This window comes from Acetobacter suratthaniensis (genome assembly GCF_017377745.1).
Taxonomy (GTDB): domain Bacteria; phylum Pseudomonadota; class Alphaproteobacteria; order Acetobacterales; family Acetobacteraceae; genus Acetobacter; species Acetobacter suratthaniensis.
Map to the genome: position 1 here is coordinate 1 of NZ_JAFVMG010000014.1, position 57,671 is coordinate 57,671.

The following is a 57,671-nucleotide window of genomic DNA, read 5'->3' on the forward strand; positions in this document are numbered from 1 at the left end:
CGCTGTGGATCGCTATGTCAGTCTCGTCTTCAATGTCGGCTGGCGCCTCCATGGCGTCTCAGCCATCCGGGAACAGAACGGCTTCGGTAATAAAGGAGGCTTCGGTACACTCTCACTTACCGTCGGGTATTAAACAATTATTAACGGTGCCTATTTTACTGCCCGGAAAAAAACGATAAGGGAGACAGCCTGCTTTGCCTGTCTCCCTTATCAAATCTACCGTGTGTCTCAAACTCTCGAAGCGCGGAACGCCACGCTAGCGGCAGTTCTCACCGGAAAACTCTTGATTTTTCAGGTCATTTTAGCAGCAGCACGCGCAGCGTTCTTTTCTTCCTCGGTCCAGACCTTACGTTCACGCTTTTTCTGCGGCTTGATTTGCTTGACAGGCCCCCCACCGAGCACAGGCGGGCGCATGGTCGAATGCCGGGCCTCTTCCGAGTGCCACGGATGATCATCATGCACACTTAAAGTGCGACCAATTTCGCGCTCTACATCATGCAGCCAGGCACGCTGTTCGGCATCACACAACGTAACGGCAAAGCCACTACGTCCTGCACGGCCGGTGCGGCCAATACGATGCACGTAGCTTTCCGGCAAGCTCGGCAGATCATGATTGAAGACATGCGTGACCGTATCGACATCGATCCCACGCGCGGCAATATCGGTTGCAACCAGAACCTGTGCAGCACCGGACCGGAAGGCATCCAATGCACGCTCGCGCTGCCCTTGGGACTTGTTGCCGTGCAAGGCTTCAGCCGTGATGCCTGCTTCAGTAATGAAGGTGCAAACTTCATTGGCAATATTTTTTTGCAAGGTAAAAACTACAGCTTGCCCAATGCCAGGCGTCCGCAGGAGCGACAGGAGAGCATCTTTCTTATCCGCTGCATTCACGAACATGACCGACTGTTCGATCCTGTCCACAGTGGTCGATGGCGGTGCGATCTCAACCTTCGCCGGGTCCTGCAGGAGGCTTTCAGCCAGTGCCGCAATGGATTTAGGCATAGTCGCAGAAAACAGCAAGGTGTGCCGTTCCTTAGGCAATGTCGCGACAATACGCTCGATCGGTTTGGCGAACCCCATATCCAGCATCTGGTCAGCCTCATCCAACACCAGCGCTTCAAGCTGCGATAGATCACACAGGCCTTGCTCAACCAGATCCAATAACCGCCCCGGAGCCGCGACAATAATGTCTACGCCATCCTTGAGGGCATTGACCTGATTCACCTGGCTGACGCCGCCAAAAATTGTTGTCACACGGGGTTGTTGATAGCGCCCGAAACGTTCAAAGCCATCCGCAATCTGCGAGACCAGTTCGCGCGTGGGAGCCAGGACCAGAACACGTGCCCCACCAGCGGGAGCCTGACGGGGCGTTTCAGCAAGGCGATGCAACAGCGGCAGCGCAAAAGAAGCGGTCTTTCCCGTTCCCGTCTGGGCCATACCCAGCAGGTCACGCCCCTGCAGCAGAATGGGAATAGACCCGGCCTGAATGGGGGTGGGAGTGGTATAGCCTTCATCAGCCAGTGCGCGCAGCAAAGAAGGCGCGAGTGAAAGGTCAGTAAAGGTTATGGACATGCTCAGACAACGCCTCCGGCGCCGGGTAAAGCTGCGCCTGGTGGGGCTTCGCTGATTTCGGAATGCGGACTTTTACGGGGGCAACCGCACCACGTCAACGCAATCCAGCGATTCATTTGCTCCACAAAATCGTAGAAAAAGATGACTCTCAAAAACCAGCGTTTTTTGGCACTTTCCCTCCAGAAGCCTCAAAATACCCATCTTTCGACAATACATAGGAACCTTCCTTATTGAGGAAGAATATCTTAGTGTATTGTCACGCAAACAGGAGAAAAAACATGCGTTTACTTTTGGCTATTTTTCTACCGTGGCTACAATTTTTTACCATCGGGCGACCGATTGCTGGAATCGTGTGCCTGGTTTTGCAGATCACCTTGCTCGGCTGGATTCCTGCCGCAATCTGGTCTGTTTATGCGCTTAGCCAGTATAAAACTGACCAGAAAATCGAAAAGCTAAAGCTGGGTCTCTGAGCCTATTATGTGAGGTGACTACGATGCGTTTCTTAGTCTTTGCCATTCCCGTAGCTATTCTGGCGCTCTCATCTCCCCTTGCTATGGCCGAAGATACTCCCCGCACGCTGAGCGTTCATATGCGGGATACAACGTTCGCTAAACGAGTAGGGACGTTCTTAGGGAAAGATGAACGACCCGACTGGCTCAAGAGAGCAACCGAAAGCGAACCGGTGGGCGTAACAATGGACGGTAAACCTTACACCGTTCTTTTGGCCTGCAAACAGCATGATTGTCGCAATCATCAATTCGTTCTGATGTTCGACGACAAAAATATGTACGGGCTACGCTACGAAACGCACGATAATAGCCCTAAGGAAGAGTTAACATGGTTCAATATCGGCGGGGGGCCAGAGAGCATAGACGGAAAAACCATCCTTTATGCCGCAATTACAGGAAGTTTATATAACCACCCTAAAGCTTTCCAAGCACCTAACGGTCAATAAATGACTTACAGAGGTGATTGTGTTTACTATGAAGAAACCAATCACCTCCACAACAGAAAATTTAAACCATGTTTCTTTCTGATACATGACATGCCAAAAAAATCGACCAGATCACAGGATAAAATTCTTTTTTGCACCGATACCATGGGAATAAAAGCAACCGTTCTGGGAGATTTATTATTTGGACAGATATTTTCACCTAAATACCTCAGTATAATTGACCACGGATCTTCGATAAGAGTATAATTTTTAAATAAACCCCCCCAAAAAAACGCATAAATGTTGGTTGCGCCCATTTAAAACCTTTGCAGAAAATTAATCACGCATTCAATTATTTTTTATGTTTTTAGAAAAATATTTACGATAGAATTATTGTCCGTTTTACCACTTATCGTTTGCATCAATATTTCACTCCCCAACTCCTGCAAAGAAAGAATACCATCAGGTTTAATAATCTTAATTTTATTAATATTTTGATCGTCATTTACTAAAGCGATAATTTTAGTTTTTTCTCCGCATACCTCTTTAGCCGCCAATAGAATAAAGGCATTATCAGAGTCATTTTCCATCAATGATAAAATATATTTTGCCTCCTTTGCCCCTGCCAGATTTAATATATCAATTGAGCTTGGGTCTCCTTCAATAATATCAATATTTTCAGGAAAAAGATTTTTTTCACCAGTTTTGCAAACAACCGTTATAACGATACCAGCTTCCACAAACTTTCGGCAAACGCCCTGCGCAAAATATGAGGCACCAATTATTATACAATGGTTGTTTCTTGTCACTTTCGCGATCTTCCCATGCAGTATTTTTTTAACGTTGTTTCTAACCATAGTCCCCGCAATAGATGCAAGAGACGCAGCAAAAATTGTAATTCCAAAAATAATCACCGTTACAGTAAAAATTCTTGCGGTATCACTTACAGGAACAATATCCCCAAAACCAACAGTAGACATACATACAATGACAAAATATATCGCTTCATACACATTAAGAATATGGGGAGAAAACTGATCCCCAAGGTAAAGGACACCTAGAGATCCATACACCAATAAAGATACAATGCTGAGCAGTGCAAAAAGGCTGATAGTTCCGAGATTGTGCTTATAGAAATCACGCCACACCATGAGTAAGTATACGATAGTTAATATAAAATATACTACAGAAATAGAATCATTTTTTATTACAAAAAAATCTATAAACGAAACACAAAAAAGTATTGAAATGGCAGAAAACCACGCCACTCTTGTCCTGAACAACACTATAAACGCCATTAAAAATAATATCACACCCATAAAAAAACGGGGGATATCCAATAGACCCATAAAAATTATAGCATCATGCCATGAGTAATTTGCATTGCCTTCAGAAATAAAGTTTCTAAAATTTTTCAGTAAAAATGGTTTTACAATGAGATAAGAATCATACAACAGCAAAAGTGACGAAATTAATATTCTCAATAGAGGGCTTTTTATTGATGCAAACTTTAAGAAACCAAACGCTAGAAAAATTTTCTTTTTCAGATCATTCATCTTACGATTGAAAGCCACAGCCGTACACGAAAACCAGCCTAAAAAGACATTTTGAATGTCTAATTTAGCTAACACGCGTGAAAGTAGCCACCTTTCTGCACCTATCAAAAAATAGCCTTGAATCATGGATCAGTTACGTTGAAATGACAAGGGTTCTACAAATCAATTAAAATTTGTTATGATTTAATTCTTAAAAAGATTGAATGTATCGAATATCGTCTTCCAAGAAACAATTTCAGAGAAAAGCTTAAACTGGAAAGTTTCAATAAATAATTTTCTATTATTTATTGAGAATTTTATTTTTTATTAAAATAAAATAAAATTTAGCTCATTGTTAATGTAATTGAGCCTGCTTGCATCCGTATGGACGACAAATATATATAGAAAACTCGAATCTATGGATTTTTATTGATTTTATCTACACTCTTCTTTTCTTATATCGAAAAGATTTTCTCACGACGAACCTGTATGGCATGTTCGAAACTCTTGCCATTTATGGAGCTATCAATGGATAATAGCTACAGAAAGACGCCTGATCTGATCATTTTATATGACTCCTCCCCCATCATTTCCGAGGCCATTGGCAACGTTCGGCCAATTGCCCTAGAAGAATAAGACCTGAGGACCAGCGTCCAAGCCGTGCAGCATTGCCCATATGGCCCTTCTGCCCTGTCGGAACAAAGGTGGCTCCCCAGTCCTGCGCGAGCATTCGCCCACGCTCTGTACTCAACCAAGGATCGTTGCCGCTCGCGGCAACAATTGCAGGAAACGGTAGCTGTGACCGCGGCAGGGGCGTAAATTCCGTAACGCGTGCTTTATCTTCGCCTTCATGCCGTTCAGTATCGGCTGGTGCAACAAGCAGTGCGCCAGCAATATGACGGGCAATCCGCGGATTTGCGGCAGACCACCTGACAGACAGAATGGCACCAAGACTATGGGCCGCTAATAAAACCGGATAATGACTGTTCAGGACGGCATGCTCAAGCGCTTGTGCCCAGTGTACATAACTTGGAGCACGCCAGTTATTCTGCTCAACGCGTGCGCACAGTATTCCTCTGCGCGGGAGTTCTTCTTCCCACCGGCTTTGCCAGTGTTCCGGGTTTGACCCATCCAGACCCGGAACTGTCAGAACCTGAAAAGGCCGGAGCGCCTCCACCCAAGGAGCCGAATGGTATGTCGTTTCGGACGCTCTCCACTTTTTACCCCAATCGGAATACCAGTGCGTGCGTTTTTCACCCGGCATGCTGCCCAAAATCATGACATTACTCCATGACACGCATTTTCAGGATGTCTGGACCGGATCAGGCACATAGCGCAGATACGGTATAACGGCCTTCCAGCCTTCGGGAAACAGATTACGCGCCTGCTCATCATTAACAGATGGCACGATAATCACCTCCTCACCACGCTGCCAGTCTGATGGAGTTGCCACCTTAAAGCGATCCGTCAGCTGCAAACTGTCCAGCACGCGAAGGATCTCTGCAAAATTACGGCCTGTTGAAGGCGGATAGGTAAGGATCAGCCTGACCTTGCGAGCTGGATCAATAACAAAAACACTCCGCACAGTAAGAGACGGATCTGATGCAGAATGAATCATGCCGTACAGGTTTGATACTTTCCTATCTGAATCCGCTAGAACGGGATAGGAGAGCGAAACACCCTGTGTCTGCTCGATATCATGGAGCCAAAGGTCATGCTCACCCAGCCCATCAACAGACAGAGCCAGCACTTTTGTATTCCGTTTTTCCCACTCAGGCGCCAGCCGTGCGACTGTTCCCAGTTCCGTTGTGCAAACGGGTGTGAAATCTTTGGGATGACTGAACAGAATCCCCCATGAATTTCCCAGCCATTCATGAAAGCTGATGATTCCCTGAGTACTTTCCTGAATAAAATCAGGGGCTATCTGCCCAATCTGAATACTCATTAGTCTGGCATCCCCATATCATTATTTGTCTTAAAGATGATGAAACTCTGAAATTCAGGATCGGCAACAGAGCGTAATATCCGAGCTTTACTGCCCAGACACACCAATCTGGCCACTGCGACAGTTTACTCCCTCCGATCCTGAACAATTCAGTGTGGCATTCAATACCCGACTATTCCACCACAAATATGAGTGGTCAATAATTTAATATCAAATTATTTGTAAAATTTATCGTCCGTAATACCGCAACAAACGATAATCTATGAGGGATTAGCGTTTCTGGAGCGGGTTGCCATCAGCGTCCAGAATGGGCCATGTGTTTTCTGCCTCTGCATTCAGAAGAGCTTTACGAGAAAAATCGGTATCAATCATGGTCGAAATATCGATATCGTGTGAAATGAGATGTGAGGCGCGCGCAAACTGCGCCACATCGCGGTAGTGCTGCGTGATGAAATCATCAAAAACCGGCGACAATACCCCCCGGATATCTTTGCCTTTCCATGATTCCTCGCGCAACTCGAGGGGCAGGTTCTGTGTTGCTGCGGCAATTCTCAGATATTGATCACGATTTTCTGGCCGGGCGTAGAAAGTAGAGCCAGAAATCAGGGCTGTCACGATAGCCTGAATAAGATCAGGATCTTGCTGAATGATCGCATTACTGGCGAATAATCCGGTACCGAACTTCCATGACAACGGCGCTTGCGCTGTAGACCACAGAATACGGGCAGCACCACGTGCCTGAAGAGCCAGCCCATTCAGGGTCACCTGCCCATCGACGTGATGGCCAGCAACTGCGGCATCACCTTCGGGCATGACAAGGTTAACGATCTGGAAATCCGAGAGCTTCAGCCCGGATTGACGCAACAACCGGGAGAACGCAAGTGTCCATGGGCGCCCCAGATTGACCGCTAGCCGCTTACCTTTCAGATCCTGCACGGTTTTGGCCGGGGAATCTGTAGGCACAACCAAATAGGATTCCAGCGCCCCACGGGTCAGTGGCAGGATCAGTCGAATATCAATACCAGCGGCCCGCGCAATCACGGCCGGAAAGTCTCCGTAGAGCGCCAGATCAATCTGGCCCGATGCGAATGCTTCGTTAATATCCGGGCCAGCATTAACAAAATAACGCCATTCCACCCGGGCTTGATGGGCTGCCAGAGCGGCATTCAACGCCGAGAACGTTGCTGCCCCCAGCATACCTTCAGCCTCTACTGGCCGCCCGGCCTCATCAAATGCGCGAGGCACACCCACCCGCACAATGCGCTCCGCAGCCAGCGCGGGCCTTACAGCCAACGCTGAGCCGGCCACTGCAAGAAAGCCTCGGCGAGATAAAGCCGCATTCATCAAACGCTTCATGGCTGCTCCACCTCATGAAGTTTGCGCGCCAGTGCCAGTGGCACAGGGTCAATCCATTCTTCGACTGAAAAATCCCCGGCTAAAAATCCATGACCCAGCAGAAACTCTTTCTGTGCCGTCAATGCCGCAATCCGCTCAACATCCAGCGTAATGCCCAAGCTCCACGGCAAACGTGCGCCATAGGCACGCTCCACATCCTGTGGCGTGGTGCTGGTTTCCGCAGCAACAATCCGAAAAACGTCCTGCGCATGCGCTTCTGCCCATTCGGAAGCCCGCAGCAGCACTGACAGGTAGCGTGCAACCAGTTGCGGATGCTGCGAAGCAAAAGCCCGATCAACCGTTACCGGTCGGGGGGTACCATTATTGATTCGCAACGCCGGGTCTAGATAGGTGTTCAGATCAGCAACCACGATCAGGGAATAAGCTTCCCTCAGGGCAATCGCTGGCGCGCCCTTGATGTAGGCCACATCAATTTCACCAGCCAGAAGGGCATCAAACGTCGGGTCACGCCATGGCCGGTCAGGGTCCGCACGGCGGAACTCGACGGCTGGGGCATCAATGTCAACAATTTCCACATCATCCAGCGTCAAACCACCAACCTGCAGGGCTGACGCAAAGCCATGCAACGCCATTGCCCTTACAAAATCGATTGTTTCACCCGGACGCCGTGTCAGGCCGAGTTTTTTCCCCTTCAGGTCCTGCTCGTTCCGTATGCCGGACTGAGGGCGTGCTAGCAGAAACTGAGCCTCGTCCACCCATGTCAGCCCGACAACCACCGTGCTTTCGCCACGGGCGCGCGCCCAGATAGCCGGAATATTACCGCCCTCACGGAACAGGCCAAACCCCTGATGGTTAAAATGTGATGCGCGACGGGTCGGATCTTCATGGTCGCGGATCGAAACCAGATCAATATCCTGGGCCTGAAACGCATCGTTTAGCCAGCCATGATCAAGGGCGATCCCCGTTGCCGTTGGCACAGGGCAGCGCGTGTACCAGATCGTATCAACCGTTGCGGCCTTTGTTACTGCTGAACTGCTGGTGGACATGACATACCTCTTTCGCAGTTGCGATCTCACGATCAGGAGGAATTTCCATCATTAATTACGAGATATTTTTTTATATATTGTTAGATTGGAGTCAAGGATTTATATACATTCATATTGTGTTTTAATATAAAAACACTTTCTTCAATCGGTGAAATGGGAAGGATTCGTCAGGCCATGCTCTTCAGTCTTAAATTCGTGGCCAGAAAAACCGGCCCCATAGCCCTGACCCTGATCGCCTTTCTATCCCTATGGCAAATTCTTTGCTGGAGCGGTTCATTTCCCAGAACGCTGCTCATTCCTCCCGCTGATGTCGCGCGCACCCTCCTTGACCTGACGCGCGACGGCACACTGGAGGATAATCTACTAGCCTCCGCCCGCCGTGTTTTTCTTGCTTTAGCCATTGGCGGCAGTGCCGGAATTGTTTTTGGTCTGTTCTGTGGAACCTCAAAAACACTCTGGCGGCAGATTGGCCCTCTTTTTACGGCGCTACGGCAGATCCCGTTTATTGCACTTGGCCCTCTGCTTATTCTGGGGCTGGGTATTGGTGAGCATTTTATCGTAACACTCCTTGCTCTAGCGGCTTTTTTTCCTGTTGCTCTGGCAACACTCGAAGGCGCTCGCGGGGTGCCCACCCGCTATCTGGAAGTGGTTGCGATCTACCGACTGAACCCAACCGATCGTTTCCGTTACTTGTTTTTACCATCTGTCCTGCCCGCTATTGCGGCTGGCGCACGGATTGCCTTTGGCCGCTGCTGGGGGTTGGTCGTGGCGGCGGAACTGTTCGGCGCAACCTCGGGTCTGGGTCAGATGATGAGCTGGGCACGAGAGATGTTTCAGATCGACGTCGTCATGGCGGGCGCTGTTATTGCTGCCGCAATCGGGATTATTTGCGATGCCCTGCTTCGCGCAGGGGCACGCCGCCTGATGCCGTGGGGCGCTACGTGATGCTAGCGCGCCCTCCCCTAACCCGACGACTGCTTCACAGCCTGAGCAACAGTGGATTACTGCTCCCGATCGGGCTGATTGTAATCTGGCAGGCCGCTGACCGCGCGACCCCACGCTTCTTACCCAATCCGGCCGACCTGATCCATGTTACTATCGGTCTGTCCGCACACGGCCTTCTCGCCCAGGATCTGCTGGCGTCCGTGGTGCGTATGTTATGTGGTTTTGCTGCTGGTGCGACGGGCGGAGCCATCATCGGTATCGCACTTGCCGCCTCGCCCCGCCTGCACACTCTGCTGGGGCCGGCAGTCTCGGCGTGGCGGCAACTGCCGATCTTCAGCCTTGTGCCTTTACTGACCCTATGGTTCGGGCTGGATGAAAAAGCCAAGATCATCCTTATCGCCTTAGCCACATCAATACCGGTCATGCTCAATGCATATGAAGGTGTGCGCGCTGTGCCAAAAAAATATACCGAAGTCGCGGACATGCTGCACCTCAACCCGCTCTCTCGCCTGTTGCTTCTTCAAGCCCCCGCTGCCATGCCGTTCCTGCTCACCGGGTTGCGTCAGGGCATGGCCTTTGCCTGGATGGCGACAGTCGCTTCAGAACTGTTTCTGGCAGCAGCGCCCGGCCTGGGTGCCGTCATTATGGCGGGTCAGGAGCGGATGCGCCCGGATATGATCATTATCGGAATTTCCCTCATCGGGGGCGTAGGCATTCTCATGAACGCCGCGCTGACAGGCGCCATACGCTGGGTATTACCCGCCTGGCGTGCGACTGACCAACAGGATAACCTCTCATGATAGCTTCTTCGATAAAACTGGCACCTGCAAGCGCTCTCCATTTAGTGCAAGGGGCTCAGCAAGGCCGAGGACAAGCTGTCCGGCTGGTAGATGTCGGCAAGACATACACGATCTCAGGGCGGGCATTACCGGTACTGCGTGACATTTCGCTGAATATCAATGCGGGTCGCTTTGTTACTATTGTCGGCGCCAGCGGGTGCGGAAAATCAACAATTCTTCGTATTATAGCCGGACTTGAAAAGGATTTTACCGGTTCAGTTCGCATTGGAGAGCAGGCGGTTAACGGCCCTTCTTTCGATTGCGGACTGGTTTTTCAGGATCACCGCCTATTCCCCTGGCTGACCGTGCGCCAGAATGTCGCCATGGCCCTGCGCGCGCGCAAACTGCCGACCGAACAACGCAATGCGCTGGTTTCCGCACACCTTGATCTGGTGCGCCTGAATGGCTTTGAAGATGCCTACCCGCACCAGCTCTCCGGTGGCATGGCCCAGCGGGCAGCCATTGCACGCGGTTTGGTGAATGAGCCTTCCGTTCTGCTACTGGATGAACCACTAGGCGCAGTCGACGCGTTAACACGGCTCCATCTGCAACGCGAACTCCAGCGTATCTGGATGACTAAGGGCACAACCATGATCATGGTAACCCATGACATCGAAGAAGCTCTGCTTTTGGGTGATCAGGTCGTCATTCTCCAGCCCAGACCGGGGCCAGCACAGCAGATTATTGATGTAAACCTGCCGCATCCGCGCTCGGGCGATGAAAACACCCTACTCGCCCTACGCAAAAAAATTTTCGCAACACTCCATGTCGGAGATGAAGACGAAACAAAAACTGGCGGCGGCTCTACAGCTACCCGCCAGCCGCCGTAATCAGGCATGGCGCTGGCCAGAATAAAGCCCCCTGCCCCGCGCCACCTAACATTCCAGCTGTTCTGAGCCCACCTCCGGCGGGCTCAGAACCTCATTATTCAATGTCGCAATGTGGCTGGATTGCCTTTCCTGCCAGCACCGCCTGAACGAAGCGCAGTGAATCTGGCTGCGAGGCATTTAACGTATCGCTATGTCCGAGATCGTGATACGCGTGCGCCTCGATTACACTGCCAGCAGCACAGGCATCGGTTGCCAGTTGTTTTTGCGCGATAAACAACCCATCCTTGCCTCCAGCCCCAATGAACACTGGCCGTTCAAAATGCACGGTCGGCAGTTTTAAAGCTTCGTGCCACCAGCTTTTCAGTCGGGCCTGCCCTTCAGGTTTCAGAGCAGCCGCAGGGCTGAGTTGCGTCTCTACGGCATCCCCTTCCAGAGAATCAAGGCAATAGATCCGCGCCTGCTTGAAGAGCGGGAGCGCTTCAGGCGTAAAAATCTCTTCCGCCCGAATTGTCGGATCAGTCTGCTGCGCCGCCAACACAGAATAATATTGATACGCCACAGTCGGATCAGGCTTCGAGGACAAAGGCTTGCCATCCAACACGTGATCATGCCCTTCGGGGGCGTAAATGGTTCCGGTGGCAACAGTCGCCAGCCAGTTCACATCTGGTGCATACCCCGGTGCGTAACCGGATGCCGCCACTACAGCGGAACCACCTTGTGACTGACCGACAAAAACCACACGGTTAGCCAGCTTTGCCGCATGCAGGCTTAACGCTGCACGCACGCTATCTATCAGCGCATAGGCATTGGCCCGATTGTTCAGTGCAGGGTTAGGCCCGGGGCCGCCCAGCCCCTGATAATCCGTTGCCACCACTGCGAAACCATTCTTCAACCAGCTTTGCAAAAAGCGCACATCCCGATAGGAACGTCCATGCCATGATGGCGCACAAATGTCAGCCATGCCAAACGTACCATGCGCCCAGGCAATCACAGGCCAGCCGCCTTCCGGCGGGGTTCCGGCAGGGACAAACAAAGCGCCAGACACGGCAACAGGCTTTTTGCCTCCCACCCCATCGGTGGACGCATAGAGAATGCGGTACTGAGCACCTGTACCTTCCAACCCCAGAACATCAGGCAGAGGCTCGCTCCGTAACAACCGGCCCGGATGCTGCGGCACGCTACCGTTCCACGTATAAAAAGGCGAGGTTCTACCGTCACCCTGCAAGGGGTCCCCTAAAGGTGCTGCTGCCTGCACCGGCGACACAAGAGCAAAAAGCGCCAGAGCTGGCAGGGCTGTCCTGCCGATCCCATGGAACATCGTTTTCGTAAACATGACGTCCTCCAAAATTGTCAGAAGGTTTTTGATACGTTCAGGCCAATCATGCGCGGCGGCATTGTCACCACGGTTTCCAGAGAGCTGGAAATGGGTGAAGAGGCAGTGGTGATCGCCCGCTGATCGGTAAGGTTGTTAACAACAGTATAAACATCCCAATCATGGGCGCGCACACCCACCCGCGCGTTGAAGACAACGTAATCTCCAATCTGCCAGTAACTGGTGGCACCGGGATGAAATGCGGAAAAGGATTTGGAAACATAGTTTCCATCAACATGCACAATTCCGGTCAGAGTGCGGGACAATGGGTGATGGTAGTCCAAAGCCAGTGTCAGCGTGCCATCAGGAATATTGGGAATGCGGTCTCCCGTATGGCCTGTCGAAACCGATGGCACCGAACCATTTGCAATCTGGTCGGCTGTCAGTTTTGCGCTCTGGATCATGCCGTTAAAAGACAAATCAAGTTCGTTGGTCAGCCGGGCCGTGATTTCAGCTTCGATACCCTGAATCCGCGCGGCCCCCGCATTGCCCAGATAAGCATAGGTCGGGGTCTGGAGACTGACCTGCATATTGCTCCAGTCGGTGCGATAGGCCGCCAGATTGGTTGTGAGACGACGGTTCAGGAACGAGCCTTTAAAGCCAACTTCGTAGGTTCTGAGCATATCCGGCAGATAAGGGGCCGCCGTAGCCAGACCGATACCCTGATTGACCCCACCCGGCCTGAAACCTGTGGAAACCTGAAAATAGGCCAGTATCTGATCGGTAAACTGATAGGCCAGATTGACCTTATACAGAAAACCCGCGTTCTCACTTCCCCAGCTTTTGTTCGCACTGGGGTAAGTACCCAATTGTGGCAGACCTACCGAAGTAGCGCCGGAAACTGTCTTGCTGTAATGGTAATAACGCATGCCCGCCGTCAGGCTTAGCTTGCGGATCGGGTTGTAGGTTGCTTCGGCAAACAGGGCCTGCTGCTGAAGAATATCCCCAATGGTTCGTGACAGGCCAATTGTTGGCGATGCGGGGTCAATACCATTCGGTGTCAGGATATGTGCCTGAGACAAAATTCCCGACCGTCTGTTTTCCAGATAACCACCGACAGTCCATGTCAACGGGCTACGTTTGGTAGACTGGAAACGGAATTCGTTAGTGACATCCTCCAGAGATTGGGGCTGATAATATAGGGCCGGATTGGGATAATAGGCATGTACAACGTTAAACAGATAACTTGCATCGCGGGTCTGTAAAAGGTTGCGGTTCTGATAACTGGCCACATGGGTAAAACGCACCCACTGCCCCATATCGATATGGGTTGTCAGGCTATAGACAGACAGCCGATCATTAAACCCAAGGCGCGCCTTATCGCGGCTATTGTACAGCCCTGCCGATGGAAACCACCATGACGGGCCACCATCTTGTGATGACTGGCTGGTGGCGAAATCAATACTGATAAAGCGACGGGGCGTAAAACGCAGGAGAAACCGTCCCCCTTCAGAATGTACTTCGTTAACACCCTGCGTGCCAAGCGCTGGATTGTTTATCCAACCATCCATGGAAGAGCGGTAATAGACAAACCGAGCTGCCAGCACGTCCTTGATCAGCGGCACATTAAGCATCGCATTGACATTATAGGTCGCACCGCCGTGGAACACCCCGCCACCCTGCCCGTCTATTGCTGCGGCATAACGGGTTGAATCCGGCTTGTTGAAAATCAGCTTGATCGCCCCTCCCATGGCACCGGCCCCGTAAAGTGTGCCTTGTGGTCCACGCAGCACCTCAACACGTTGCAGATCGAACAGATGAAAATCTGAACTGCTCCCTGCAGGATTACTGGTCGACCCCGGCGGTGCCGCTAAAGCGGTTTCATCGTAATAAATTCCGACCTGTGAATCTCCAGCACTACGAATGCCACGTAGAGAAACCTGATTCTGCCCTGGGCCCGCATTGGTTACGACCAGTCCAGGCACCAGTTTTGCCAGATCCGCCAGATCATGAACATTGGCATTACGCAGCTTTGCCTGAGACAGAGCTGTTATGGCAACGGGTGTTTTCTGAATTGATGTTTCGCGTTTAAGAGCGGTTACGGTCACTTCCTCTGCCGCTTGGGAAACTTTAGGCTTGGTCTTGTCTATCGTATCGGCAAGCGCCATGCCATGCCCCATAAGGGAAACACCCGCATAGATGAGAGAGCCAGCATATAGTCGCTTGAATCCTGCCACCTCTGTGCGTCTGGCATTGGATTGCCAGAACCGCCTTGTGTCGGGTACGAATGCCACCGCCTGCGCCATATGCCCAGGTACCGACCGAACACAGGTGGTGATCACATCGAAAGCAAAATCAATCAGAATAAACCTTTTATAATGATATTGCGGATACATCTTTCGCACCGTCATTTTTTCCTCGTGAGAACGTTCTGACTGCTGGATGACACGCGGCCAATCCGATACGAAAAGGTGCTTCATCTACCGATGAAGTATTGGTAAATCGGTTATTGTGCCGTCTTGTTTATCCTTCCCTTTCTTTCGCGCCATATCGGCGCGAAAGAGGGCGCGGTGTACGAACGTTTTGTTCTTACAAATCTGTTGCTGTCAGCAGATTGCTGGATTTGGCTTTTTCATACAGACCACTCATGGTCCACTGTTGGCGCAGCACCCCAGGACCGAAAGGCCGGGAACCACCAATAGCCTGTGCACGGATCTGAATATCCGCCCCTTCTTCCAGCAACAGGATAAATTCAGCCAGATCGCGCAGACCTTTCCAGCCCCAGACAGTCGAACCGCCATTGGCCTCGATGATACCGGGCGTTTCAGGGGCGCGAGCCAGAGTCTGTAAAATGAAATCATCCTCCGGCTGCCTCCGGTCGATATACACCGGCAGTTCGCGCACAAGACGGAAACGCTGAACAGGGACATAATGGAACGGAAAACTACGGTGGGTCTGCGCCCATGCCCCCAGAGCGGGCGAATGCACGTGGCTGAGGCTGGTTATTGTCGGCTGTTCACGAAAAACTCTGGCATAACGGCTGGCACCACGGGCATTGCCTTTCACGGCATGACCTTGCAGGTCGAAAACATCCGCACGCAATGGACGATCCGGCTCAAACGGGCCAGGATAATTGACCGAAACAAGCAGATCCTCCCCCGGCACCCGCTCAATAAAACCAACAGTACCATTAGCGGTAATGGTGCCGGTAGACCGGAACGCGGCAAATGCACGCTCGGCCTCGGCTTTGACTGTTTCAATAAAGGCTTCAGTAGCCTGGTTCAGTACAGCAGTGGAAACGGTAGTCATGACAGATTATCCTTTTAAAAAATGATCTCGGCACCGCGTGACGTCAGCCGCCACGTACCCGGCGCCATGCTTCCTGCAACGGACGGGCATCAACCCAGTCAGACAGAGAAAAATCGTGATCGAGAAAACCATGTAGCCAGAGCTGCTTCTTTTGTCGGTTCAGCAAGGCCAGCCGCTCATCTGACAGGTTTGGATGCAGGGTTTCATGGAACGTCGCGCCATAAGCATTTACTGTGGCATCCACGCTGCCCTGCGTTTCATCGCTGAGAATACTCAGCACCTCCTCCGCATGATCTGCGGCCCAGTCAGCCGCGCGGAGCGTCTGTTCCAGAAAGCGCACCAGATGCTCGAAACGGGTTTCGATAAAATCCTCGTGGACAGTAATCGGGCGCGGCGTGCCGTTATTGACCCGATACCGCCTGTCTTCGATCTGATCTAGGTCAATACCGACGACAACACCCGCCGTTCGCGCAGCATCAACCGCCGAGGCCCCTTTGACATACACGGCGTCAACCTTACCCGCGACCAACGCATCCAGCGCCCATAACCGCGCACCCAGCGGCTGGTCGTGCGCACCAGAAGCCCCGACCTCTACCAACTCCACATCATCAAAACTCAAACCTGCAGCACGCAGCACGCCATAATAGCCCGAGACCGACATGCCTCTGGCGATACTGCTCCCCCGCACATGAGATTCAATCGGATTGGTCACGTATGAGGGCAGAGCCAGCCTGCGCCCCCTCAGGTCCTCCGGCGCGGCAATCCCCGATCCGGCACGAACTATGATCGCCTGCCGCTCCTCAATCCAAGTCAAGCCAACCAGCTTGGTACGCGCGCCCTGTGCACGCGCAGCCAGCGCCAGCATGTTGCCTCCCTCGCGCACAAGGCCGGGCAGTTCATGGTCGTAATGATGCCGCTTGAAGGCTGGTTCGTTCTGAATTGTCCTTACTGCGATACCATCCTGTGCAAATTCATGCTCCAGCCAGCCCAACCGGTAGGCGAGGCCCGTTGCTGTCGGCACCGGGCAGCGGGTAAACCAGATATCCGCGGATGTCGCCGCAGTCAGATTTTCGACTACAGACATAGCCTGTCTTCCCTAGCTTAAACCGGCGCGGCCACGTGGGCCGTATCCGATGCACGTACATGCTGGTTGGCAGGACGCGGCAGACGCAGGCGGTCGCGCAGGGTCTCACCTTCATATTCCGTACGGAAAATTTCCCGCCGCTGAAGCTCAGGCACGACCAGATCGACAAACTCTTCTAAAAAGCTCGGATTAAGCGGCGAAATCAGATTGAATCCGTCCACCACGCCCCGGAGAAACCAGTCTTCGATCTGGTCTGCAACCTGTTTGGGCGTACCAATAACCACCCGATGACCGCGCACCACGTTGTAGCGCAAGACCAGCTGGCGGATGCTCAGGTTTTCCCTCTGGGCCAGACGCACCACCTGCTCCCAGCGTCCTTTGCCGTTTTCTGGAACCGGTATATCCGTTGGCAGCGGGCCATCCAGCGGGTACGCGGTCAGATCAACGCCCATCAGTTCCACCGGGCCGGAAAAATTAACTGCACTCTGTAAGCGCTCAAACTTCTCCTGCGCTTCTTCCTCCGTACGTCCGATTGCAAAAGAGAGGCCGGGGGTGATCTTCAACTGATCTGGTGTGCGCCCCCAACGGGCCAGACGTCCTTTTACGTCGTCGTAATATTCCTTGGCGTCTTCTACGAATTGCGCGGCTGCATAAATCATTTCAGCATGCTTGGCGGCAAAATCTCGCCCCACATCGGAATTACCTGCCTGAACAAACACTGGATAACCCTGCTTTGGCCGCGGCAGATCCAAAATTCCATCAACATCGAAATAAGTGCCATGATGGTGTACCGGATGCCCCTGTGAGGGATCAAGAAAGAGACCAGTGGCCTTGTCTGGGTTATCGAAAGCACCGTCATCCCAGCTATCCCAGAGTTTCTTGGCCACTTCGATAAACTCTGCCGCCCGTGCATAACGGGCTTCATGATCCAAGGGATCATGAACACCAAAGGTCGCAATGGAACCGGGTGCGAGAGAGGATACGACATTCCACCCAATACGGCCTTTGCTCAGATGATCAATCGATGCAATAGCGCGGGCCAGTGTATAAGGGTGCGAGAAATTGGTATTGACGGTCGCCACCAGACCAATGTTCTGGGTTGCAACAGCCAACGCTGACACAAGGCTCAGCGGTTCAAAACCATGAAAACCGGCCCCTTTTGCATATCCCGACAGATCACCGCCCCCCATGCCGACAAAATCCGCCAAGAAGACAGTATCGAACTTGCCCCGTTCAGCCGTACGCGCCAGATGGAGCCATGCATCAAAATCAGGGCCTTTTCCCACCTTCGTCTCTGGCTGACGCCATGCACCAGGGTGATGCCCATAGCGGGTCAGGAATGCGCCCAGAACCAGTTTGCGCTTATCTTTAGCCATGATCAGAATTCCCCTGATATGCCACCACCGACCATTCTTGGGTCGATGTAATATTTGAGATAACCAAAGTTATTAGACGGGATAACGGTAGACGCAGCATGGCTATCCGTAATATTCCTTGTCCAAACAGTGAATTTCACGCGCGGGTTTGCCAGTCTGTACGACAAAGAGGCATTGCCGATCACAAACGGATTTTGCTCCAGCGGGGCAGTTTGCGTACCCGCATTGAAATAATAATGAGAGCGGTAAGACCAGTTGCTTTCGAAAATAAGGTGGTCCCCATTCCCGAATTCATGTGTGTATTCGACTGTCCAGCTTGCAGAAACATGCGGAGCACGCACGAACTGATTCCCACTGCAGCTCACACCAGATTTGCAATTAGGAAAATCTGTATACCGAGTATCAAGAAGGCCGACAGTTCCATAAAGCCGAAGAGGTTTAATCGGATGATATTGGAATGCCCCTTCAATCCCCTTCGACCATCCCTGCCCGGCATTGGTCAACTGACTGAGCGGCAACTGGATAACCGTAACCTGAATGTCCGTATAATCATTCAGAAAGGCAGCCAGATTGGCCGTCAGCTTGCCATGAAACCATTCACTTTTTAACCCGACCTCATAGGCCCGGATATATTCTGGATTGACAATGGCAAGCTGCGACTGGGTAGACGCGCCCGTATTAAAGCCACCAGACCGAAATCCTTTAGCGTAGCGGAAATACGCGCGGGCATTGTCTATGAAGGAATAAGTCAGAGTCACGTCATATGTGAGCGCGTCCCACCCACGCTTGGCATTCTGCATCGCAGTCGTATGAAGACCCGGACCAGAAACACCATTTCGCAACCAGAAATTATTTAGATCTGCAAAAGAAAGTGCGCCGGCACCAGCCGTAGAGCCATAGGCGTTCAGGTTGATCGCCTTATCTTCCCATGTCTGACGAATACCGCCTGTCAGTGTCAGTCGTTTTGTAATATTAAAAGCCGCATTGGCATACAGCGCGTAGCTGCTGTCTGTCTGGCGAAAGAACGTATCCGTATAACTAGTCGCCAAACCAACATTATTGGGCAAGCCAACTGTAGCTGCATCCGAAGTCATGCGTTCATGGTAGTAATTGGCGCCCACAATCCAGTGGAACCGGTCGCTGCCGGGCGAAACCAGACGCAGATCGTTGAAGATGGTATATTCGCTCAGCTTGCTATACGTGTGCGTCCCTTCATGCGCGACCTGTGTGCCCAAAATCGACTGTGAATCATAACCGTCAATCGCATTGATTGAGGTCAGTGTATAACGGCCCAAATTCCAGTCGAGATTCAATTGAGCGCTTTTATGTGTCAGATTCGTACCCGAATAACCGACCGAACTCTGATTATCATACCCTTTGGGGGCAGGAATGTGGGCAGTATCCGTTGGGAGCAGCCCTGAATAGAGCGTATCTCCCTCATTATGATAATCACGGTATTCCAGCTTTAGTAGCGCCGTAAAATTATCAGTGGGTTTCGCCAGAACCTGAAAGCGACCATTGATTTCGCGATTACGGTTTATTTTGCTGCCATTATAGTGGTTCGTCGCCAGACCATCATCATCCACATAATAGCCCGAGCCACGGATTGCTACTTTATCAGAAAGCGGTGTCCCCCCAGCAACTTCGAGCAGACGCCGGTTGAATGATCCGTATTCGGAGCGAGCATAACCACCAGCATGAGTCAGGGACGGCTTACGTGAGATGAAATTAATCGCTCCCGCCGTTGTGTTTTTTCCCCACAACGTTCCTTGTGGCCCGCTGAGAACCTCAACCCGCTCCAAATCATATAATGGAAAAGCCTGAGCCAAAATCGGGCCGATATAGACTTCATCCTGATAGACGCCGAGCGGACTTGTCTGACCGTTGCCCGGCACAGAATTACCAATCCCGCGCAGATACCACCGCGGAGTTGCATTTCCGCTTGCGTCATCACCGTTGAAATTCGGCACAAAACGCGAAACATCATTCGCGCGGGTAATCAAGGAGTTGCGCAGCCTCTCCCCGGTTATGGCCACCAGAGAACCTGGCACTCTTTGCGTGCTTTCAGCACGCTTTTGCGCCGTTACTATGATTGTTTCATCACCACCTTTCGCCTGCACCTCCTTAAGGCTGTCAGCGGCATGATTAACTTCTGACCGAACAACGGCCGGTTGTTTCTGCTTTTTTTCCTGAGCAGGTAGAACATTCTGCGCCCATACTGGCGACATCGCCACTGGGGTTGCAATACCGCACAGCAAAATCAGATATTTACGAGAATGTCCCATTTTTCCTCTCAGCCCAGATTAAGCGGGACCAGTGCTTCGCAAGCACACCGAAGATTTGCGAATCAACGATATTAATTGCGCCTTAAGATAAATTACATTTTTAAAGCTACATTCGGACACGCAAGAGTCAACATAATGTTTTATTTTTTTATATACAGTTTAAATGAGTGTAATTTAGCCACACTTTTCCATCCACAGAATGGCCTTACAGAACGCTCTGTAAGGCATGTAGGCGGGCATATACGCCATGCGGCTGGGCAATCAGGCTGCCATGATCACCACTCTCAACAATCTTGCCGCGGTTCATCACAAGAATGCGGTTGGCGTTACGGATTGTTCCCAACCGGTGGGCCACTATCAACGCCATACGGCCTGCCATCAGATGCGATAACCCATCCTGAACCTTGCGTTCCGATTCACTATCCAGAGCACTGGTCGCTTCATCCAGAATGACAAGCCCCGGGTCACGGAGCACAGCGCGTGCAATAGCAATACGCTGTCTTTCACCGCCCGATAGATGCACACCCCGCTCACCCGCGACCGTTGCATAACCCTCGGGTAACAGTCGGATAAAGTCGTCAGCATGGGCAATCCGCGCAGCGCTCTCTATGTCTGCTTCACTGGCCTTCGGGTTACACCAGCCAATATTCCGCGCGATGGTATCGTTAAACAGCGCCACATCCTGCAACACGACACCAAAAGCAGCCCGCACAGAAGCCTGAGTATAGGTACGAATATCCTGACCGTTAATCAGAATACGTCCCTGCTGCGGGTCATAAAAGCGTAGCAGAAGCCGGATAATGGTTGATTTACCCGAACCACTCGCCCCGACTAACGCAACATGCTCACCTGCCGTGATCTCGAAGGAAATATCTTCCAGAGTATTGTGCGCTTTATCAGGATACCGGAAATAGACGCCGCAAAATGCAATAGAGCGAATATACGTGAGTTCCGCAGCATCCGGTCTGTCTGTCACAGTCGGGCGCTCATCTAAAAGAGCCACCAGACGCTCTGCTGCGGTATCCACTTCGGCAGTCGTGTTAATCAATCGCCCTATTGGCTGCAAAGAAACAATCATGGCCTGCGTCAGTGTCAGAACCAGCAGAATATCACCCGGGCTATATCGCCCCTGTAGGGCGCCATACGTCACCCAACCGACAGTGCTGACACTCCCCACCGCGTTGATCAGGTTAATAACAACCCCCGACTTCTGCTCTACCCCCTGCTCAACCTCACGCACGGCCCACCAGTGGCGCTGTACGGCATTAAAACGGCTCATTATCCCCGTCTCGCCCGCCATGCTCCGCACAGTAGTAATCTGTGACACCATCTCCCCAAGAAGACCGGCCATAACACCAATCAAGCGATGCCATTCACGTTTGTACGAGCGGGTTTTCCCGGCCTCAGCCACAGAAAGATACAGGTTAAGCGGCACAATCAGCGCCATGATCAGCCCGACCAGTGGAGCCTTAAACAACAGTAGAACGGTACCAAACAGCAACTGCAGAATGGCGGATAGTGTACCCTCGCTCAACTGGAACAACCACATGGTAATTGTGGTGACTGTACCAAAACGATCCATGATATCGCCTGCGCGCGTACGACCGTAAAAGTCGATCGACAGACTGGTCATACTGTCAAAAACCCGCTGCCGTAGAGTGGAAATGGTATTGCGCCACAATGCATCAGATGCCTGTTCCAGCCAGGCTGATACCCCCACGAGTGCCAACCGGAGCGCGAGAAAGCCGAGAACAGCTATCGCAGCATCACGCGCTGCCTGCGTGGGCCCGATCCGCATAGCGGAAAAATCTGCAAGAATATTAACAATATGGCGGAAAATGAAGGGCGCAATGGCACCGCCCAGACCGATTACAGCACTGGTAAACAGAATAACAACGGCACGAAACCGATATTCCGGTATCAGGGTAATGATACGATAGATATTCCTCATTTGCGTGGCGCATCCCCTGCGCCACTCTGCGCCGCGCTGGCTGTCCAGTAGCCCTCCAGCCCCAGCGTTGTCATGGCTTTTGCCTCCGGCTCCGGGTCAAGCAACTGATGAATATCAATGTCGTTCGCGATAATATTCTTGGCACGTGCATACCGTGCAGCATCATCAAAATGGGCAATAACAGCATCAGAAAATAGCGGCGACCAGCGATCATGCCAGTTCAGAGCTGGATCTTCATACTGCCGCTCCAGTATGGTGGCAGCTGTTCCATTGCGCATACCCAGCTCAATAAAGGCTTGCCGATGTGCGTCTTCCGATGCCCATCGGGCGGCTGCGACATAAGCGGTCACAACCAATTGAGTAATATCCGGATGGGTCTCTATAAAACCACGATCCCCCCAGAAACCACCCAACGTATGCCAGCTCAGGGGCTTTCCCTTCGTAGACCAGATAACTTTCGCAATACCTTTATCGACCAGTTCGTAAGGGCTGATCGTAACCAGACCATCTACCGCACCCGCAGTAAGAGCCGCCGCCCCGGCATCCGGATTGATGTTAAAAAGCTGGAAATCAGCATAGCTCAATCCTTCCTGATCCAGCAGGTGCAACAGCGGAATTTCCCACGGTCGCCCTCTGTGAATGGCCAGTTTCCGACCTTTCAGGTCATTGATCGAACGTATTTCTGAGCTGGCGGGAACCAGCACATAAGCATCGCCCGGCCCCCACGGTAGGAGCAGACGGGTACGAACACCGGCCGCTGTACCGTTAAGGATCAATGCTGGCAATTCACCATAAGAAGCAAACTCAATGGCATGATTGGCAAAGGCCTCGTTAATTACAGGGCCAACAGCAGCATTGGGCGCTGGCACCCATTCCAGTTTGTATCCCCGTTTGGCCAGTTCAGACTTCAGCCAGCCCTGAGTTTCAACAACGTAATCAAGCCCTGCCCGCTGAGGTTTGCCCTGAACAAATGCTGTCACAGTCGCTATTCGTATTGTTTGGGCCTGATGTGTCACATGCCAGCCCCAGCCGGCCAGAACCACGGCAATAAGCAGCACACCACCCAGAGCCACGCGCACGTGGGTAGAAAGGGTTACCATATCCATATCTCCAGAAAAGCTTAGTCACCAACAAGGTCGGTCAGTATTGTTTCTTTGATACGTTGGACGGCGGGATCTGCCGGATCACGCGGATGGCTTAATGGCACCGGCACAATCCGGTGTATCCGCCCCGGCGCGGCGTCCATCACCACGATCCGGTCGGAAAGAAACACCGCCTCCTCCACATCATGGGTTACAAGAATCATCGTGCTACGCTGACGTAGCCAGATATGCTGTAACTCTCTTTGCAAGTAGGTGCGGGTTAGTGCATCCAGAGCGCCAAACGGTTCGTCCAGCAAAAGCAGTTCAGGCTCATTCACGAGCGCTCGGGCAATTGCGCCACGCTGCGCCATGCCACCCGATAGTTGGCGAGGCCACGCATCGCCGAATTCCGTCAGCCTCACCAAATCAATCGCGTCCGTCACGCGGCGGGTTTTTTCCACATCGCTCAGATCAGCACGCCCCTGCAATGCAAAGGCGATGTTGGAGCGCAGCGTCATCCATGGAAACAGGGATGAATCCTGAAAAACCATGCCACAATCAAGACTAGTGCCAATGATTGGCACATCATCAAGCCACATATCCCCCGCATGATCTCGATCCAGACCGGAAATCAGGCGCAGAAGCGTAGATTTTCCACACCCACTCCGCCCAACAATACTCACGAACTCGCCTGCTGCGATGTCTAGATCAATCCCGACCAGAACGGGCAATGTCCGACCGCCGATCTGATAGGATTTAGTCAACCCGCGCAGCCGAACCTTCCCCCGGACTGAGCGTGCGGGAGCATCTGAACTCTCAATCAGATTAGAAATATTCATGAAAAATCTGATCCTGTCATATTTAGCGCACGTTACGCCATTTCAGGGTCAATCTGGCGGTCAATACCACCAGAGCATCGATGAGGTAGCCGAGCACTCCAATCACCAACACGCAGAACAGCACTATGTTGGTATGAAATGCGGCCTGCGCATTCGCCATCATGGCCCCCAGCCCTGCTGCGGGACTGAAAAGCAGTTCAGCTCCAATCGTGCTGATCCACACGAAAACCACTGCCTGCATGAAACCGGTAAAAATGGCAGGCATTGCAGATGGCAAAACAACATCTCGTAAACGCGGCCAACCACTGACGCCATAAATCTCCGCTACAGCCAGATAACGAGGGTCAGTCTGTCTTACGCCGCCATGACTGGCGATAGCCATTGGATAAAAAGCCGCCAACGACACGACCAGAAGTTTGGCGCTTTCACCATTGCCGAACCATAGGCTGACCAATGGCACCAACCCGATAACAGGTACCTGCCGCACCGCACTGAAAACAGGGCCAATCAGTCGTTCTGCCGAGCGGGAAAGCCCCAGAAGGCACCCTAGTGCAACGCCGCTTACAGTTCCGATGAACAGCCCTGCTCCCGCACGCGCCAGAGAGGCTATGATGCTCTCTGGCAGTTCGCCGCTACGCATTGTTGCCGCCGCCCCCGCCAGAATGTCGCTGACAGGCACGAAGATATAGCGCCCTGTTACCCCATGATGTGAAAGCCAAACCCAGACCAGCAGTAACAAAGCAGGCAGCACCGTACCGCGCACATGCCAGATAGATGGCCACAAGGGGGCAAAACGCGCCTTCACGCCAGATGTCCATAACGCAGGATGGTTTGTTCAAGCAGACGGATCAGGCGATCCAGCACGAAGCCAATCACCCCGACCAGAACAACACCCCCCAAAACAATATCAACCCGAAAGACCTGCCGCCCCCATTCGAGCATTTGGCCGATCCCCTTATCGGAAATCATGAGCTCCACAGCCACCAGCACCATCCACGCTCTGGCTAGGGCAATCCGTAAGCCTGTCATGATTGACGGCACCGAAGCTGGAAAAATAACATTGCACAGCAACCGAAAGCCCCGCACCTCGTACAGTGCAGCCACATCGCGCCATGTGCCACGAATACCCGCAACACCTTCCAGAGTAGCCAGAGCAACCGTCAGCGTTACAACTTTGGCGACGAGAATGATCTCTACCAGTTGGCCAATACCAAAAAACAGAATGAACACAGGAATGAGCGCCAATGACGGCACCTGTCGCGCGAACTGGAACAACGGGTAAAAATAGGCTTTGAGCGTAAGGGACAAACCCATTGCAGCCCCCAAGGCCAGCCCGACGAGAACCCCAAGAGCATAACCGGCGAACAACCGCCCAAGGCTGCTCCCAACCTGCTGCGCCAATTCGCCGCTGGCTGCCTCAGCTATCAGCGTATTCAGAACAACCAGAGGAGGCACCAGAATGTCACGAGGGAACAAACCACTGGCACTCAAAAGCGCCCATATACCAAGCAGGATCATAACCGGTAGCAAAGTAGATAGGACAGCTTGCCCATTAATGCAGGTGCCAAGTTGGAGTAACGGCCTCGGCCATTTTCGCATGCCCACGACGATACCGCTCCCTTTCGCTTTCCCTGCCATTAGTATTTAACTGTGTTTTATAGTTGTTTTGTTATTTCACGATTCGTGACTCATATAGTAAGCGCAGAATTTACGCTATATAATTTTATATCTCTTTTTTGTGGTGGAATTGGCGCATACCAAAAGCATGCCCGGCCCCTGACGATGCTCTGGCACGCACAGACGCTCCGCCCCCTTCAGAAAAGGGCCGGAAGCGCGCAATATAAAGATGAGAAAAAGGTAAAGCCTGCCAACCGAAAGCGGTTTGACAGTGCGTTTATTCCATCAAGTCAATAGACCGTTCGAGCACACCATGACGGAACAGTATGTCCGCCTCATCCTGCAACTCGCGCAGGATTGTCGTATTGATATGATGAATGCTCCAATCGCGTGCCAGAATGGCCCGCTGCCAGCTCTTTCTTAACACGCTCCCAGCCGCATCAGCCGCCAGAATATACGAAGCCCGCGCAACATCTTGCGGAACTTCACGACCAAGCCGTTCCAGACCATCAAAAAAACTAGCCCGCGCATACGCGCTTAACTGTCTTTCTCCCAACGTCCAGAATATAGACCGATTGGGAATCAGCGCTTCGGAACCTTCCAGTAAGCGCATATTGCCTATTGTCATGGCATAGTCCTGATAGGGAGCGAGCGTCACTAACGCATCGATACTCCCCTGTTGCAGAACAGCCAGACCTGCACCGGGCATGACGTCACAGATGGTTATGTCATCCAAGCTCAGGCCGGCTTTTTCAAGCGCCTGCACCAGAAGGTAAATCTGGAATGACTTCTGGGCCAGACCAATTTTACGGCCGACCAGATCCTGTAATGACCAGACAGGAGAATCCGCACGTACGACGATAGAACCATCCAGCCTGCGCGGCGCTGATGCAGCAAGCAGGATAACATCCAGCCCCTTGGCCGCGGCAAACAGCGGTTGAGGGGAACTGGTTCCGCACACATCAATCTGACCAAGACTCAAGACGTCAGCACTCTGACTGCCCCCATCATAGCGTACAAACTCAACATCAAGACTGTCGAACTGCATGTCCCATGCCGCGGCAAGAGTCAGATGCAGATTGGCTGGATGAACGCCAATACGCAGCGGGGAGCGTTCATGCTTACAGGGCGGCTGAGGCGAGGCGGAAATGGTCATTTGATCGTTATATCATGTTATATATTTTTTCCATCGTGTTTTTACCCACTCGCGTACGCATGCAACGGTTGCGCCCGACAGCCCAATAAGGCTAGCCTTGGTAGTATCAGACAGTAGCGGATGCAAGGAAAAGCCAGACCATGACGAATGTCGAAGGCTGTAGACAGACAGATGATGTCGTTGAACTGCTTAAACAACTCGCCAATGCCAATAGACTTGCCATCATCAGCAGCCTGCTGGAAGGGCCGCGCTCTGTCACCGAGCTAGAGCTCGTTCTATCAATCCGCCAGCCCACCCTGTCGCAGCAGATCACCTCCCTGCGGGAAGCGGGAATTATCGAAGGGCATCGGGAAGGCCGTCATATAATCTATTCATTGGTAGATGAACGTACCACGACCGTTATGCGTTTTCTGGCCAATATTTACCCAGATATGATTCCAGAGCAGGTAAGAATACTCCCTCCGTTTGGCTATATTGACTGCGCAAAGCTACCGGACATGATTGTTAATATGCGCCTTTCCATGCAGGACGCATCCTAACATAGGGAATAGACCAAGCTCTCTGCCACGCAATAGAATCCGATTAAACAGATATGCCGTATCCACAAGCATATCAGGGGCGGAAGCCCTCTCTCAAACCGCGTGAATAACCGGCAGCGCCACTATCACAGGCCTGTGGCAAGACATGTCCCAATATAGTCCATGATACCTCATTTTCGGGCCATGATTGGCGTTGCTGTTGCGGCTGTTCGGCTTCCATCATGAGTGACTCCAAGACCACTCGGATGAAAGCCGTCCATGAAAAACCGTATCCAGAACCAGACATTCCTTGATCGTATCATGACAGCAGATGACGCTGCTGCAATGATCCGCAACGGGGATATCATCGCCACCAGCGGCTTTACCGGCGCAGGATACCCTAAAGCCGTGCCAGAGGCGCTTGCTCAACGCATTGAAACGGCCCATGCCGCTGGCGATCCGTTTACAGTTCGGCTTCTGACGGGCGCTTCAACAGGGCCGCAGCTTGATGGTGCGTTAGCCAAGGCCAACGGCGTGGCATTTCGCTGCCCCTATAATGGCGATGCCACAATGCGGACGCGGATCAACGAAGGCAGCACACTCTATCTCGACACGCATCTTGGGCAGGTGGCGCAAAAAGCAAGGCAGGGACAGTTTGGCAAACCAGACGTGGCTATTATCGAAGCCGTGGCAGTATCTGCTGACGGGACGCTGACACTGAGTTCTTCGGTCGGTAATACCCCAACATGGGCGCAGATTGCCGATAAAATCATTATCGAGATCAATACATGGCAAAACCCTGAACTCGCAGGCATTCACGACATCTGGGGTGGCATACGCACACCGCCCAACGGGCAGGCCATTCCGCTCATCCGCCCCGGCGACCGCATCGGGTCTGGCACACTCTCCATCGACCTCGATCGTCTTGCGGCTGTCGTGATGACGGATGAGGCGGACCGGAATGCTCCCTTTGCCGAGCCAGACGGAATTGCACGGCAGATTGCTGGTCATGTCATGGAATTTTTCGCCCATGAGGTCAAACAGGGACGACTTCCGCCATCACTGCTGCCGCTCCAGAGCGGGGTAGGCAATATCGCCAATGCCGTGTTGGAAGGTTTGAATAGCAGCCAGTTTGAAAATCTGACCGGGTTCAGTGAAGTCATTCAGGACGGCATGCTATCCATGCTGGAAAGCGGCCGGATGACAGTGGCCTCGGCCTCCTCTTTTTCCCTGAGCCCTGAAGCGGCGCAGCGTATTAATGATAATGCCACATTTTTCCGACAGAAAATTGTGCTCCGGCAGCAAGAAATCAGTAACAGCCCCGAGTTGATACGGCGCCTTGGGATTATTGCCATGAATGGCATGATTGAGGCCGATATCTATGGCAACGTAAACTCCACCTGCATCATGGGGTCGCGCATCCAGAACGGCATAGGAGGCTCGGGCGACTTTGCACGCAATGCATTCCTGTCGCTTTTTGTGACCCCGTCTACCGCCAAGGGCGGTAAGATATCGGCATTTGTACCCATGCTACCCCATACGGATCATATTTTGCAGGATGTGCAGATTATTGTTTCTGAACAAGGACTTGCAGACCTACGTGGGCTTGCTCCCGTTGAGCGCGCACGAGCTATTATTAGCAAATGTGCACATCCTGATTTCAGGCCGCAGTTACAGGATTATTTCGATCAGGCACGGCAGCATAGTTTCGGCCAGCATATTCCCCAGCATCTCCCCGCAGCCCTTGCATGGCATCAACGTTATATAGAAACCGGAAGCATGACAGGCTGAACAGGAACCGGAAACAGGATGACCGAACTTCTGATTGTCTTTGTGGTAAGCGATGGTGTCCAGTTAATGGATATAGCCGGACCAGCCGACGTTTTCGCTGAGGCCAATACCGTTCATGGTCGTCCGTTCTACCGCTCGGTCATTGCGGCTACAAAAAAGGACATCCGCAGTTCATGTGGTTTCAGCCTGCGAGCCGACCTGCTGCTCGGGAATATCCGCAATCAGTGCATTGATACGCTACTGGTGGCCGGATCCCCCGATGCCTCAGCCAGAACCAACGATCCGGTTTTAACGGCCTGGTTACAGCAGGAAGCCCCAAAAACCCGGCGCTTTGGCTCCGTCTGCGGTGGTATTTTCCCGCTTGCACAAACTGGCCTGCTCGATGGGCGCACCATCGCCGCGCACTGGGCTGATGTGGACTGCGTACGTGAGCGCTTTCCGGCCATAACAGTCGATGCAGATGCAATCGTCAGGCAAGATAGCGCGCTGCGAACAGCCGCGGGTGTGTCATCTGGTCTGGATCTAGCGCTTTCTCTGGTGCGGGAAGATCTGGGAGACCGCATTGCCCGTGATGTCGCGCGGCAACTTGTATTGTTTTACAAGCGCCCCGGCGGCCAGTTACAATACAGCCGGCAAAAAGAACTGTCTCCTGCGGGCCGGTCTGCCTTACAATCTCTGCAACGGCAGATCATGCAGCAACCGAGCGCTGAATACAGCGTAGAAACAATGGCAGGAATGCTCGCGCTTGAACGCCGACAACTGACACGCCTCTTTGCTCAGGAGACCGGCCTGTCACCCGCCCGTTGGGTTGAGCAAACCCGCCTGGCTCTCGCCAGAAACCTGCTTGAAGACGGTGGAAAACCTCCAAAAGTTGTCGCAGCCGAAGCTGGTTTTGGCTCAGTCAGGGTTTTGCGGCGGGTCTTTCAACGCCATCTTGGCGTAACGCCCGCCGAGTACAGGAAGCGCTTTGGCCAGCTACATGCCCCGCTCCCTGCCCTGCTCAATCAAGATCAGGCCGAATAGCATCCCCTTCAACCGGGATCATCTGCGCCACGGCACGATCCAAGAGATCAGCGCTTGCCGCCAACCCCCGCACCACACCGGCCCGATCATCGGCTCCCCGGTTCTGGCTCATCTTACGCTTGGCCAGTAATCGGGTAATCGGCATACGAAGGCCAACAACCCCCTTAAGCTGCCCTTGAATGAAAGCATCCGGCGCATCCGTAACATGCCAAGGTGTTTTCTGCGTTGCTTCGTGCTGGTTCGTCAGCCGTGTGACGATAGCAAGAAGGCGGTTCGGATCTCTGAAGAACTCTACCGGGCCAAAAGCCTGAACGGCCTCATAATTCCAGGTGGGGACAACCTTGTGGTGGAGTTGCTTGGAAGGATACCAGCTTGCACTAATATAGGCGTCTGCCCCCATAAAAATGGCCAGCGCCTCCCCCAACACAGGTTCTTTCCATTGTGGATTAGGCTGAGCAAGATGCCCGTACAGAACTCCGAACTCACCCTCCTCCGTATCCAGAAACAGAGGAAGTGGTGTTGCAATTGGCCCTTTGGCAGTCGCTGTCACAAACTGCGCCAGCCGTGCATTGCGGATGATGCCGTGTAGGATCTCAGGATTATCTTCGTGGAAAACGGGTGGAACGTGCATATGGATTACCCCCTTGGCTTTCCAGAAAAGTAACGCAATACTGGACCATTATTAACGTCCAGTTATGATAAATTATGCCAGTCCAGTTTTCTGCAAAACTACCTCGCACAAGGCCACTTGGCGGGCGGCAGTTATATGAAGCGCTGAAAGCGCAGATTGCAGAGGGAGTATATCTGCCGGGAACAGCCATGCCCTCCACCCGAGCACTGGCACTTGAACTGGGCATCGCACGTTCAACCGTAACGTCAGCCTATGAGCAGTTGCTCGCCGAGGGCTTTCTTGAAAGCCGTCAGGGTGCGCCTACACGCGTAGCCTCACTTCTGCCTCGCCAGATTTCTGTCTTGGACAACAAATCCGACCGCTCCTTGCATCAGCTCTCAGCCTATGGGGAGCGAATGAAAAGACTGGCAACAGGTCAAAGTCATCATCTGGCTACCCCGGAGCCTGTTATCGACTTTCGGTACGGTCATCTAGCAGCGCGGGATTTCCCGACCCTTGCATGGAAGCGCGCACTCACAGCGGCCCTGACGCGACAATCAGGCCGCTTGAGCTATGGGCCACCGGAAGGTAGCCTGCGGTTGCGCACTGCGTTACAGGCTTACCTATGGCGAGCACGTGGTCTGCACTGTGATGCTGGACAGATCATTCTTGTCAGTGGCTCTCAGCAAGGGCTTGATCTCTGCGCACGCATTTTTCTCGACCCGACCGATAGATTTATTGTAGAAAACCCTTGCTATCAGATGGCAAGGCAGGCGTTCAGCGCTAACGGGGCGGTAGCGGTATCCATTTCTGCCCGCGCAAACCTTCAGGATGCGCCCCTGTGGACCAGAGCGGATGCCCGCCTTGCCTATGTAACACCTTCACACCAGTTCCCCCTTGGTGGCGTCATGCCGATTGCACAGCGGCAGCAGTTACTTGCCTGGGCCCAAGAGACTGGAGCCTATGTGATTGAGGATGATTACGACAGCGAGTATCGCTACGATATCAAGCCTGTCCCTCCCCTTTACGGCCTTGGGGGTGAGACAAGCCGCGTCATCTACCTCGGGACAGTCTCCAAAATCCTCTCACCCGGTCTGAGGGTTGGCTATGTCATCGTTCCCTCCGGTCTTCAGGCAATATTTGCCGCCGCCAAGCAGCTTGCTGACAGACATAGCCCTGTAGCCGAACAGGAGGCCTTGGCATCATTACTGGAAAGCGGCCTGTATGAACGGCATATCCGCCGTGTGCGCCGCCGCAATGCCGAACGCCGCCGCTGTCTGCTCGATGCTCTGGAGCGATCCTTAGGCAACAGAATAACGATCGAAGGGGCAGAAGCCGGGCTACATGTCGTCGTCTGGCTCCATGATGTGGCCGCTGCTTCTGAATCGGCTCTGCTGGCACGAAGCAAACAGTGTGGCCTCGGCCTCTATCCCATCTCCCCTCTTTATGACAGCGCACTTCCTGAACAGGCACCGGACTGTGTCGGTTTGGTCATGGGTTATGCAGCACTGGATGACTTTCAGATCCGCAGAGGGGTTGAAATACTGACGGACGTCATTCAGTCGCTCACAGGCTGAGCAGCCGTAAGGATGGCATGGACATACAGCTTTTTCCAGACGGCCTACGCCTGACCACCAATTTTCATTAATGTGAGGCCTGACACAATCAGAATAGCCGCCAGAAAGCGTATTGCCGAGGCACTTTCACCAAAGAACATTATCCCGGCGGCAAATGCGCCTATGGCCCCTATTCCGGTCCAGACCGTATAAGCCGTTCCAAGCGGCAAAGATTTCATGGCCGTTGAAAGCAGGCCAATGCTGATCAAAAATCCGCTAACGGCCACCACGGATGGCCCTAATCTGGAAAAACCAGCTGACTGCTTGATGGCCGTTGCCCAGACCACTTCAAAAATACCGGCGAGAAAGAGAGCGATCCAGTTCATGGCGATCATTATTCCTGCGTCAGACAATGATGAAAGAAGCTGCTCCACAACAAAGACATCGAGAGCATGAGCATGATGCCACCCATGACAACATCGAGACTCTGCCAGGCACGGGGCCGCGCAAAGATGGGTTGCAGGAGACGTGCGCCGTAACCCAAAGCCGCAAACCATAAAAAACTCGCCGATACCGCACCTGCTGCAAATACCGGCCTTGCTGATGGGGGTTGCGCCATTGCCGCAGCCCCCATCAGCAGAACCGTATCGAGATAAACATGCGGGTTAAGCCAGGTAAAAGCCGCTACAGCAGCCAGCGCCTGCCTTAGGGAAACGCCCTGCCCCGCTACTATAGACATACTGTCATGGCGCACCGCCCGGCGCAGTGACTGCACTCCATACCACCCTAGAAATGCCGCTCCGGCCAGCGTGAAGCCCATAGAGAGAACAGGAAGAGCAGAAACGAGAGCCCCCATCCCATTCACACCGGCGATAATCAGCACGGCATCCGAAACGGCACAAAACAGGACAATCGCGCCGACATGTTGGCACTTCAGCCCCTGACGCAGCACGAAGAGATTTTGCGCCCCGATTGCGATAATCAAAGAGGCTGAAAGCGCAAAACCGGCCGAAAAGGAAAGTAGGAACGACATCATGCGTTCTGGGTAGGCGATTTTTTTTGATAAGAAAAACTTGTTTTTCTAAATCATATGAAGCAATTCTTATTTCATGCTGGATTATGCCACCTTAAATGCTGTCAGTGCCGTTGTGCGCGAAGGCTCTTTCGAAGGGGCTGCTCAAGCTCTTGGAATCACACCTTCGGCCATTTCACAGCGTGTGAAAGGATACGAGGAGAAACTAGGCGCGCTCCTGATTATCAGAGGGCAGCCCTGCAAGCCTACAGCTCTGGGCAAAGCTCTTTGCGCGCACATTGACAAGGTTCGTTTGCTTGAAGCTGAAATCCCCCAGCTCTCGGCAGATGCCGCTCTGGCAATATCGCGCTCTCCCAGTCTCAAAATTGCCGTTAATGCTGATAGTCTTGCAACGTGGTTTCCCGAAGCTATCGCCGGTTTTGCAAAAGAAACCCACGTTTTTCTGGACCTTCTGGTCGAGGATGAAGCCCATACGGCAGACCGGCTTCGCTCGGGCGATGTGATGGCGGCGGTTACGGCAGATTCTGCCCCGGTATCAGGGTGCCGCACTCTCCATCTGGGTGTGTTGCGTTATGCCGCCTGCGCCAGCCCCACCTTTGTACAACGCTATTTTTCCAAGGGCTTTACACGAGACGAATTTACCACAGCACCCTGTATGTGTTTTGAAAAACGGGACAGACTTCAAACACGGTGGCTACAGGAAGTGCACCAGCTTTCTTTGCCATTACATGTGCATTATATCCCTTCCACTCAGGGATTTCTTGACTTTGCTCTCGCGGGGTTAGGCTGGGGTTTACAACCGCTTTCTCTCGCCCAAAAACATCTTGCGGCAGGCGAGCTAATTGAACTTGCCCCACACCATGCGGTGGATGTTGATCTTTACTGGATTATTCCACGGTTAAAGAGCGACATTCTAGAAAAATTAACACAACATCTAAAAATACAGTGCTCACGGAATAAATATCTTGAGCAGAAATCAGTTTAACATGCACAATACTAACTGCTTTCTCTTTTTATAAATGTAAAGCCAAGATCCAGACTAGGGTTGGCGGGCTCTTTCCCAAGCATTAAATCCACCAGCATTTTTGCAGCCTCTCTCCCGATTTCGTAACGGGGTGTGGCCACCGTACTTAAGGACGGCATAATCCATGCTGAAGCAGGCAAATCGTTAAAACCGGCAATGGCAAGCTGCTGTGGAACGTTTATCCCATGCCGTTGACAATAAAATAATGCCCCCTGCGCCAAATCATCATTACAGAAAAAAAGGGCATTCAGGTCGGGGCATTCCTGCAAAGCACGCGCCGTCAGTCTGGCGCCGAGTTCGATAGACGAGCGATCCGGCACAGTGAGAACATAAGGAGCCACGCGCATTGTCTCTTCCACAATGCGCTGAAAACCTGCCCCCCGTGCCATTGTCCGGGGGTCAAGCTGCGAGGCCACGAAGCCAACCCGCTCATAGCCTCGCTCAAGGAAATGGCGCGCCACTGCCGCCCCACCGCTTTCTTGAGAAAATCCGACTGAGTAGCTACCCGGTCTATGATGTAGTTCCATCATATGAACCACCGGCACGGCGGGCTCTGTCAGCAATTGGAATGTTTGCGGCAAATGGTCTGTTCCACATAACAACACACCATCAGGACGAAAAGAAAGCAGCCCTCTTAACAGCCGATGCTCCTCAACAGGAGAATAATCCGTTGCGGCAGTGATCAACTGATACCCTTGTGGGGAAAGAATATCGTTTATCCCGGCAATAACCTCCATGAACACCATGTTGGTAATCGAAGGAATAAGCACGGCAACATTCATGGATCTGGAGGAGGCAAGCGCACTTGCCGCACGATCAGGAACATACCCCAAGGTTGCTGCGGCCTGTTCAATCCGTATTCTCAGATCAGAGCTGACCTTTGATGTTTCGCGAAAAGCTCTGGAAACACTGATCATGCTTGTATTGGCTGCCGCCGCAACGTCTTTAATCGTAGCACGCCCCTTGACAGGAGAACGCGCCTTCCGGCCCGCCATACTCAACCCTCAGCACTTGATGTCAGTGAAACTGTAATTGTACCGACATTGGAAAATGGTCACTTACGCATATGCTGAATGCGGTGAGAGTTGACCATAAGAAGCATGACCAGCGCGGCAAGAGCCCGCGACGATTTTTATCCATTACATAAAATTTAATTATGAGCACAGAGAAAGATATTCCCATTTTTTACAGTTATTTAAAGGGGAAAATAACTTTCTGGAACCTTATCACATACTCGTGCGTTAGCTGCAACCCATCTATGCAACGCCATATGTTAGCGCTACCACAACGCCGCAACAAACAACCCAGGGAAGAGCATGACCAGTCGTTCATTCATATATGGACACACAGCAAAAGCGGTCGGTATCGCTGCTCTGGTCGGGTATTCCCTGACGGCTTATTCGCCCACTCATGCACAGGTCACAGGCCGTTTACCCTCAGCTAAGCGCATCATGACTGACAGTGCGCCGCCAGAAAAAAATGCCTCACACGCTCTGGCAACTCTCTCCCCTGATACGCCGCCTATTCTTTTTGGCAGTCCGTATGATCGCTCCCCTGCCTCTTTGGGGATAACACGTCACGCACCAGCCCCTATACCCGACACACCTTTTATCCCCCCTTCCTTCAACGACTGGTTTGATCAGAAAACCATGACAGGAGATTGGGCGGGCGAGCGTATCCGCCTGCAGAATGAAGGCATTAACCTCTTTGGCCATTATCTTGAGGATAGCGCAGGCAACCCGGTAGGAGGCCGCGCCAGCACCGTGCGCTATGCCCATGAACTGGCACTCGGGGCAGATGTCAATTTCGCCCAGCTTACCGGGAAAAATATCGGTATTTTTCATGTGCTCCTGACAGAACGTGCAGGACTTGGTATCGGCCAGCAGCTTCCGACCCTGAACAGCCCGCAGGAAATCTTTGGCTCAGGAGAAACGATCCGTTTTACACGCCTCTCTTTTGAGCGGCAGTTCGGGCGTTACGTTGATGCCGAAATCGGGTGGATCAATACCGAGAATGATTTTGCCCAATCCACCATGCATTGGGGCATGAATCTATACTGTCAGTTTGAAACAAATGCTGTCTGCGGTATGCCTCAGGCATTGGCCAGCAATTCGGGCTATGGTTATTACCCAACCGCTCACCCCGGTGCTTATGTGAAAATATTTCCGTTTGGCGATGAGCGCATGCTTGTCTCGGCGGGCATTTACAATGTTGACCCCACAATTTCAAACACAGGCTATGCCTGGAAACTGGGGCTGCACGGAACCACGGGCGTCTATCTACCGTTCCAGATTGGCTGGCACTTTGGTGGAACAGATACACATGGAGCACTCCCTACAAACATCAAGTTTGGGGGGTATTGGGATACCTCCGAAGTTAATAATGTTTATAGCCAGTTCCAAGGTTTCCAGCCCTCGGGTGTTAATGTCGGCGCTCTGCCAATTGAAAAAATACGCGGTCGCTACGGCGGGTGGTTCGAAGGCGATCAGATGCTGCAACGCGATGCGGCTGACCCCAACCGCTCTACAGTCGCTTTCCTGTCCTTCACATGGGGCGATCCGCGAACGGCAATAGCGCCCTACTACATTACCTGGGGCATTGTACGTAAAGGCACGTTTAAAAACCGCCCGAACGATACGTTCAGCATTGGTGGAAAATTCAACTTTGTTAATCCAAAACTTGGCATTTACGCAGCGGCCCTACAACAGCAGGGATACGGGGATATTTATAAGCCAAGCGGCGAACATGCTGGCGAAATCAACTATGGGTATCGCCCCTCCCCCTGGCTCACCCTTCGTCCGGGCCTACAGTATATCTGGCACCCCGGAGGCACGAACCGTTACGCCAATGCCCTGCTTATCGACATGGAAATGGGTGTAACATTCTGATGCACGGCATCCTGTTATCCCTTTCGTTCACGGCAAGAGAAACACGATGATGAAACAATATCTTTTCCGCCATCGCTTACTGAGCCACATCGCTCTGGCAGGGGTGGCCACATCGCTCTGTTTTGGCGCGGCACTCGCTTCGCCCAAAGTATCTGTCGCCCCATGGGGAAAACTCCCGGATGGACGCAAGATCGAAATCATTACCCTGAAGAATGACCATAATATAACAGTAAAAATCATAACCTATGGCGGCATTATCCAGTCGATAGAAACACCGGATCGTTCTGGCCAGATTGGCGATATTGTACTCGGGTTTAAAACACTGGATGGTTATGCCATCGACTCAGCCAAAGGTGGTCTGTTTTTTGGTGCCATAATAGGCCGTTACGCAAACAGGATTGCAAAAGGCACGTTTACACTTGATGGCAAAACATACCATATCGCCATAACAGCCCCACCAAACGCCCTGCATGGTGGTAAAACAGGTTTTGACAAGAAAGTCTGGACGCTCTCGGGACATCATGCTGACAGCAAGGCGGCCTATGCCTCACTTTCTCTCGTATCGCCCGATGGAGACGAAGGTTTCCCCGGAAAATTAACCACACAAGTCACATATAGCCTTGATAACACCAATGCCCTGACCTTGCATTATCAGGCCACCACAGATGCTCCAACAGTTCTTAACCTGACCAACCACACTTACTGGAACCTCAACGGTGAAGGTTCTGGGTCAATTGCCCCAGAAATATTACAGATCGAAGCCACCCGTTATACACCAACAGACGAGACTTCGATCCCTACGGGAGAAATCGCCTCCGTAGCGGGGACACCTCTTGATTTTACCAAACCCCATGCCATTGGCGATCGCCTGCGGGATTCCTTTCCACAGATGATGTACGCACGCGGATACGACCAGAACTGGGTTATCAACGGCCCAGCCAACCAAACCCCAAGACTAGCTGCGCAGATTTACGATCCGCGTTCAGGACGATCGATGGATGTCCTGACAAACCAGCCCGGCCTGCAGGTTTATACATCTAATTCACTGGATGGAGGCTATGCCGGGATTTCCGGAAAAGCCTATCGGCAGACTGACGCCATTGCGTTTGAAGCCGAGCATTATCCCGACAGCCCTAACCATCCGACTTTTCCCACAACAGAACTGCGGCCCGGCCAGACATTCGATTACACGACGCTCTACCGGTTTTCCCGCAAATGACGGCCTCGCTTAACATTATGACAGGCTCGGCCTTCAGCAGCGCTCGACAGCCGACCCTTTTCTCCACATCTGCACTTTTGGAGACGATATGACCACGCTCCCTCGCGCATCAATACCGGTTGTGCTGACGGCATTACTCGTCGCGCTGACCGGCCTCGGCCTTACCATTGGTGGGGCATGGCTTTTACGCTACGGTGACACGCCCTATTATCTGCTCTGCGGCCTTGCCATGCTGGCGAGCGCTGTCCTTCTTTACCGCAGAAAACCTGCTGCTTTATGGGTTTACACTGCCATTACGCTGGGCAGCCTTATATGGGCCATAGCGGAAGCCGGTCTCGATTTCTGGTCGCTGCTACCCCGCAGTGATGCCATTGTCATTATTGGCCTCCTGCTTCTCATGCCTTTCATTACCCGCCCCTTGGGCGCCAGCCGTACCACTATTGCCCCGCTAGGGCTTAGTCTTCTGCTCTCGGTTCTCGTCGTTGCATTTTCCACAACGCGAGATCCCTACTCGTTTAATGGTAAACTGCCGACAGATATTGCCAATGCCTCTCCAGGTGACGCGACAGCACTCTCCGATACAGAATGGCATGACTGGGGCCGCACCCAGTTCGGCAACCGTTTTTCGCCCCTGAAACAGATTAACGCGTCAAACGTCAACGCACTAAAAATCGCATGGATTATGCGAACGGGCGACCTCAAAACCAAAAATGACCCGGGCGAGACAACGAATGAAGCCACGCCCGTCATGGCCAACGGAACCCTTTATCTCTGCTCCACCCACCAGAAGCTCTTTGCCGTTGATGCAGCGGATGGAAAAACCAAATGGGTTTTTGACCCTCATCTTTACGTCAACCCCGGTTTCCAGCACCTGACCTGCCGTGGCGTTACTTACCATGCAACGCCTGCCAATGCCGTTACAATCGATGGCAAGCCTGCGCCAGCCGAGTGCCCCCGCCGTATTTTTCTACCCACAAATGATGGCCGTCTCTTTGCCATTAATGCGGACGATGGCTCCCCCTGCCCCAGCTTTGGCCAAAACGGCGAACTGGATCTGCGCGAAGAAGGCATGCCTTTCACAACAGTAGGTGAGTGGCAAGGCACATCTCCCCCCGTTGTTACTGACCGCCTTGTTATTCAGTCAGGTGCTGTAACCGACAATGGTTCGGTGCATGAACCCTCTGGTGTAACCCGCGCTTTTGATCTCTATACGGGTAAACTCGTTTGGGTTTTTGACCCCGGCAATCCTGATCCCAACCAATTACCCGGACCGGATCACAAGTTTGTTCCGAACTCACCCAACTCATGGATTACCTCATCCTACGATGCGGCTCTGAATCAGATCTACATCCCAACCGGCGTGCAAACACCTGACCAATGGGGCGGCAACAGGGATCAATATTCTGAACGATATGCATCTGGTATTCTGGCCCTCAACGCGGATACTGGCAAACTCGTCTGGTTCTATCAGACTGTCCATCATGATCTGTGGGACATGGATGTTCCCTCGCAGCCAAGCCTTGTGGATATCAAGCAAAAAGACGGTACCGTTATTCCGACCCTGTATGCACCGACCAAAACCGGCAATATCTTTGTACTGGATCGTCGTACAGGCAAGCTGGTTGTATCGGCTCCTGAACTACCCGTCCCGCAGGGGGCCGCTCCGGGAGATCACACCTCCCCCACGCAGCCTTTTTCTGATCTCTCCCTTCGACCCAAGGCTCTGCTAACCGGTGCCGATATGTGGGGCGGCACACTGTTTGATCAACTGATCTGCCGCATTGCCTTCCACCAATTACGTTATCAGGGAACATTCACTCCCCCATCCACTCAGGGCACGCTTGTTTTCCCCGGTAACCTCGGCATTTTTGAATGGGGCGGTCTGGCGGTTGACCCGCAACGCCAGATTGCCGTCGCGGATACGCTTTCACTCCCCTTTGTCTCCCGTCTTGTGCCACGAGGCCCGAACAACCCGCTCTGGCCCCCGAAAGAGGGAGCCGTAGGCAGTGGAGGAGAAAGTGGTTTACAACATAATTACGGCGCGCCTTACGCCGTCGAAATCAGCCCCTTTGTCGATCCCGTTCTGGCCAAGGTGGGCCTGAACCTTCCATGCCGTAACCCACCTTGGGGCTACATGGTTGGGCTTGACCTCTCTACCAACACGGTGGTTTGGCAGCATCGCAATGGCACCATACAAAACAGCCTGTATGGCAGTTCCGTGCCACTCACCATGCCACCCGTTAAAATTGGTGTGCCAGCCCTTGCCGGCCCCCTGATTACTGCTGGCAATGTGGCATTTCTTACCGGGTCGATGGATTATTATATCCGTGCTTATGACGTCACCACGGGACAGACATTGTGGCAGCAACCTCTACCTGCCGGCGGGCAGTCTACCCCCATGACCTATTCTATCAATGGCAAACAGTACGTGGTGTCTTATGTTGGGGGGCATGGTTCATTTCCAACCAAACTGGGTGATTATCTGATCGCATGGACACTGCCAGAAGCAGCGGACAGTCAGAAAAAATAATCTTCTGCCCCTTGATCCACGGCCCTTTTGGATAGACCGGCTTATGATCCGTCTGTTCTGGCGTTAAAAACCAGACCAGACGGCATTTTTTTACGCATCAGGATCGCTCTGCCGAGACAATATCAATCCACAGGAAAATATCGTAATTTTTGTTATTAAAAAATAAACAACACATTCATGTCGTTGGTTGTTGACGCGGGAGCATTTTAATGTCCCAATGCGCGTGTGGTTCAGAAAGGACACACGAACATGAAAAGCCAGAAGGCAAACAGGGCAATAGCTCAGTGGGGTAACAAACACACTCTGGGCCGATGTAGGGCTGCAGGCTGCGGTCAATAACGCCGCTTTTCCTGACCTGAAACTGGCACCACCAGCCAGCCGCCTTCCTGTGCGATAAGGGCAGTCTAAAATGCCTCAATTCAATCAAACATTTTTTGGAAAACGATCCGTTCGTCAATTACGCGTCATTCCACTTCCATCAGGAGGCGGACATGGAGGCACGCGTGCTTGACAGGGCGCTCCCTGCAACAGCCGAACGATCTTCTGCCCCTTTGAGCTATTCCGTGACCAAACAGACGCATTCCATACCCTCCGCCAACACCCCATGGGCTGGCACCAGTCTGGCCGATGGGCTGTGGCAACACCTGCAGCAGGAAGCACAAGAGCAGACTGATGCAGTGCTGGCACCGTTATTGCGGGATATTGTTCTGGAGCAGGCTAACCTGGGTCACGCGCTTTCACGCCTGATTGCCCGGAAGTTTGCAGATGAACAAATTCACAAGCAGGCACTGGAAGAACTGGTACGATCATTTTTCTTGGCTTGCCCGCAAGCTCTAGAAAGCGTGGCCGCAGACTTGCACTCAATCCGCCAGCGCGATCCAGCGGTGACGGAATACCTGACACCTCTTCTGTTCTTCAAAGGTTTTCAGGCGGTGCAGGCCCATCGGGTCGCTCACTGGCTCTGGCAGGAAAAACGGCGCGCCCTTGCACACTGCATTCAGGGGCGGGCTTCAGAGCTTTTCGCTGTCGATATTCATCCCGGCGCAGTTCTGGGGCAAAGGATCATGTTCGATCACGGAACAGGTATTGTCGTGGGTGAAACCGCTGTGATCGAAGATGACGTGGCATTACTCCAGAATGTCACTCTCGGTGGCACTGGCAAGGAAAGTGGAGACCGTCATCCCAAGATCCGTCGCGGCGTATTGATTGGCACCGGCGCGAAAATACTCGGCAATATCGAAATTGGCGAAGGCGCAAAAATCGGGGCGGGCGCTATTGTCATAAAGCCGGTTGAGCCCTTTACCACCGTTGTCGGCAATCCGGCGCGTGCGGTGGGGCCACGGCATACCAACCTCCCTTCCCTGACAATGGATCAAAGTCTGCCGGCATTGAATTACGTGATCTAGCCACGTGATCGTTGCCTGTTGTTTCTCCTTTAATGCAAGGGAAGAAAACAACATGTCGCACAGTATTTCGTCTGCATCGCTTGCACATCCCTCCTCTGATCGATGTTGATAAGCAGAACAATAGACTGACGTTTTGTCGCAAAAATATTCTCACGCGCCCTCACTGGGCATAAGCAAGAGTAAAAAATCATGACATCCATCGCGCCTGTATCTTCTTCAGGGCCGACCGCGCTCGACCGCAACCTGTCAGCCCGCCAGCTTTCTACTGCCCATGTTACGCGTGTCCAGAATCTTGAGCGCACGCCCCGCTGGCTGCATCGGCTGCTACCATGGGTTAATGTGGGAGGCGGTGTATTCCGCGTGAACCGTCGGCGTATTCTCGCTCCCCAGTTTGGTGGCTTTACCTTTTCGGGTGATGGTGCGCAGGCCCGCCTTGTTTCTGAAAGCTTCCGCTCCCTGCCAGGTCTGGCGGGAACCGATGAAAAACAGCTTGCCGATCTGGCAAGTGCCTTTGAAACCCGCCTTGTACGTGCAGGCGAAGTACTGACTGACCCGACTGCTTTTGTCGTGGTGGCATCGGGTAGTATTGAAGAGCTCGGGCAAGGCTCTGGCGGACGCCCGGTGCGCCGCTCTCTGGCCGGGAGCGGCCAATATATCCGCCCGGCCCAGAGCGCTGAGGCACGCCTGCGGGTGTTGACCGACAGCACCGTATTCATTCTACCCCGCGACATTGCGGCACGCTTTCCATGGCTGGAAGAAAAACTGTCGTCCATCGTAACGGAAGTCGATGGCAAGCGGATCAATGCCTATGGTGAGGCCGCCATTGATGTGCTGGAAAGTGTCGATGGCGAACAGCGTCTGCCAACAACTTTTGTGGATTATCAGGATCATCCGCGGGAATATTATCTGCATACCCTGCAAACGGTGCTGAGAACACACACACGTATTACCGACCTGTACAGCAATGAATATGATCAGCTACGCGAACAGGTGCGCGTAGTTATAGATGTCATTCGTGAACGGGAAGAATGGGAACTGCTCAACAACCCTGAATTCGGCCTTCTCAACGAAACACCTCCAGCCCAGCGCGTTCCCACACGGAGCGGCCCGCCAACCCCAGACGATCTGGATGAACTGATTGCCCGTGTGTGGAAGCGCCCTGCATTTTTCGTCGCACACCCCAAGGCGATTGCTGCATTTGGACGGGAGGCAACACGCCGTGGTGTGCCGCCCGCAACCGTAACGCTGTTTGGCTCACCCTTCCTGACATGGCGCGGCCTGCCACTGATTCCTTCAGACAAAATCCCCGTTTCTCAATCCGGAGAAACCTCGATCCTGCTGCTACGCACAGGGGCAGAAGAACAGGGGGTGATCGGCCTGCATAATACCGGCATTACCGGCGAGGTCGAACCGGGGCTTTCTGTCCGTTACAGTGGCACGGATCAGCATTCCGTCGCCTCTCATCTGATTACCCGGTATTTCTCGGCCGCGGTGCTGGTCGAAGATGCAATCGCCCGTCTCGATCATGTTCTTGTCGGAAACTATCATGACTATACCTGACACCCATGAGAACCAGACTGAAAACGGGCTAACCAGTCTGGTATCGCGCGCTTTTCAGGATGTGCTGAAACAGGATCAGCCATCCCTGACAGCAGCACGGCCTACGGGCTACGCGGCTGCGGGCGATGCCTCATCCTTCGAACCGGTGTGGGCACACACACCGGTTCCGGCAGCAACATCTGGCGAGACTGCGCCCTTTGCTCCAACAGGCACCCGTACCTCCCCGTTTTTTGAGGAAACAGCCCTGCCACCCTTCAAAGCATGGGAGGCTTCAACAGACTACGGTGCGCGTCCGTATTTTCTGGAACATCTTGCCCAGAAAACAGGAGTATTCGCTGGTGTTGCGCCTTCAGGATATGACCCTGAAAGCGCCCGACAGGATTTCCCGATCCTACATCAGCGTGTCAACGGACACCGTCTGATATGGCTGGACAATGCGGCAACAACCCAAAAGCCGTTTTCGGTCATTCAGGCCATTTCCTCTTTCTACGAAAAGGATAATTCCAATATCCACCGGGCCGCACATACTCTGGCGGCCCGTGCGACAGATGCGTTTGAAGCAGCCCGCGACAAGCTACGCCGCTTCATAGGCGCACGAGAGGCGGCTGAAATTGTTTTTTTGCGCGGAACAACTGAAGCCATTAACCTTGTCGCACAAAGCTATGGTGGCACGCATATCGGTGCTGGTGACCGTATTGTTGTCTCAGCCATCGAGCACCATGCCAATATCGTGCCATGGCAACTTCTGGCCAAAAAAACCGGCGCGGAACTCAAAGCGGCCCCCGTCAATGATCGCGGCGAACTCATTCTTGAAGAGTTTGAAAAGCTCCTTACTGAAAAAACAAAAATAGTCTCCATTACACATGTTGCCAATGCGTTGGGCACCATAAACCCGGTAAAGGAAATCATACAACTAGCCCACGCGCGGGGTATTCCCGTTCTGGTAGATGCAGCCCAATCGTCTCCACATATTCCGATCGACGTAACGGCGCTGGATGCGGATTTTCTCGTACTTTCAGGACACAAGATTTACGGGCCAACCGGGATTGGCATTCTGTATGGAAAACGGGCGCTGCTGGAAGCCATGCCGCCATGGCAGGGCGGAGGCCATATGATACGGGATGTCACCTTCGAGCATACGGAGTTTCAGGGGCTTCCCGAAAAGTTCGAGGCTGGTACACCCGATATTTCTGGGGCTGTCGGGCTTGGTGCAGCAGTGGACTATCTGCAATCACTCGGGCTGGATGCTATTGCTGCACATGAACATGCCCTACTGGACTATGCCACCGCTCAGCTTTCCGATATTCGTGGCTTGCGGATTATCGGACGGGCCGCCCATAAGGCGAGTGTCCTTTCCTTTGTTATTGATGGCCATAAACCCGGCGATATTGCCCGCCACCTTGACCGGCACGGCATTGCCGCACGCTCAGGCCACCACTGTGCACAGCCATCCTTGCGCCGCTTCGGGGTAGAGGAAACCGTACGCGCCTCTTTTGGACTGTACAACACCTTCTCTGATGTAGACAGTCTGTTTCAAGCCTTGCGTCAGTTACCTTCCTGAGAAACCTTCAGGTGTAAAAGCATTCTCTTGCAACCTGAACACAACAGACCTAACCCCCGGTTCATTAAAGAAACCGGGGGTTAGGATTCCAGCCCTCTGACCAAACTTACTGTGCTGTGGAAAACGGACTGCTTCTGGCCTGCTCCACCACCCACTGTCGGAACGCAGAAGCCAAATTTTTCCTCTCTGCGTTTACTGACAGAAAATACCCGCGCTCACTCCTGATCGGCTCAGGCCAGGCCAGAACAATCTGGCCACTCTGCAGATAATCATCAATCAGAGGCCGCCAACCAAGGCCGATACCCTGCCCATGCAAAATGGCCTGTAGTAGCAATGGGTAATTGCCAAATAATAAAGAGTTCCGGCTTCCAGCTTGCCGCATGGGATGCCCCGCCAGCCGGAACCAGTCCTCCCATGTAAACCAGTTCTGCGCCGGGCTATCCAACGCCAGAAGCCGCCCACGCACCAGATCCCCGGCAGAAGTCACCGGCTCCATACCTGCAAGATAACGGGGACTACAAATCGGATACACTTCCTCTGCAAACAACTGAAAACACGCCCCTGCGGCGGCGTCCGGTTTTTTACCAAATAAAATAGAAATATCCGCCTGATCCGATGCCGCCCCTGTCTGCCGGGCCTGTGTTGTCAGCAGACAGAGATCCAGTGCTGTATGCTGGCTTTCAAAATCCGCCAAGCGCGGCAGAAGCCAATTTGCGGCAAAACCATAGTCTGTCAGTACAGTCAGGTTCGTTTGCACGTTACTGGCTTCGATAGCAGTCATGGCAGTCCGCATCCTTGCCAGCATGTCTGCCGCCGCCGTGTGCAGGATCTGCCCTGCGTCACTGGGTGTCACCCCCCGGTGCAGCCGCCTGAACAATGTCAAACCCAGCACATGTTCCAACTGGGCAATCTGCTGGCTTATGGCTGGTTGTGTCATGCCCAGCTCCTGTGCGGCCGCACTAAAACTGCCGCGCCTGCCAACGGTTTCCAGAATGCGGATGGAGCGGAGCAGATACTCGATCTGGTTCGGTGTCATAACCCGGCCTTATACCACTAATAAGAATGAACATACATCAAAAATAACATTTTATGTGAGATTATATAAAAAATATCAAAGACCATAGTGTTGTTATGCATATGGAGATAATTTACGTTATGAGCCCGCAATCCGAAGCGCCCCTGAATTTTCTCGTGGTTGTGGCAGACCAGCTTACGGCAACCGTTCTACCAGCACTCCTTGGAGGGCGCGATCCGTCTGTTGTCAAAGTGCCAACCCTGACAGAACTAGCAAAAAACAGCACTGTTTTTGCCAATGCCTATTCCGCCAGCCCGTTATGCGGCCCTTCACGCAACACGCTCATGACCGGACTACTCCCTTCCGTTAGTGGGGTTTATGATAATGGCTGTGAATGGCACTCCGATATCCCCACATTCGGGCATCGTTTACGTCTGGCAGGCTACCGCACCATTCTGGCTGGCAAAATGCACTTCGTTGGAGCAGATCAGCTCCATGGCTTTGAAGAACGCCTGACAACCGATATCTATCCGGCTGATTTTACATGGGTGCCTGACTGGACAGACAGGCAGGGGCGACCCGACTGGTATCATTCCATGGATTCCGTGCTGAACGCAGGCCCTGTCCTACGCAGCAACCAGCTCGACTTTGATGAAGAAGTCGCATTCGCCACCCGTCGCAAACTGTACGATCTTGCCCGCACAGACACCCATCGGCACCCCTTCTGCCTAGTCGCCTCTTTTACCCACCCTCATGACCCATTCAACATTACGCCCGAATGGTGGAATCTTTACGAAGAGACGCCCATCCCTCTCCCCCGCGTAACAAGCCCAGACCCGTTGCACCCTGCGGAAGTCCGTATTCGTGAGGCGTGTGGCATTACCGCCCAGCCACCAAAAAATGCAGATATTCGGAAAGCACGCCGTGCCTATTACGGGGCCATTTCCTATATCGACCATCAGCTCAAACAGCTTCTGAATACGCTTGCCGAAACGGGACTGGACAAAACAACGGCCATAGTCTTCACCAGCGATCATGGCGAAATGCTGGGCGAGCATGGTCAGTGGTATAAAATGTCGTTCCGCGAGGGCGCCTGCCGTGTACCGCTCCTTATTACCCTACCGGGGCAGACAACAGCCCACCGTCTCACGCAGGCTGTCAGCCTGGCCGATGTGGGGGAAACCCTCTGCGCCCTGGCTGGCGCCCCCGCCGCCCCCCAGACCAGCGGCCGTGACCTGAGCCCCTGCCTACACGGGGGAAAGCTTGAAACAGATGAAACCTTTGGGGAATATCTGGGCGAAGGTACATTCGCCCCAACAGTTATGATCCGACGGGAGCAGTGGAAATATGTCCATACCCCCACAGACCCGGATCAGCTTTACGACCTGCAAAACGACCCGGATGAAACGCGCAATCTGGCAGACCACCCCGAACACAGCCAGACACTGGCTGCGTTTACAGAGGAAGCCCGAAGCCGCTGGGATTTTGATGCCTTGTACCAAAGCGTGCTGACCAGTCAGGCCCGCCGGATGCTTGTCAAACAGGCTCTTGCAACAGGGCACTGTACTCCGTGGGACTACCAGCCCCCCGCCAATGCACACCGCCAGTATATCAGAAATCACAAACCTCTGGAGCAGCTTGAAGCCGAGGCTCGCCTGCCCTGCTCGAGGAATGGATAAACAATCATGGCTTTTGTTCTCACAACACAAAGAATCACATTCGCTTTAGCTCTGTCCACAGGCACGGTTTATGCGGCCAGCGCCGCCGAGCTGCCTCTGGATAAGCCGCAACAGCAGGCCGCAGCTTTGCCCCGAAAAACCGCGTCCACACATCCTGCGGGGCAGGCTGCAGGCAAGCTGGAGGAAATTACGGTGCGCTCCAACAAACGCGCACAACAGGCCAACACCACACCGGCCTCTATTGTAGCACTCAGCGGCAAGACATTGCAGACAACCGGTGTGCGAGATGCCCTGACCCTCGCACGGGATGTACCCGGCCTGATGGCGGAAACGACATCCGGCTCCGCTAATCCGCGTTACCGGCTGCGCGGCATCGGCACAAACGACTTTTCCGCCAATATGACAACCGCCGTTGGCGTTTCGGAAGATGATGTATTTCTGGACAGCGGCGCCTCTCAGGGGGTGCCGATTTACGACCTTGATCATGTAGAAGTCTTCCGCGGGCCACAGGGCACTCTGCAAGGCAAGAACACAACGGCTGGTATGGTTTCCTACTATACCAAAAAACCTACCAATACGCTTGATGGGTACGTGCGCGGCACTGCGGGTGATTACGGTCTGTTCGGTGAAGAAGGTGCGATTGGCGGCCCGATCATCAAAGATAAGCTGATGGCCCGTTTTGCCATTGTAAACCGTGACTATGATGGCCAGTACTACAACGGTCGCACAAACAACCCTACCGGCGGCTACCAGTATTATGACATGCGCGGGCAGATATTAGCCAAACCGATTGATAACCTCTCCATCTTGATCAAGATGCACACAGGCCGTAACAAAACCATGGTGCCTATCGACCATGTAGGTCTGCTTGATGGCGGCATGGACGCTCAGGGTTATGTACAAACCTCAAGCAGAAACATTCAGAACAACGGACGGACAGACGCGACAACCAGACGGTCTGGCCTGTCTGTAAATGCCAAATACGACTTTGAGGGTGGTTGGAGCCTGGCCGATATTTTCGCGCTGGAATGGAATCACTTCAACGTCTTTTCAGATGACGATGCCAGCCCGGCTCCTATTGATTATCAGGAAAATATTGGTGGTGTTGCACGGGTTTTAAGTAACGAAATCCGGGTTTCATCCCCTCAGCAGAAAAAAATCCGCTATATCGGCGGGGTGTATTACATGCGCAACCTCACACAGTCATACAGCCAACAACCCTTGTACAGCCCAACTGACTTCGGAGTTGGAGGCAATGCCTCCAGCTTCAACATCAATACACAGGATGCAGCGGTTTTCTCGGCTCTCTCTTTTGATCTGACCCCGCGCCTGACGCTCGATATTGGCGGACGCTTTACCTCGGAAACCAGAAGCGCCAACGGCGAAGCATGGGCCTACAATACCGACTCCTCCAACCCTTACGATGCCAGTAACCGGTCGCTGACCTACATCAACACCAATACAAACACTTTCATAGACCCCACGACCGGGCAGGCTATGAGTGGGCCGCCCCTGAGCAAGACGTTCAACAAAGATAGCGAGGATGCCAGTCTCAAATACCGCTTTGCTCCGGGTATCATTGGGTATCTGCGCTATGCACGCGGCTTCCGTACCGGCAACTACAATACCTATGTCGCTACCACATCCGATTTCAGCCTGTATGATCCCGAAGAACTGACAGATTATGAAGGTGGTATCAAAGCCCGTATCTGGGGAGGAAAAGCCCAGCTTAACCTGTCGGGCTTTCATTATGACTACAACAACATGCAGGTAACAATCCTGCAGAATACCGGCACACATACAACCAATGCAGCTCAGGCTGTTTCCAACGGTTTTGAGTTTGAGGGGCAGGTCAGGCCTCTGCAGAACCTGCTTGGTACTTTTGGCGTCACCTATCAGGATGCCCATTACACCAATTTCCATAATGCCAGCGCCCCGACACCTTTCAATGGTGGCAATCCGGTCGATCTTTCCGGCCAGCCACTGGAGCGTGCGCCGCATGTGACAGCCAACTTCCTGCTCAGCTATAAAATTCCGGTGTCTTTTGGTGATTTTACCGTCCAGACAGACTGGCGTTACACCAGCCGCTACCGCTTTCAGGCATGGTCGGACACCCACCCAACAACCCCTGCGGCCTTTCTGGCATCTCCTCAAGTACAAGCACTCGTAAAACAGGCATTTTCGCAAGGTCCAGTCATTACAGGCAATGTGCGTGTTGCATGGCATTCGTTAAATCAAAAGACGGAAGTTGCTTTCTGGCTTCATAATGTCACCAACCAGATGACCTATACCAATGCATTCGGAGAGTTTTTCAACAGGAATATCAGTCGTTACCCCGGAGACTTGCGTGCGTTCGGCTTTGAAGTCATGCAGTCTCTATAATGACCCAACGACAGGATAACCGCCCGGCGTTTTTCATTCTGGCTGCAGTCAGTGCTGTGGACTGCGCGGCTCATAGCATGAACTCCCTCGGGCCATTTGCCGTAGGCGAACTGGTCAGAAGTGGTCGCTTCAGCCTTATGCAGGCCGGGTTATGGAGTTGCGTGGAAATGCTGTCCTACGCAATCGCCATGACCGGCATAGCCCCGTGGTCTTCACGTCTCAGGCTGCGTTCTGTTGCATTTCTGGCCGCCTCCGGCCTTATCGTCGCGCAAACAGGCTCAGCTTTTGCCCACGCCCTGCTACCGCTCATGCTGCTGCGCGTTTTATCCGGTTTCAGCCTTGGATCGCTGAACGCAGTCGTCAATATCGGCGCCAGCCGTCTGGGCAAGCCTGTTTTCGTGCTTTCTTTTGTCATGGTCGTGCAAACTATCGTTTTCAGCATGGCCAGTCTTTTGCTACCCCATGCTGCCACTCAGGCCGGACAGAAAGGAGTTTTTCTGGTTCTGGCGGGCATGATTTGCTTAACATTACCTTTTATGGCCTTTCTACCCGGCGGCCCTATACTCACACTCTCGGCTCCATCTCCCAGTCCGCGCCTTACACTCTCTCCCCGAACGTCATACTGGGCGCTGCTGGCCGTTCTGTTTTACACAGGGGGTAGTCTGGCTGTCTGGCCTTTTACTGAACGTATTGGCGCTTCTGTAGGCCTTCATGCCGTCTCGTTCGGAAAACTATCTGCGGTTTCTAATGTTGTGGGTCTGCTTACCTGCCTTATAACAGCATGGAGCAGCCGCAAGCAGACTGTCAGCCCTCTGCTGATTCCTGCCATTTTATTGATTGGTGGTGTCTGTATCATACAAGCCTACCCGACAGATCAACTTCTGTTCTGCTCCGCATTTATCATTAATTATGCTGCGTGGTTTTTTATTTACCCCAGCCTTGTAGGTGTGACCTGCCTTGTCGATCCCTCCGGCAAGCTGGCTTCCAGAGCTGGGGGGGCGTGGATGTTTTCTCAAACAGCTACGACATTCTTCGCCAGTGTGACGCAAACTGATGGACATTATCTCTGGACGGGACTCTTCAGTTTTGCTTTGTGCGGTTGCGCTGCTGGTGCCACGCTCAAAGTCACACGAGCGCGACATAAAAAGGCACTTTCCCAATCCGGGCCATATGCCTGAGTTTTATAAATCCGCAGAACCGGCCCAGAGCTAGGCAAAGCAATAGATCAGGAAAACCGCTTTGCACCTGCCACGCATAGAACAACGATAAGTGTCGAAGCCACCATAGTCCACGCAATTGGCTCATGCAGAAAAAGGGCAGACAGCATTAACCCAAAAAAGGGCTGAAGCAATTGAAGCTGTCCGACATGCGCAATACCACCCAGCGCCAGACCGCGATACCAGAACATAAAGCCGATTAACATGCTGAAAATGGAAACATACCCAAGACCCAGCCATGAGGAGAGATGAATATCTCCCCATCTGGCAGGTAGGTAGGCCAGCGCAATAACCGCCATACATGGCATGGACAAAAGCAAAGCCCATGAAATGACCTGCCAACCGCCAAGACGACGAGAGAGCGTAGCCCCTTCTGCATATCCCAGACCACAAACAAGAATGGCGGCAACCATCAGTAAATCATCCGTAAAATGCCCCCCCTTGCTGTTATAAAGCGCAAACCCTGCCACAGTAGCGGCCCCAATTATGGAGAATAACCAAAAAGCAGTCTTAGGCCGTTCTCCACCACGCAGAACCCCAAAAAGAGCTGTCGCCAGTGGTAAAAGACCAATAAACACGATGGAATAGGCAGCCGTAATATGTTGTAGCGCCAGCGCCGTCAGCAACGGAAAACCAACCACGCCCCCTAACGCTACGAGAGCGAGCGGAACAATATCCCGCCGCTCCGGCCATGGTTGCCGGAGTGTGAACAGGCAGACACTCCCCAACAGCGCTGCAATTACGGCACGGGCACAGGTCAGGAAAATAGGAGAGAAATCTGCAACCCCCACACGCGTTGCAGGTAAAGAACCACTGAAGATGAGCACAGCCAGCAGACCGCTGCCCCACCCTTCTGTTGTCCGCTTCATAAACCGGAATCCTTGAGTTTATCAGATTTTTTATGTGCCTGAATGTAGGGGGCGGAAATTGTCTGGCACAGCTACAATATGATACAGTTATGAGAAACTGTACTGGCAATAAGCCCCATACAATTTTGAGAGTATCTGTGAAACATCAATACACGCGCACATTCGCCATCATGGACGCTATCAGGCAGCGCATAGCAACCCGCGCACTGGTGCCCGGTGACCGCCTGCCATCAATCCGACAGTTTGCCAGAACCTTGCAGGCCTCTCCATCTACCGTGGTGCAAGCTTATGACCGGCTGGCAGCCGAAGGCGTTATTTCACCACGGCAGGGATCTGGCTTTTACGTTACGGGACGCGCACTCCCCCCGCTCTCTCTGGCGGATACCACCACACCGGCCGCAAGAGCTGTTGATCCATTCTGGGTGTCCCGCCAGTCTCTTGACTCTGATCCAACGGTTCTGAAACCGGGTTGCGGCTGGCTTCCTACAGAATGGATGCCCCATGAAGCCCTGCGCAAGGCATTGCGGGCCGTAGCACGCAGAGACGACACCATTCTATCGGAATATGGCGGCACCCGGGGCGCCCTGAGGCTACGACGGCTACTGACGGCGCAATTCGCCACCGAAGGGCTCGACATCAGCCCCGATCAGGTTCTCCTCACAGGCTCCGGCACGCAAGCTGTTGATCTGATCTGCCGTTTACTTGTGCGACGTGGCGATACAGTACTGGTAGACGATCCATGCTATTTCAATTTCCAAGCCTTGCTCCGGGCTCATGAAATACGGATTGTCGGTGTGCCCTACACCACAACCGGCCCGGACACAGAGGCCTTCGAGCGGATTGTTCTCAAGGAAAAACCACGCCTTTATATTACCAACTCGGTTCTACATAATCCTACTGGCGCAACACTTTCGCCACAGACAGCCTTCCGCCTGCTCAGCATTGTCGCCACATCAGGCATGCAGGTTGTTGAAGATGATATTTTTACGGACTTTGAAACCGTGCCATCTGCCCGTCTGGCAGTCATGGATGGGCTGGAACATGTCATCCGGGTTGGCAGTTTTTCAAAAACGCTTTCTGCATCAGTCAGATGCGGTTATATCGCCGCCCCTAAAGAATTAATCGACGGGCTGATTGACCTACAGGTGGCAACCAGTTTTGGCGGCCCCGGCCCCATCACCACAGAAGTAATTGCAGACGTGCTGGAAGGCGGTAGCTACCGCAAACACATGCATGAAATTATGCGACGTCTCGAAAAATCTCGCAAAACAGTAGCGCATAAACTCAAAACACTGGAAATAGTGCCATGGATTGTACCAAAGGGCGGCTTCTATCTATGGTGCCGCCTGCCCGATGGGCAGGATTCAACCAAGATTGCCCTCAGTAGCCTGACAGACAAAATCATTCACGCGCCGGGCAATGCCTTTAGTGTAAGCCAGTCTGCGTCTTCATTCATGCGTTTTAATGTTACGCAATGTGAAAATGAAAAAATTTTCCACTCCCTTGAGCAGATACTGGCAGGCAGACCACAGACAAACAGCCTTTAACGCCAGAGCATGTCCACTTTACTGGCCAGACTGCAATTGGGGCGTAATAACCTTTACCAGCCAGTCCACAAAGACACGCACACGGGGCGAAAGTTGCCTGCTGCTTGGGTACAGCACCGAAAGGGGTGTGGGCATCGGCCGGAAATCCGCAAGAACTTCAACCAACGCACCATTCGCCAGATCCTCAGAAAAACGATAGCGTGGCGCCTGCACAAGACCAAAACCCAGCCTTGCCGCGGCAGCACTCGTATCAGCACCGCTCACCAGAAGCCGTGCTGGCAGCACCACCTCCCGCACACCTCCTGCGTCTGTAAATTCCAGCGGTAAGGGCTGGCCGGTACGCGATGATACGAAACCAATCATCTGATGCCCCTCCAACCCTGCTGGGTTAATTGGCGTTCCATACCGTGCCAGATAGTCAGGACTGGCAACAGTTACTTCTTCCATCGTTCCCAAAGGCCGCACCACCATATCGCTATCAGCCAACGCACCGGCTCTTACGACGCAATCAACCCCCTCGCGGATCAGATCAACAAAGCGCTCACCTTCTCCAAGGTGAACTGTCAGCGCTGGATGCAGCGCAAGAAAGTCAGACAATACCGGAAGCATAACCCTGCGTGCGAGATACCCGACCACATCAACACGCAGCACACCCGCAACAGCGCCACTCGCGCTACGCTCCGCGTCCTCAAGGTCTGCAAGGATCGCCACACATCGGCGGTAATACGCTACCCCCTCCGCCGTTGGCTGCACATGACGGGTCGAACGCTGCAGCAACCTTACGCCCAGTCTGCTTTCCAGCGCCTTGATGGCTGCGGTCGCGACAGGCCGTGAAACGCCACAAGCCCTAGCTGCGGCACTAAAGCTTCCGCGCTCAACAATACGTACAAAAAGATCGAGTGTAGCAAGCCTGTCCATCAGATTATTCCATGAAGCAAAACAATGCTGTCTGAAAGGCGTATCTTATCGAACAGAAGCCATTGTGGCCAACATGGGACCACCATCAAATGGAGAGACCCATGCCTGCTGTAAAAACCATAGCCATCGTAACCGGCGGAAGCCGCGGCCTTGGCCGTTCCACTGTCGAGGCACTCGCCCGCCGTGGCATTTGCTCGATCTTTACCTATCATGCAAACAAATCTGCGGCTGATGAGGTCATTTCCGCAGTTGAACGCATTGGGGCCAGTGCCAGAGCCTTGCAACTCGACACATCCAACACACAAGATTTTCCAGCCTTTTCACAAAACGTTCGATCCATATTGGCGGAATGGGGGGCTGAACGTTTCAATTATCTGGTTAACATGGCGGGTACATCCCAAACCAGCCTGTTTGGGCAGGTAACAGAGGGGGATCTCGATACCGCCTATCGCATCCATGTCAAAGGCCCCTTATTCCTGACACAGGAACTCCTACCGCTCATAGCGGATGGTGGACGGATCGTGAACATCTCATCAGGCCTGACCCGTTTTGCTTACCCCGGCCGCATTGCCTATGCGTCAATGAAGGGCGCAGTAGAAGTGATGACACATTATATGGCCAAGGAACTTGGAGGCCGTGGGATCGCTGTCAATACCGTTGCCCCCGGTGCCATCCAGACGGATTTTTCAGGCGGCGCCGTGCGCGACAACCCGGACATTGCCCGGCATATTGCCCAAACAACGGCACTCGGCCGACCGGGACTACCAGACGACATAGGCCCCATGATTGCCTCACTGCTATCGGAGGATAATCGCTGGATCAATGCACAGCGGATCGAAGTTTCTGGGGGGCAAGCAATTTAAACTCGAAACCGCTCACCTGATGGCTGTGATCGTATCCGAAAAGGAAACATAATACTTAGGCTGGCATCGTTACCTGCAGACTGGGCAAACCCACATGCTGGCCTTATAAGGCCAAGGGCTGTCGCGAGAATGAAACCGCTGTTTATGGGACACTTTACCTTCTAGTGACACCCTAACCTGTGCGGATCACTTATTGTGAACACAACAGGCTAGACCTGCAGACTACGGCATGATGCCGGGAGAGATTTCTGTGAAACAAAACCGCCTTGAAGAACTTGCCCACACACTGGAAGCTGAGGGAACTTACAAGGTTTTACGCCGCATTGCCCCAATCCCGCTTAACAGACATCTCCCGCATGATCAGACACGGCTGGGCATTTTTCTGGATCTGGAAACAACCGGCCTTGATCCACAGCATGATGAAATCATAGAATTCGGAATGGTGCCATTCGCCTATACGTTGAATGGCACCATTCTCGGCACCCTGCCGACTTTCAGCCGCCTAAGAGAACCCAACCAACCTATCCCCCCGGACATTACCACCCTGACCGGCATTACGCAGGAAATGGTCGCAGGGAAAACCGTAAGCCCGGACGATGTTGCGCAGTTTACGGCACAGGCGTCCCTTATCGTTGCCCATAATGCCCGCTTTGACAGATTATTCGCTGAAAATTTCTGGGATGGATTTTCAAAATTACCATGGGCCTGCTCCATGGAGGATGTGCCTTGGCAGGCAGAGGGTTTTGAAGGGCGCAGCCTTGGTTATCTCGCCATGCAGGCAGGGTGGTTCTTTGACGGACACAGAGCGACCGATGACTGTCTGGCTGGTGTCACTCTCCTCAACACCCGTCTGCCCAAAACGCAAGCCCCAGCTCTTTCCGCCCTGCTTCGGGAGGCCCGTAAACCCCGCTGGCAGATTTGGGCAGAAAATGCCCCCTTTGAGTATAAAGACAAACTAAAGGCCCGTGGTTACCGCTGGAACGATGGCAGCAACAGTCATCCCAAAGCATGGTTTACAGAAGTGCCGCTGGAGCAAAAAGACGAGGAACTGCATTTCCTGAAAACAGCTATCGGTCTTGATGCAGCCGCAATACCAACACGTGAAATTACCGCATGGGATCGCTTCTCGGCCCGCGCCTGATAATTTAGGCCAGCCTACACCCCCTGCCCTTATGACAGCTTAGATCAGGTTTATCACCCATCATGCATCTTACACTGGAAACTGTTTTTTTTCTGATCTCAAGCGCATTTGTGGCAGGCTGTATAGATGCTCTGGCAGGCGGTGGTGGTCTGTTGACCATTCCCGCCCTGATGGCTGCGGGCATTCCCCCCGTTTCCGCACTAGCCACCAACAAACTTCAGAGCACTATCGGTACATTCTCGGCTTTTTTGACTTTTCTCAAAGCAGGCCATGTCGACATCGCGCAGTTTGCTCTTCCGGCTGCCGGA

At 52.9% G+C, this 57,671-nt stretch carries 48 protein-coding genes (1 of these 48 running past the window's edge); 23 read left to right on the top strand and 25 right to left on the bottom strand.

Going from position 1 to position 57,671, the window contains the following annotated elements; genetic code table 11:
• Positions 1–291: 291 nt before the first annotated feature.
• Positions 292–1,572, bottom strand: coding sequence for a DEAD/DEAH box helicase (locus J2D75_RS11465; RefSeq protein ID WP_207854955.1), 1,281 nt, complete (start codon positions 1,570–1,572; stop codon positions 292–294).
• 278 nt (positions 1,573–1,850) lie between these two features.
• On the opposite strand from J2D75_RS11465, the gene J2D75_RS11470 reads away from it, so the two are divergent.
• Together J2D75_RS11470 and J2D75_RS11475 are read left to right on the top strand one after the other, a co-directional pair.
• Positions 1,851–2,042, top strand: a complete 192-nt coding sequence (locus J2D75_RS11470) for a YqaE/Pmp3 family membrane protein (protein ID WP_207854956.1) — start codon at positions 1,851–1,853, stop codon at positions 2,040–2,042.
• Positions 2,043–2,065: 23 nt separating this feature from the next.
• Positions 2,066–2,527, top strand: coding sequence for an Ivy family c-type lysozyme inhibitor (locus tag J2D75_RS11475; RefSeq protein ID WP_207854957.1), 462 nt, complete (start codon positions 2,066–2,068; stop codon positions 2,525–2,527).
• Between the two features lie 338 nt (positions 2,528–2,865).
• Here the strand turns inward: J2D75_RS11475 and J2D75_RS11480 are convergent, their stop codons facing one another.
• The 5 genes from J2D75_RS11480 to J2D75_RS11500 form a co-directional block, all read right to left on the bottom strand.
• Entirely contained in the window at positions 2,866–4,188 is a 1,323-nt protein-coding gene (locus J2D75_RS11480) for an ion channel (protein WP_207854958.1), read from the bottom strand.
• 439 nt (positions 4,189–4,627) lie between these two features.
• Positions 4,628–5,320, bottom strand: a complete 693-nt coding sequence (locus J2D75_RS11485) for an RBBP9/YdeN family alpha/beta hydrolase (RefSeq protein ID WP_207854959.1) — start codon at positions 5,318–5,320, stop codon at positions 4,628–4,630.
• Positions 5,321–5,344: 24 nt separating this feature from the next.
• Positions 5,345–5,986, bottom strand: a complete 642-nt coding sequence (locus J2D75_RS11490; protein WP_207854960.1) for a peroxiredoxin — start codon at positions 5,984–5,986, stop codon at positions 5,345–5,347.
• Between the two features lie 270 nt (positions 5,987–6,256).
• A complete protein-coding gene (locus J2D75_RS11495; RefSeq protein WP_207854961.1) occupies positions 6,257–7,342 on the bottom strand; it encodes an ABC transporter substrate-binding protein in 1,086 nt (361 codons plus the stop codon).
• Positions 7,339–8,388, bottom strand: coding sequence for an ABC transporter substrate-binding protein (locus J2D75_RS11500; RefSeq protein ID WP_207854962.1), 1,050 nt, complete (start codon positions 8,386–8,388; stop codon positions 7,339–7,341). Before J2D75_RS11500 ends, J2D75_RS11495 begins: the two co-directional genes overlap by 4 nt.
• 174 nt (positions 8,389–8,562) lie before the next feature.
• Between J2D75_RS11500 and J2D75_RS11505 the strand changes: the two genes are divergently transcribed.
• Genes J2D75_RS11505 through J2D75_RS11515 form a run of 3 tightly spaced genes read left to right on the top strand, consistent with a single transcriptional unit; the run spans position 8,563 to position 11,002 of the window.
• Positions 8,563–9,333 carry an ABC transporter permease gene (locus J2D75_RS11505; RefSeq protein ID WP_207854963.1) on the top strand — a complete coding sequence of 257 codons (771 nt, stop codon included), beginning with the start codon at positions 8,563–8,565 and terminating at the stop codon, positions 9,331–9,333.
• Complete coding sequence (locus tag J2D75_RS11510; protein WP_207854964.1) at positions 9,333–10,133, top strand: ABC transporter permease; 801 nt, start codon at positions 9,333–9,335, stop codon at positions 10,131–10,133. The genes J2D75_RS11505 and J2D75_RS11510 overlap by 1 nt, the downstream gene beginning before the upstream one ends.
• Complete coding sequence (locus J2D75_RS11515; RefSeq protein ID WP_207854965.1) at positions 10,130–11,002, top strand: ABC transporter ATP-binding protein; 873 nt, start codon at positions 10,130–10,132, stop codon at positions 11,000–11,002. Before J2D75_RS11510 ends, J2D75_RS11515 begins: the two co-directional genes overlap by 4 nt.
• Before the next feature lie 94 nt (positions 11,003–11,096).
• Here the strand turns inward: J2D75_RS11515 and J2D75_RS11520 are convergent, their stop codons facing one another.
• The 12 genes from J2D75_RS11520 to J2D75_RS11575 all read right to left on the bottom strand — a co-directional run bounded on the left by J2D75_RS11520 (position 11,097) and on the right by J2D75_RS11575 (position 27,013).
• The gene (locus J2D75_RS11520; protein ID WP_207854966.1) at positions 11,097–12,335 is read right to left on the bottom strand and encodes a lipase family protein; all 1,239 of its coding nucleotides are present in this window, start codon (positions 12,333–12,335) and stop codon (positions 11,097–11,099) included.
• 17 nt (positions 12,336–12,352) lie between these two features.
• The gene (locus J2D75_RS11525; RefSeq protein WP_207854967.1) at positions 12,353–14,620 is read right to left on the bottom strand and encodes a TonB-dependent receptor; all 2,268 of its coding nucleotides are present in this window, start codon (positions 14,618–14,620) and stop codon (positions 12,353–12,355) included.
• A 283-nt stretch (positions 14,621–14,903) separates the two neighbouring features.
• On the bottom strand, positions 14,904–15,623 hold the full coding sequence (locus J2D75_RS11530; RefSeq protein WP_207854968.1) for a class II aldolase/adducin family protein: 720 nt from the start codon (positions 15,621–15,623) through the stop codon (positions 14,904–14,906).
• Between the two features lie 43 nt (positions 15,624–15,666).
• Positions 15,667–16,707, bottom strand: coding sequence for an ABC transporter substrate-binding protein (locus tag J2D75_RS11535; RefSeq protein WP_207854969.1), 1,041 nt, complete (start codon positions 16,705–16,707; stop codon positions 15,667–15,669).
• Between the two features lie 17 nt (positions 16,708–16,724).
• Positions 16,725–18,083, bottom strand: coding sequence for an LLM class flavin-dependent oxidoreductase (locus J2D75_RS11540; RefSeq protein WP_207854970.1), 1,359 nt, complete (start codon positions 18,081–18,083; stop codon positions 16,725–16,727).
• Between the two features lie 2 nt (positions 18,084–18,085).
• Positions 18,086–20,368 (bottom strand): TonB-dependent receptor, encoded by a 2,283-nt coding sequence (locus J2D75_RS11545; protein ID WP_207854971.1) that lies wholly within the window; start codon positions 20,366–20,368, stop codon positions 18,086–18,088.
• A 205-nt stretch (positions 20,369–20,573) separates the two neighbouring features.
• The gene (locus J2D75_RS11550; protein WP_207854972.1) at positions 20,574–22,319 is read right to left on the bottom strand and encodes an ABC transporter ATP-binding protein; all 1,746 of its coding nucleotides are present in this window, start codon (positions 22,317–22,319) and stop codon (positions 20,574–20,576) included.
• Positions 22,316–23,419: an ABC transporter substrate-binding protein gene (locus J2D75_RS11555; protein ID WP_207854973.1), complete on the bottom strand. Its 1,104-nt coding sequence runs from the start codon at positions 23,417–23,419 to the stop codon at positions 22,316–22,318. The genes J2D75_RS11550 and J2D75_RS11555 overlap by 4 nt, the downstream gene beginning before the upstream one ends.
• 20 nt (positions 23,420–23,439) lie before the next feature.
• Positions 23,440–24,240 carry an ABC transporter ATP-binding protein gene (locus J2D75_RS11560; RefSeq protein ID WP_207854974.1) on the bottom strand — a complete coding sequence of 267 codons (801 nt, stop codon included), beginning with the start codon at positions 24,238–24,240 and terminating at the stop codon, positions 23,440–23,442.
• A gap of 22 nt (positions 24,241–24,262) precedes the next feature.
• Positions 24,263–25,045 (bottom strand): ABC transporter permease subunit, encoded by a 783-nt coding sequence (locus J2D75_RS11565; RefSeq protein ID WP_207854975.1) that lies wholly within the window; start codon positions 25,043–25,045, stop codon positions 24,263–24,265.
• Positions 25,042–25,716 carry an ABC transporter permease gene (locus J2D75_RS11570; protein ID WP_207854976.1) on the bottom strand — a complete coding sequence of 225 codons (675 nt, stop codon included), beginning with the start codon at positions 25,714–25,716 and terminating at the stop codon, positions 25,042–25,044. Before J2D75_RS11570 ends, J2D75_RS11565 begins: the two co-directional genes overlap by 4 nt.
• Positions 25,717–26,134: 418 nt before the next feature.
• Positions 26,135–27,013: an ABC transporter substrate-binding protein gene (locus J2D75_RS11575; protein ID WP_207854977.1), complete on the bottom strand. Its 879-nt coding sequence runs from the start codon at positions 27,011–27,013 to the stop codon at positions 26,135–26,137.
• Between the two features lie 140 nt (positions 27,014–27,153).
• Between J2D75_RS11575 and J2D75_RS11580 the strand changes: the two genes are divergently transcribed.
• From J2D75_RS11580 to J2D75_RS11590, 3 genes are all read left to right on the top strand, one after another.
• Entirely contained in the window at positions 27,154–27,552 is a 399-nt protein-coding gene (locus J2D75_RS11580) for an ArsR/SmtB family transcription factor (RefSeq protein ID WP_207854978.1), read from the top strand.
• 258 nt (positions 27,553–27,810) lie between these two features.
• The gene (locus tag J2D75_RS11585; protein ID WP_207854979.1) at positions 27,811–29,322 is read left to right on the top strand and encodes a succinate CoA transferase; all 1,512 of its coding nucleotides are present in this window, start codon (positions 27,811–27,813) and stop codon (positions 29,320–29,322) included.
• Between the two features lie 18 nt (positions 29,323–29,340).
• Positions 29,341–30,345, top strand: a complete 1,005-nt coding sequence (locus tag J2D75_RS11590) for a GlxA family transcriptional regulator (RefSeq protein ID WP_207854980.1) — start codon at positions 29,341–29,343, stop codon at positions 30,343–30,345.
• Here J2D75_RS11590 and J2D75_RS11595 read toward each other — a convergent pair.
• Positions 30,323–30,976 (bottom strand): FMN-binding negative transcriptional regulator, encoded by a 654-nt coding sequence (locus tag J2D75_RS11595; protein ID WP_207854981.1) that lies wholly within the window; start codon positions 30,974–30,976, stop codon positions 30,323–30,325. The genes J2D75_RS11590 and J2D75_RS11595 overlap by 23 nt on opposite strands.
• A gap of 74 nt (positions 30,977–31,050) precedes the next feature.
• Here J2D75_RS11595 and pdxR point away from each other — a divergent pair, with 74 nt between their 5' ends.
• Entirely contained in the window at positions 31,051–32,532 is a 1,482-nt protein-coding gene (gene pdxR / locus J2D75_RS11600) for a MocR-like pyridoxine biosynthesis transcription factor PdxR (RefSeq protein ID WP_207854982.1), read from the top strand.
• A 44-nt stretch (positions 32,533–32,576) separates the two neighbouring features.
• On the opposite strand, the gene J2D75_RS11605 is transcribed toward pdxR, so the two are convergent.
• A complete protein-coding gene (locus J2D75_RS11605; protein WP_408736765.1) occupies positions 32,577–32,945 on the bottom strand; it encodes a DMT family transporter in 369 nt (122 codons plus the stop codon).
• Complete coding sequence (locus J2D75_RS11610; RefSeq protein WP_341534977.1) at positions 32,906–33,547, bottom strand: LysE/ArgO family amino acid transporter; 642 nt, start codon at positions 33,545–33,547, stop codon at positions 32,906–32,908. The genes J2D75_RS11605 and J2D75_RS11610 overlap by 40 nt, the downstream gene beginning before the upstream one ends.
• Before the next feature lie 73 nt (positions 33,548–33,620).
• Here J2D75_RS11610 and J2D75_RS11615 point away from each other — a divergent pair, with 73 nt between their 5' ends.
• Positions 33,621–34,529, top strand: coding sequence for a LysR family transcriptional regulator ArgP (locus tag J2D75_RS11615; protein ID WP_207854983.1), 909 nt, complete (start codon positions 33,621–33,623; stop codon positions 34,527–34,529).
• A gap of 11 nt (positions 34,530–34,540) precedes the next feature.
• Here J2D75_RS11615 and gntR read toward each other — a convergent pair whose 3' ends face one another.
• Positions 34,541–35,563 carry an HTH-type transcriptional regulator GntR gene (gene gntR / locus J2D75_RS11620; protein ID WP_207854984.1) on the bottom strand — a complete coding sequence of 341 codons (1,023 nt, stop codon included), beginning with the start codon at positions 35,561–35,563 and terminating at the stop codon, positions 34,541–34,543.
• 321 nt (positions 35,564–35,884) lie between these two features.
• Between gntR and J2D75_RS11625 the strand changes: the two genes are divergently transcribed.
• The 6 genes from J2D75_RS11625 to J2D75_RS11650 all read left to right on the top strand — a co-directional run bounded on the left by J2D75_RS11625 (position 35,885) and on the right by J2D75_RS11650 (position 45,732).
• A complete protein-coding gene (locus tag J2D75_RS11625; RefSeq protein ID WP_243428715.1) occupies positions 35,885–37,456 on the top strand; it encodes a carbohydrate porin in 1,572 nt (523 codons plus the stop codon).
• Positions 37,457–37,502: 46 nt separating this feature from the next.
• Complete coding sequence (locus J2D75_RS11630; protein WP_207854985.1) at positions 37,503–38,675, top strand: aldose epimerase family protein; 1,173 nt, start codon at positions 37,503–37,505, stop codon at positions 38,673–38,675.
• A gap of 88 nt (positions 38,676–38,763) precedes the next feature.
• A complete protein-coding gene (locus J2D75_RS11635) occupies positions 38,764–41,205 on the top strand; it encodes a membrane-bound PQQ-dependent dehydrogenase, glucose/quinate/shikimate family (RefSeq protein WP_207854986.1) in 2,442 nt (813 codons plus the stop codon).
• Positions 41,206–41,696: 491 nt separating this feature from the next.
• Positions 41,697–42,611 (top strand): serine O-acetyltransferase, encoded by a 915-nt coding sequence (cysE, locus tag J2D75_RS11640; RefSeq protein WP_207854987.1) that lies wholly within the window; start codon positions 41,697–41,699, stop codon positions 42,609–42,611.
• A gap of 189 nt (positions 42,612–42,800) precedes the next feature.
• Positions 42,801–44,171: a family 2B encapsulin nanocompartment shell protein gene (locus tag J2D75_RS11645; protein WP_207854988.1), complete on the top strand. Its 1,371-nt coding sequence runs from the start codon at positions 42,801–42,803 to the stop codon at positions 44,169–44,171.
• Positions 44,158–45,732, top strand: coding sequence for a SufS family cysteine desulfurase (locus J2D75_RS11650; RefSeq protein WP_207854989.1), 1,575 nt, complete (start codon positions 44,158–44,160; stop codon positions 45,730–45,732). Before J2D75_RS11645 ends, J2D75_RS11650 begins: the two co-directional genes overlap by 14 nt.
• 106 nt (positions 45,733–45,838) lie before the next feature.
• On the opposite strand, the gene J2D75_RS11655 is transcribed toward J2D75_RS11650, so the two are convergent.
• Positions 45,839–46,768: a LysR substrate-binding domain-containing protein gene (locus tag J2D75_RS11655; RefSeq protein ID WP_207854990.1), complete on the bottom strand. Its 930-nt coding sequence runs from the start codon at positions 46,766–46,768 to the stop codon at positions 45,839–45,841.
• Between the two features lie 119 nt (positions 46,769–46,887).
• Between J2D75_RS11655 and betC the strand changes: the two genes are divergently transcribed.
• From betC to J2D75_RS11670, 3 genes are read left to right on the top strand one after another with little or no spacing between them, the layout of a single operon-like run.
• Positions 46,888–48,426, top strand: coding sequence for a choline-sulfatase (gene betC / locus J2D75_RS11660; RefSeq protein WP_207854991.1), 1,539 nt, complete (start codon positions 46,888–46,890; stop codon positions 48,424–48,426).
• Between the two features lie 6 nt (positions 48,427–48,432).
• Positions 48,433–50,808: a TonB-dependent receptor gene (locus J2D75_RS11665; RefSeq protein WP_207854992.1), complete on the top strand. Its 2,376-nt coding sequence runs from the start codon at positions 48,433–48,435 to the stop codon at positions 50,806–50,808.
• Complete coding sequence (locus tag J2D75_RS11670; protein ID WP_207854993.1) at positions 50,808–51,986, top strand: MFS transporter; 1,179 nt, start codon at positions 50,808–50,810, stop codon at positions 51,984–51,986. Before J2D75_RS11665 ends, J2D75_RS11670 begins: the two co-directional genes overlap by 1 nt.
• A 47-nt stretch (positions 51,987–52,033) precedes the next feature.
• Here J2D75_RS11670 and J2D75_RS11675 read toward each other — a convergent pair whose 3' ends face one another.
• Complete coding sequence (locus J2D75_RS11675) at positions 52,034–52,894, bottom strand: DMT family transporter (protein ID WP_207854994.1); 861 nt, start codon at positions 52,892–52,894, stop codon at positions 52,034–52,036.
• A gap of 170 nt (positions 52,895–53,064) precedes the next feature.
• Between J2D75_RS11675 and J2D75_RS11680 the strand changes: the two genes are divergently transcribed.
• Positions 53,065–54,441 carry an aminotransferase-like domain-containing protein gene (locus J2D75_RS11680; protein ID WP_243428716.1) on the top strand — a complete coding sequence of 459 codons (1,377 nt, stop codon included), beginning with the start codon at positions 53,065–53,067 and terminating at the stop codon, positions 54,439–54,441.
• An 18-nt stretch (positions 54,442–54,459) separates the two neighbouring features.
• Here the strand turns inward: J2D75_RS11680 and J2D75_RS11685 are convergent, their stop codons facing one another.
• Positions 54,460–55,359, bottom strand: coding sequence for a LysR family transcriptional regulator (locus J2D75_RS11685; protein ID WP_207854996.1), 900 nt, complete (start codon positions 55,357–55,359; stop codon positions 54,460–54,462).
• Positions 55,360–55,460: 101 nt separating this feature from the next.
• On the opposite strand from J2D75_RS11685, the gene J2D75_RS11690 reads away from it, so the two are divergent.
• The 3 genes from J2D75_RS11690 to J2D75_RS11700 all read left to right on the top strand — a co-directional run.
• A complete protein-coding gene (locus J2D75_RS11690) occupies positions 55,461–56,222 on the top strand; it encodes an SDR family NAD(P)-dependent oxidoreductase (RefSeq protein WP_207854997.1) in 762 nt (253 codons plus the stop codon).
• Positions 56,223–56,472: 250 nt separating this feature from the next.
• The gene (locus tag J2D75_RS11695) at positions 56,473–57,363 is read left to right on the top strand and encodes a 3'-5' exonuclease (protein WP_265783019.1); all 891 of its coding nucleotides are present in this window, start codon (positions 56,473–56,475) and stop codon (positions 57,361–57,363) included.
• A gap of 62 nt (positions 57,364–57,425) precedes the next feature.
• A protein-coding gene (locus J2D75_RS11700) for a TSUP family transporter (protein WP_207854998.1) crosses the window boundary here: on the top strand, positions 57,426–57,671 show its 5' portion. The gene runs 528 nt beyond the window's last position; 246 of the gene's 774 nt are visible here — the first part of the coding sequence; the start codon lies at positions 57,426–57,428; its stop codon lies off the right edge, out of view.

What these genes read in the sequence shown, in the direction of transcription:
- J2D75_RS11465 (WP_207854955.1), bottom strand. Translation starts at nt 1,572, where the DNA reads ATGTCCATAACCTTTACTGACCTTTCACTCGCGCCTTCTTTGCTGCGC.
- J2D75_RS11470 (WP_207854956.1), top strand. Translation starts at nt 1,851, where the DNA reads ATGCGTTTACTTTTGGCTATTTTTCTACCGTGGCTACAATTTTTTACC.
- J2D75_RS11475 (WP_207854957.1), top strand. Translation starts at nt 2,066, where the DNA reads ATGCGTTTCTTAGTCTTTGCCATTCCCGTAGCTATTCTGGCGCTCTCA.
- J2D75_RS11480 (WP_207854958.1), bottom strand. Translation starts at nt 4,188, where the DNA reads ATGATTCAAGGCTATTTTTTGATAGGTGCAGAAAGGTGGCTACTTTCA.
- J2D75_RS11485 (WP_207854959.1), bottom strand. Translation starts at nt 5,320, where the DNA reads ATGATTTTGGGCAGCATGCCGGGTGAAAAACGCACGCACTGGTATTCC.
- J2D75_RS11490 (WP_207854960.1), bottom strand. Translation starts at nt 5,986, where the DNA reads ATGAGTATTCAGATTGGGCAGATAGCCCCTGATTTTATTCAGGAAAGT.
- J2D75_RS11495 (WP_207854961.1), bottom strand. Translation starts at nt 7,342, where the DNA reads ATGAAGCGTTTGATGAATGCGGCTTTATCTCGCCGAGGCTTTCTTGCA.
- J2D75_RS11500 (WP_207854962.1), bottom strand. Translation starts at nt 8,388, where the DNA reads ATGTCCACCAGCAGTTCAGCAGTAACAAAGGCCGCAACGGTTGATACG.
- J2D75_RS11505 (WP_207854963.1), top strand. Translation starts at nt 8,563, where the DNA reads ATGCTCTTCAGTCTTAAATTCGTGGCCAGAAAAACCGGCCCCATAGCC.
- J2D75_RS11510 (WP_207854964.1), top strand. Translation starts at nt 9,333, where the DNA reads ATGCTAGCGCGCCCTCCCCTAACCCGACGACTGCTTCACAGCCTGAGC.
- J2D75_RS11515 (WP_207854965.1), top strand. Translation starts at nt 10,130, where the DNA reads ATGATAGCTTCTTCGATAAAACTGGCACCTGCAAGCGCTCTCCATTTA.
- J2D75_RS11520 (WP_207854966.1), bottom strand. Translation starts at nt 12,335, where the DNA reads ATGTTTACGAAAACGATGTTCCATGGGATCGGCAGGACAGCCCTGCCA.
- J2D75_RS11525 (WP_207854967.1), bottom strand. Translation starts at nt 14,620, where the DNA reads ATGGCGCAGGCGGTGGCATTCGTACCCGACACAAGGCGGTTCTGGCAA.
- J2D75_RS11530 (WP_207854968.1), bottom strand. Translation starts at nt 15,623, where the DNA reads ATGACTACCGTTTCCACTGCTGTACTGAACCAGGCTACTGAAGCCTTT.
- J2D75_RS11535 (WP_207854969.1), bottom strand. Translation starts at nt 16,707, where the DNA reads ATGTCTGTAGTCGAAAATCTGACTGCGGCGACATCCGCGGATATCTGG.
- J2D75_RS11540 (WP_207854970.1), bottom strand. Translation starts at nt 18,083, where the DNA reads ATGGCTAAAGATAAGCGCAAACTGGTTCTGGGCGCATTCCTGACCCGC.
- J2D75_RS11545 (WP_207854971.1), bottom strand. Translation starts at nt 20,368, where the DNA reads ATGGGACATTCTCGTAAATATCTGATTTTGCTGTGCGGTATTGCAACC.
- J2D75_RS11550 (WP_207854972.1), bottom strand. Translation starts at nt 22,319, where the DNA reads ATGAGGAATATCTATCGTATCATTACCCTGATACCGGAATATCGGTTT.
- J2D75_RS11555 (WP_207854973.1), bottom strand. Translation starts at nt 23,419, where the DNA reads ATGGTAACCCTTTCTACCCACGTGCGCGTGGCTCTGGGTGGTGTGCTG.
- J2D75_RS11560 (WP_207854974.1), bottom strand. Translation starts at nt 24,240, where the DNA reads ATGAATATTTCTAATCTGATTGAGAGTTCAGATGCTCCCGCACGCTCA.
- J2D75_RS11575 (WP_207854977.1), bottom strand. Translation starts at nt 27,013, where the DNA reads ATGACCATTTCCGCCTCGCCTCAGCCGCCCTGTAAGCATGAACGCTCC.
- J2D75_RS11580 (WP_207854978.1), top strand. Translation starts at nt 27,154, where the DNA reads ATGACGAATGTCGAAGGCTGTAGACAGACAGATGATGTCGTTGAACTG.
- J2D75_RS11585 (WP_207854979.1), top strand. Translation starts at nt 27,811, where the DNA reads ATGAAAAACCGTATCCAGAACCAGACATTCCTTGATCGTATCATGACA.
- J2D75_RS11590 (WP_207854980.1), top strand. Translation starts at nt 29,341, where the DNA reads ATGACCGAACTTCTGATTGTCTTTGTGGTAAGCGATGGTGTCCAGTTA.
- J2D75_RS11595 (WP_207854981.1), bottom strand. Translation starts at nt 30,976, where the DNA reads ATGCACGTTCCACCCGTTTTCCACGAAGATAATCCTGAGATCCTACAC.
- pdxR (WP_207854982.1), top strand. Translation starts at nt 31,051, where the DNA reads ATGCCAGTCCAGTTTTCTGCAAAACTACCTCGCACAAGGCCACTTGGC.
- J2D75_RS11610 (WP_341534977.1), bottom strand. Translation starts at nt 33,547, where the DNA reads ATGATGTCGTTCCTACTTTCCTTTTCGGCCGGTTTTGCGCTTTCAGCC.
- J2D75_RS11615 (WP_207854983.1), top strand. Translation starts at nt 33,621, where the DNA reads ATGCTGGATTATGCCACCTTAAATGCTGTCAGTGCCGTTGTGCGCGAA.
- gntR (WP_207854984.1), bottom strand. Translation starts at nt 35,563, where the DNA reads ATGGCGGGCCGGAAGGCGCGTTCTCCTGTCAAGGGGCGTGCTACGATT.
- J2D75_RS11625 (WP_243428715.1), top strand. Translation starts at nt 35,885, where the DNA reads ATGACCAGTCGTTCATTCATATATGGACACACAGCAAAAGCGGTCGGT.
- J2D75_RS11630 (WP_207854985.1), top strand. Translation starts at nt 37,503, where the DNA reads ATGATGAAACAATATCTTTTCCGCCATCGCTTACTGAGCCACATCGCT.
- J2D75_RS11635 (WP_207854986.1), top strand. Translation starts at nt 38,764, where the DNA reads ATGACCACGCTCCCTCGCGCATCAATACCGGTTGTGCTGACGGCATTA.
- cysE (WP_207854987.1), top strand. Translation starts at nt 41,697, where the DNA reads ATGGAGGCACGCGTGCTTGACAGGGCGCTCCCTGCAACAGCCGAACGA.
- J2D75_RS11645 (WP_207854988.1), top strand. Translation starts at nt 42,801, where the DNA reads ATGACATCCATCGCGCCTGTATCTTCTTCAGGGCCGACCGCGCTCGAC.
- J2D75_RS11650 (WP_207854989.1), top strand. Translation starts at nt 44,158, where the DNA reads ATGACTATACCTGACACCCATGAGAACCAGACTGAAAACGGGCTAACC.
- J2D75_RS11655 (WP_207854990.1), bottom strand. Translation starts at nt 46,768, where the DNA reads ATGACACCGAACCAGATCGAGTATCTGCTCCGCTCCATCCGCATTCTG.
- betC (WP_207854991.1), top strand. Translation starts at nt 46,888, where the DNA reads ATGAGCCCGCAATCCGAAGCGCCCCTGAATTTTCTCGTGGTTGTGGCA.
- J2D75_RS11665 (WP_207854992.1), top strand. Translation starts at nt 48,433, where the DNA reads ATGGCTTTTGTTCTCACAACACAAAGAATCACATTCGCTTTAGCTCTG.
- J2D75_RS11670 (WP_207854993.1), top strand. Translation starts at nt 50,808, where the DNA reads ATGACCCAACGACAGGATAACCGCCCGGCGTTTTTCATTCTGGCTGCA.
- J2D75_RS11675 (WP_207854994.1), bottom strand. Translation starts at nt 52,894, where the DNA reads ATGAAGCGGACAACAGAAGGGTGGGGCAGCGGTCTGCTGGCTGTGCTC.
- J2D75_RS11680 (WP_243428716.1), top strand. Translation starts at nt 53,065, where the DNA reads ATGGACGCTATCAGGCAGCGCATAGCAACCCGCGCACTGGTGCCCGGT.
- J2D75_RS11685 (WP_207854996.1), bottom strand. Translation starts at nt 55,359, where the DNA reads ATGGACAGGCTTGCTACACTCGATCTTTTTGTACGTATTGTTGAGCGC.
- J2D75_RS11690 (WP_207854997.1), top strand. Translation starts at nt 55,461, where the DNA reads ATGCCTGCTGTAAAAACCATAGCCATCGTAACCGGCGGAAGCCGCGGC.